The organism is Slackia equolifaciens (assembly GCF_003725995.1).
Lineage (GTDB): Bacteria > Actinomycetota > Coriobacteriia > Coriobacteriales > Eggerthellaceae > Slackia > Slackia equolifaciens.
The window spans coordinates 1-57,671 of sequence record NZ_QIBX01000001.1; the positions used below are offsets into that span (position 1 = coordinate 1).

At 59.8% G+C, this 57,671-nt stretch carries 50 protein-coding genes (1 of these 50 running past the window's edge); 17 read left to right on the forward strand and 33 right to left on the reverse strand.

All coding sequences use genetic code 11. The annotated features are described in order from the left end of the window. Both DMP06_RS11545 and DMP06_RS00005 read right to left on the reverse strand, forming a co-directional pair. Positions 1–203 (reverse strand): hypothetical protein (locus DMP06_RS11545; RefSeq protein WP_220092506.1); only part of this gene is annotated, 203 nt, incomplete at its 3' end. Positions 204–213: 10 nt separating this feature from the next. Beyond that, positions 214–1,497 (reverse strand): peptidase U32 family protein, encoded by a 1,284-nt coding sequence (locus DMP06_RS00005; protein WP_123207701.1) that lies wholly within the window; start codon positions 1,495–1,497, stop codon positions 214–216. Between the two features lie 233 nt (positions 1,498–1,730). Here DMP06_RS00005 and DMP06_RS00010 point away from each other — a divergent pair, with 233 nt between their 5' ends. Next, positions 1,731–2,231, forward strand: a complete 501-nt coding sequence (locus DMP06_RS00010; RefSeq protein ID WP_123207702.1) for a YbhB/YbcL family Raf kinase inhibitor-like protein — start codon at positions 1,731–1,733, stop codon at positions 2,229–2,231. A gap of 181 nt (positions 2,232–2,412) precedes the next feature. Here the strand turns inward: DMP06_RS00010 and DMP06_RS00015 are convergent, their stop codons facing one another. The 6 genes from DMP06_RS00015 to DMP06_RS00040 all read right to left on the reverse strand — a co-directional run bounded on the left by DMP06_RS00015 (position 2,413) and on the right by DMP06_RS00040 (position 10,879). Then, positions 2,413–3,411, reverse strand: a complete 999-nt coding sequence (locus tag DMP06_RS00015) for a bile acid:sodium symporter family protein (protein ID WP_123207703.1) — start codon at positions 3,409–3,411, stop codon at positions 2,413–2,415. Positions 3,412–3,720: 309 nt separating this feature from the next. Next, positions 3,721–5,439, reverse strand: coding sequence for a proline--tRNA ligase (locus DMP06_RS00020; RefSeq protein ID WP_123207704.1), 1,719 nt, complete (start codon positions 5,437–5,439; stop codon positions 3,721–3,723). Between the two features lie 161 nt (positions 5,440–5,600). After that, positions 5,601–6,656 (reverse strand): flavodoxin-dependent (E)-4-hydroxy-3-methylbut-2-enyl-diphosphate synthase, encoded by a 1,056-nt coding sequence (ispG, locus tag DMP06_RS00025; protein WP_123207705.1) that lies wholly within the window; start codon positions 6,654–6,656, stop codon positions 5,601–5,603. 9 nt (positions 6,657–6,665) lie between these two features. Then, positions 6,666–7,739 (reverse strand): site-2 protease family protein, encoded by a 1,074-nt coding sequence (locus DMP06_RS00030; protein ID WP_123207706.1) that lies wholly within the window; start codon positions 7,737–7,739, stop codon positions 6,666–6,668. A gap of 204 nt (positions 7,740–7,943) precedes the next feature. Further along, positions 7,944–8,795 (reverse strand): DUF4013 domain-containing protein, encoded by an 852-nt coding sequence (locus tag DMP06_RS00035; protein WP_161957757.1) that lies wholly within the window; start codon positions 8,793–8,795, stop codon positions 7,944–7,946. A gap of 386 nt (positions 8,796–9,181) precedes the next feature. Further along, positions 9,182–10,879, reverse strand: a complete 1,698-nt coding sequence (locus DMP06_RS00040) for an FAD-dependent oxidoreductase (protein ID WP_245962323.1) — start codon at positions 10,877–10,879, stop codon at positions 9,182–9,184. Between the two features lie 285 nt (positions 10,880–11,164). On the opposite strand from DMP06_RS00040, the gene DMP06_RS00045 reads away from it, so the two are divergent. From DMP06_RS00045 to DMP06_RS00105, 15 genes are all read left to right on the forward strand, one after another. Then, positions 11,165–12,067 (forward strand): hypothetical protein, encoded by a 903-nt coding sequence (locus tag DMP06_RS00045; RefSeq protein ID WP_123207709.1) that lies wholly within the window; start codon positions 11,165–11,167, stop codon positions 12,065–12,067. Positions 12,068–12,196: 129 nt separating this feature from the next. Continuing rightward, entirely contained in the window at positions 12,197–12,547 is a 351-nt protein-coding gene (locus DMP06_RS00050) for a single-stranded DNA-binding protein (RefSeq protein WP_123207710.1), read from the forward strand. 169 nt (positions 12,548–12,716) lie between these two features. Beyond that, positions 12,717–13,325, forward strand: coding sequence for a hypothetical protein (locus tag DMP06_RS00055; protein ID WP_123207711.1), 609 nt, complete (start codon positions 12,717–12,719; stop codon positions 13,323–13,325). Between the two features lie 33 nt (positions 13,326–13,358). Further along, on the forward strand, positions 13,359–13,988 hold the full coding sequence (locus DMP06_RS00060; RefSeq protein WP_123207712.1) for a hypothetical protein: 630 nt from the start codon (positions 13,359–13,361) through the stop codon (positions 13,986–13,988). An 11-nt stretch (positions 13,989–13,999) separates the two neighbouring features. Beyond that, complete coding sequence (locus tag DMP06_RS00065; RefSeq protein ID WP_123207713.1) at positions 14,000–14,332, forward strand: hypothetical protein; 333 nt, start codon at positions 14,000–14,002, stop codon at positions 14,330–14,332. Next, positions 14,329–14,679 (forward strand): hypothetical protein, encoded by a 351-nt coding sequence (locus DMP06_RS00070; RefSeq protein WP_123207714.1) that lies wholly within the window; start codon positions 14,329–14,331, stop codon positions 14,677–14,679. The genes DMP06_RS00065 and DMP06_RS00070 overlap by 4 nt, the downstream gene beginning before the upstream one ends. A 66-nt stretch (positions 14,680–14,745) precedes the next feature. Further along, complete coding sequence (locus tag DMP06_RS11370) at positions 14,746–14,910, forward strand: hypothetical protein (protein ID WP_161957759.1); 165 nt, start codon at positions 14,746–14,748, stop codon at positions 14,908–14,910. Between the two features lie 476 nt (positions 14,911–15,386). Then, positions 15,387–16,193: a hypothetical protein gene (locus DMP06_RS00075; protein ID WP_148042463.1), complete on the forward strand. Its 807-nt coding sequence runs from the start codon at positions 15,387–15,389 to the stop codon at positions 16,191–16,193. Between the two features lie 94 nt (positions 16,194–16,287). Then, the gene (locus DMP06_RS11375; RefSeq protein WP_161957760.1) at positions 16,288–16,437 is read left to right on the forward strand and encodes a hypothetical protein; all 150 of its coding nucleotides are present in this window, start codon (positions 16,288–16,290) and stop codon (positions 16,435–16,437) included. Between the two features lie 282 nt (positions 16,438–16,719). Then, positions 16,720–21,645 (forward strand): AAA domain-containing protein, encoded by a 4,926-nt coding sequence (locus tag DMP06_RS00080; RefSeq protein WP_123207716.1) that lies wholly within the window; start codon positions 16,720–16,722, stop codon positions 21,643–21,645. Then, positions 21,632–24,064 carry a PIN domain-containing protein gene (locus tag DMP06_RS00085; protein WP_123207717.1) on the forward strand — a complete coding sequence of 811 codons (2,433 nt, stop codon included), beginning with the start codon at positions 21,632–21,634 and terminating at the stop codon, positions 24,062–24,064. The genes DMP06_RS00080 and DMP06_RS00085 overlap by 14 nt, the downstream gene beginning before the upstream one ends. A 7-nt stretch (positions 24,065–24,071) precedes the next feature. Beyond that, positions 24,072–25,202, forward strand: coding sequence for a hypothetical protein (locus tag DMP06_RS00090; protein WP_123207718.1), 1,131 nt, complete (start codon positions 24,072–24,074; stop codon positions 25,200–25,202). Beyond that, positions 25,202–27,046, forward strand: coding sequence for an AAA family ATPase (locus tag DMP06_RS00095; RefSeq protein ID WP_123207719.1), 1,845 nt, complete (start codon positions 25,202–25,204; stop codon positions 27,044–27,046). The genes DMP06_RS00090 and DMP06_RS00095 overlap by 1 nt, the downstream gene beginning before the upstream one ends. Then, on the forward strand, positions 27,043–27,615 hold the full coding sequence (locus tag DMP06_RS00100; RefSeq protein WP_123207720.1) for a 4Fe-4S single cluster domain-containing protein: 573 nt from the start codon (positions 27,043–27,045) through the stop codon (positions 27,613–27,615). The genes DMP06_RS00095 and DMP06_RS00100 overlap by 4 nt, the downstream gene beginning before the upstream one ends. Positions 27,616–27,720: 105 nt before the next feature. Continuing rightward, positions 27,721–28,086 (forward strand): helix-turn-helix transcriptional regulator, encoded by a 366-nt coding sequence (locus DMP06_RS00105; protein ID WP_148042464.1) that lies wholly within the window; start codon positions 27,721–27,723, stop codon positions 28,084–28,086. Between the two features lie 29 nt (positions 28,087–28,115). On the opposite strand, the gene DMP06_RS00110 is transcribed toward DMP06_RS00105, so the two are convergent. From DMP06_RS00110 to DMP06_RS00135, 6 genes are all read right to left on the reverse strand, one after another. Beyond that, positions 28,116–29,393 carry a 1-deoxy-D-xylulose-5-phosphate reductoisomerase gene (locus tag DMP06_RS00110; RefSeq protein ID WP_123207722.1) on the reverse strand — a complete coding sequence of 426 codons (1,278 nt, stop codon included), beginning with the start codon at positions 29,391–29,393 and terminating at the stop codon, positions 28,116–28,118. A gap of 559 nt (positions 29,394–29,952) precedes the next feature. Beyond that, positions 29,953–31,032 (reverse strand): phosphatidate cytidylyltransferase, encoded by a 1,080-nt coding sequence (locus DMP06_RS00115; RefSeq protein ID WP_245962296.1) that lies wholly within the window; start codon positions 31,030–31,032, stop codon positions 29,953–29,955. 3 nt (positions 31,033–31,035) lie between these two features. Then, positions 31,036–31,815: an isoprenyl transferase gene (locus tag DMP06_RS00120; protein WP_123207723.1), complete on the reverse strand. Its 780-nt coding sequence runs from the start codon at positions 31,813–31,815 to the stop codon at positions 31,036–31,038. Positions 31,816–32,167: 352 nt separating this feature from the next. After that, positions 32,168–32,725, reverse strand: coding sequence for a ribosome recycling factor (frr, locus tag DMP06_RS00125; protein WP_123208033.1), 558 nt, complete (start codon positions 32,723–32,725; stop codon positions 32,168–32,170). Positions 32,726–32,853: 128 nt separating this feature from the next. Further along, positions 32,854–33,573: a UMP kinase gene (gene pyrH / locus DMP06_RS00130; RefSeq protein WP_123207724.1), complete on the reverse strand. Its 720-nt coding sequence runs from the start codon at positions 33,571–33,573 to the stop codon at positions 32,854–32,856. 379 nt (positions 33,574–33,952) lie between these two features. Next, positions 33,953–35,566 (reverse strand): S1C family serine protease, encoded by a 1,614-nt coding sequence (locus DMP06_RS00135; RefSeq protein ID WP_245962297.1) that lies wholly within the window; start codon positions 35,564–35,566, stop codon positions 33,953–33,955. Between the two features lie 1,103 nt (positions 35,567–36,669). Here DMP06_RS00135 and DMP06_RS00140 point away from each other — a divergent pair. Then, a complete protein-coding gene (locus tag DMP06_RS00140) occupies positions 36,670–37,443 on the forward strand; it encodes a dimethylarginine dimethylaminohydrolase family protein (RefSeq protein WP_123207725.1) in 774 nt (257 codons plus the stop codon). A 216-nt stretch (positions 37,444–37,659) separates the two neighbouring features. On the opposite strand, the gene DMP06_RS00145 is transcribed toward DMP06_RS00140, so the two are convergent. The 19 genes from DMP06_RS00145 to mltG all read right to left on the reverse strand — a co-directional run. Then, positions 37,660–38,745 carry a DUF917 domain-containing protein gene (locus tag DMP06_RS00145; RefSeq protein ID WP_123207726.1) on the reverse strand — a complete coding sequence of 362 codons (1,086 nt, stop codon included), beginning with the start codon at positions 38,743–38,745 and terminating at the stop codon, positions 37,660–37,662. Positions 38,746–38,846: 101 nt separating this feature from the next. After that, complete coding sequence (locus DMP06_RS00150; RefSeq protein WP_123207727.1) at positions 38,847–40,415, reverse strand: hydantoinase/oxoprolinase N-terminal domain-containing protein; 1,569 nt, start codon at positions 40,413–40,415, stop codon at positions 38,847–38,849. Further along, positions 40,408–41,496: a DUF917 domain-containing protein gene (locus tag DMP06_RS00155; RefSeq protein ID WP_123207728.1), complete on the reverse strand. Its 1,089-nt coding sequence runs from the start codon at positions 41,494–41,496 to the stop codon at positions 40,408–40,410. Before DMP06_RS00155 ends, DMP06_RS00150 begins: the two co-directional genes overlap by 8 nt. Before the next feature lie 227 nt (positions 41,497–41,723). Then, entirely contained in the window at positions 41,724–41,894 is a 171-nt protein-coding gene (locus tag DMP06_RS11380; protein WP_161957761.1) for a hypothetical protein, read from the reverse strand. Positions 41,895–42,459: 565 nt separating this feature from the next. Beyond that, the gene (locus DMP06_RS00160; RefSeq protein ID WP_123207729.1) at positions 42,460–42,858 is read right to left on the reverse strand and encodes an MmcQ/YjbR family DNA-binding protein; all 399 of its coding nucleotides are present in this window, start codon (positions 42,856–42,858) and stop codon (positions 42,460–42,462) included. Between the two features lie 3 nt (positions 42,859–42,861). Next, the gene (locus DMP06_RS00165) at positions 42,862–43,611 is read right to left on the reverse strand and encodes a TlyA family RNA methyltransferase (protein WP_123207730.1); all 750 of its coding nucleotides are present in this window, start codon (positions 43,609–43,611) and stop codon (positions 42,862–42,864) included. Between the two features lie 597 nt (positions 43,612–44,208). Continuing rightward, entirely contained in the window at positions 44,209–44,451 is a 243-nt protein-coding gene (locus DMP06_RS00170) for a hypothetical protein (protein ID WP_123207731.1), read from the reverse strand. A gap of 328 nt (positions 44,452–44,779) precedes the next feature. Beyond that, complete coding sequence (dxs, locus tag DMP06_RS00175; RefSeq protein ID WP_123207732.1) at positions 44,780–46,669, reverse strand: 1-deoxy-D-xylulose-5-phosphate synthase; 1,890 nt, start codon at positions 46,667–46,669, stop codon at positions 44,780–44,782. 68 nt (positions 46,670–46,737) lie between these two features. Continuing rightward, on the reverse strand, positions 46,738–46,950 hold the full coding sequence (locus tag DMP06_RS00180) for an exodeoxyribonuclease VII small subunit (protein ID WP_123207733.1): 213 nt from the start codon (positions 46,948–46,950) through the stop codon (positions 46,738–46,740). Positions 46,951–46,953: 3 nt separating this feature from the next. After that, on the reverse strand, positions 46,954–47,553 hold the full coding sequence (nusB, locus tag DMP06_RS00185; RefSeq protein ID WP_123207734.1) for a transcription antitermination factor NusB: 600 nt from the start codon (positions 47,551–47,553) through the stop codon (positions 46,954–46,956). Between the two features lie 38 nt (positions 47,554–47,591). Next, positions 47,592–47,942, reverse strand: a complete 351-nt coding sequence (locus tag DMP06_RS00190) for an Asp23/Gls24 family envelope stress response protein (protein ID WP_123207735.1) — start codon at positions 47,940–47,942, stop codon at positions 47,592–47,594. A gap of 548 nt (positions 47,943–48,490) precedes the next feature. Continuing rightward, a complete protein-coding gene (gene accC, locus DMP06_RS00195; protein WP_123207736.1) occupies positions 48,491–49,834 on the reverse strand; it encodes an acetyl-CoA carboxylase biotin carboxylase subunit in 1,344 nt (447 codons plus the stop codon). A gap of 3 nt (positions 49,835–49,837) precedes the next feature. After that, positions 49,838–51,706 carry an acetyl-CoA carboxylase biotin carboxyl carrier protein gene (gene accB, locus DMP06_RS00200; RefSeq protein WP_123207737.1) on the reverse strand — a complete coding sequence of 623 codons (1,869 nt, stop codon included), beginning with the start codon at positions 51,704–51,706 and terminating at the stop codon, positions 49,838–49,840. A gap of 480 nt (positions 51,707–52,186) precedes the next feature. Continuing rightward, positions 52,187–52,750, reverse strand: a complete 564-nt coding sequence (efp, locus tag DMP06_RS00205) for an elongation factor P (protein WP_123207738.1) — start codon at positions 52,748–52,750, stop codon at positions 52,187–52,189. A 102-nt stretch (positions 52,751–52,852) separates the two neighbouring features. After that, positions 52,853–53,977: a M24 family metallopeptidase gene (locus DMP06_RS00210; protein ID WP_123208035.1), complete on the reverse strand. Its 1,125-nt coding sequence runs from the start codon at positions 53,975–53,977 to the stop codon at positions 52,853–52,855. Between the two features lie 205 nt (positions 53,978–54,182). Beyond that, positions 54,183–54,713 carry a shikimate kinase gene (locus DMP06_RS00215; protein ID WP_123207739.1) on the reverse strand — a complete coding sequence of 177 codons (531 nt, stop codon included), beginning with the start codon at positions 54,711–54,713 and terminating at the stop codon, positions 54,183–54,185. Between the two features lie 4 nt (positions 54,714–54,717). Then, positions 54,718–55,848, reverse strand: a complete 1,131-nt coding sequence (gene aroC, locus DMP06_RS00220; RefSeq protein WP_123207740.1) for a chorismate synthase — start codon at positions 55,846–55,848, stop codon at positions 54,718–54,720. Between the two features lie 209 nt (positions 55,849–56,057). After that, the gene (locus tag DMP06_RS00225; RefSeq protein WP_123207741.1) at positions 56,058–56,555 is read right to left on the reverse strand and encodes a YqeG family HAD IIIA-type phosphatase; all 498 of its coding nucleotides are present in this window, start codon (positions 56,553–56,555) and stop codon (positions 56,058–56,060) included. 145 nt (positions 56,556–56,700) lie between these two features. Continuing rightward, positions 56,701–57,671, reverse strand: the 3' portion of a protein-coding gene (mltG, locus tag DMP06_RS00230; RefSeq protein WP_338056777.1) for an endolytic transglycosylase MltG. 208 nt of this gene lie beyond the right edge of the window; 971 of the gene's 1,179 nt are visible here — the last part of the coding sequence; the start codon falls outside the window, past its right edge — the gene reads right to left on this strand; it ends in the stop codon at positions 56,701–56,703.

Genomic DNA, 57,671 nt, shown 5'->3' on the forward strand with positions numbered 1-57,671 from the left:
TCGGCGGCCTCGGCGTGCGTCATGCCCTCCTCCAGGGCGAGCAGCGCAAGCTCCACCACGTCCCTATCATACATGCGGACCCCCTTCCGGACGCGTGAATCGCGTCCAACTTTTCGTCCGCAGTCCCAAACCGAAATTTTTAGACCCGTTTTCGAATTTCGTTTTCTTATTTCGCAAGCAAAAGACAACAGTTTGCCACGCATAGATAACGCTCTACAGCGTGCGACCCAGATCCTGCTCGGGGCGATAGGCGCGCAGGATGTCGCGCGGACGCAGCGGGAAGGGCGCTTCTATCGAATACGATTCCATGGTGCGGTTGGCCACCTGCACGCGCACGAGATGGCCGCCCACGCAAGCGGGATCGGGGCCCAGCACTACGCCCGTGCCCTTCTTTTGAACCTCGGCCAAATCGGCTTCAGGCTTGGCGTGCCATACGATGCCGCCTATATCGAACGTGCGCACGGGTTGACCGGGGCTTAGCACCTCCACCGTATCGCCCACGGCGAAGCGATTGCGGCACAGCACCGCTCCCGATTCCTCCACGCACGCCACCATCTGGTAGGCGCGCGCATACTCCACGCTACCCTTGTTCTGCCCCGGCTGCCCGAAGTAGAACCCCGTGCACCAGGGACGATGGCTGGTGGTTTCAAGCTCCGCCTCCCATGCATCGGCGGGTTCGCCGTCGAGCACGTGGCGATACGCGTTCACCACGCTGGCCACGTAGTAGGCGCCCTTCGCGCGCCCCTCGATCTTCACGCTGTTCACGCCCGCTGCCGCAAGCTCATCAAGATGCGCAAGCATATTCATATCGTGCGAGCTCATGATGAAGCTGCCGCGGTCGTCTTCCACCACGGGAAAATACTCTCCGGGACGCGTCTCCTCGACCAGCGCATACTTCCAGCGGCAAGGCTGGGTGCAGTGGCCCACGTTGGCACCACGGCCGGTCAGATAATCGCTGATCAGGCAGCGTCCCGAATAGGCCATGCACATAGCGCCGTGCACGAACGCCTCGATCTCCAGGTCGTCGGGAATGCGGCGGCGCAGCTCGGCTATGGCATCGAGGCTCATCTCGCGTGCCACCACGATGCGACGCACGCCCAAATCGTAGTACGCGCGGGCACTGGCAGCGTTCTCGCACGATGCCTGGGTGGACAGATGAATCTCGAGCTTCGGCGCCACCGAGCGCGCAATGGAGATGGCACCCAAATCGCTCACAATCACGGCATCGGCACCGGCTTGCTCCAAAAAGCGGAAATAACGCGGCAGATCGTCCACGTCGGCATCGGTCATCACGGTGTTCACGGTCACGTGCACGCGCGCGCCGTGCGCATGGGCGTAGGCGATGGCGTCGGGCAAATCGGACTCGGTGAAGTTATCGGCGCGTTTGCGCATGCCGTAGCGCTCCGTGGCAAGATACACGGCATCCGCGCCGAAATGAATCGCGTATTCCAGCTGTTCCCTGCCACCCGCCGGAGCGAGCAATTCCATCGTGCGCATTGCGTTTTCGCCTTTCGCCCTCATCTGCCGATTGTCCCGCGCAAGTATAGCGAATCGGGCGCTTGTGCGCGGCATCGAGTTCCGCATTCGCCCCTTTGCGCTCCCCATTTGAATCCTTTAACCATTTCGTTTCCTTCTCGTCATTCGCGGAAGGCCGCCAAAGCGTAAGATGAGGATGCGCCCAACGCCGAAATCCGGCCGGGCGTTCAACACTCCAACGAAAGGGGCACTCCATGCACGTGCACGTAGAACTGGAAAATGGCTATCTTCCCGATGCATACGGCAAATATGCGGCACCCGAGGACAAGCACGAATGGAGCTGCCGTCGCTCCTTCCCCATTCTGATCGAGGATATCCCTGCCGACGCCGAGGCGCTTGCCCTGGTGTTTTTGGATTGGGACAGCGTGCCGGTATGCGGATTCCCCTGGGTGCATTGGACGGCGTTTATCCAGGGCCCGTTCGACGAATCGTTGGAAATTCCCGATGACGCAAGCCGCAAATGCCCCTGCCGTCTGATCCAAGGCTACAACAGCGCCGCCAAAAGCGAGCCTGAGCGCGGCACCGGCTACGTGGGCCCCTGCCCGCCCGATGCGGACCACGCCTACACGCTCAAGGTGTATGCGCTTGACGAAGAGCCCCTGCTCGATGCGCCCTTCTGGGCAAATGAGCTCATTCGCGCATGCCGCGGACACGTAATTGACGAGGCGGGGATGCTGATTCCTAGTCGGAGCTGATGAGGGTAAAAGGGAGCTGAAACGCCCCTCAGAACCCAGGCGCGATGCATAACAACATCCCAATAATTGCATACGCATGCAAGACAAGATCCCGAGCGACTGTTCGGGATCTTGAATTTACAGGAGTCCTGCAGCGGTATTCAATTGAAAGGGCTTCTATCGCGGCCCATCCAGTGGGCGCTTACGCATTTGCACCCTGAGTGGCGACCTTGGCATCCTCAGCCTCTTCGCCGGCGGGCGCTTCATGGGCGCTGCGGGCAAGGAAGTTAGCGTACACAGCGCCAGAGATGTTGTGCCACACGCTGAAGATGGCACCCGGCACAGCGGCCATCGGCATGGCGGCGAAGTGCACCGTAGCCAAAGAGGTAGCCAAGCCGGAATTCTGCATACCCACCTCGATGGAGATGGTGCGGCGCTGAGCCTTGGACAACCCCAGCAGACGAGCTGCGCCGTAGCCAAGCGCGTAGCCCAGCACGTTGTGCAGCATGACCACGAGGATCACGAGCGGACCCACGGCCAGCACATTCGCCTGGTTGGCAGCAACGACGGCCATGATGATCAGCGAGATGCCCACAACCGAGATAAGCGGCAGCACCTTGGCGAAGCCCTGCGCGAACTTCTCGAAGAAGTAGTTGATAACGAAGCCCGCGGCGATGGGAACGAACACCACCTGAACGATGGACATGAACATGCTCATGAACGAGACGTCGACCGTCTGACCGGCCAGCAGCAGCACCAGCGCCGGCGTAACGACGGGCGCCATGATGGTGGTGCACGCGGTCATGCCAACGGACAGGGCAACATCGCCCTTGGCGAGGAACGTCATGACGTTAGAGCTGGTACCGCCGGGGCAGCAGCCCACGAGAATGACGCCCACGGCCAGCTCGGGCGGCAGCTGGAAAAGCTGCACCAGGATAAATGCCAGGCCGGGCATGATGATGAACTGAGCAAAGATACCGGCAATAGCGGCCTTGGGCTTGGTGAACACCACCTTGAAGTCAGACAGCTTGAGCGTCATACCCATGCCGAACATGACGATTCCCAGAAGCGTATTCACATAGCTGGTCTTGATGACGGAAGATACCGGACCGGGAAAGACCAGGGCGATAATGGCTACGAGAAGCGCGATAATCGCCATGTACTTTCCAGCAAAGTCACTTATCCTCTCGAGCACTTTCATCGTTGTTCCCTTTCCTCGGAATCCTTTACGCAAAACGCGCAACCCGCCGCTTTCGGAGGGTTGCAGCATTGTAGCGCTTTAGCACATTAGAGTGCAGTGGTATTAAGGGACGGAAACATTTCGGAAACAAACCGGCGGCAAACGGGGCCAATGTGCAGATATGCGGCCATAAGAGCGGGCAAGCTTCCAAAAGAAAAGCGGCACCCCTAAGGATGCCGCACTTCTCATGCCGAGCCGCACGCGCGATTCGCCCTATGGTTTCGCCCCGTGCTGATTTCGCTCCGTGCGCCTCAATAATGCCTCGGAAGCCTAGAAGCCCAGAATCTCCTTGACGGCAGCTTCGACCTCGGCCAGCGGAGCGGAAACCTTATCGCCCGTGGCACGGTTCTTGACCTCCACGGTGCCCTCGGCCAGGCCGCGCTTGCCAACCACAACCTGCACGGGCCAGCCGATCAGGTCATTGTCGGCGAACTTCACGCCGGCACGCTCGGCACGGTCGTCAATCACCGTCTCGAGACCCGCAGCCGCCAACTCGCTGGCGATCTTCTCGGCCGCCTCGGTAACCTCGTCGGGCTTGGGAGAAAGCGGGATTACGCACACATGCGCCGGCGCGATGCCCGCAGGCCAGATGATGCCGTACTCGTCATGGCTCTGCTCCACCGCGGCCGCCATCGTGCGCGACACGCCTACGCCGTAGCAGCCCATGATGAAGGGCTTCTCGGTGCCGTCTTCGTCCATAAAGGTGGCGCCCATGGCGCGAGAGTACTTGTCGCCGAGCTTGAAGATCTGGCTCACCTCAATACCGCGCGCCAGCTCGAGCGGCTTGCCGCACACGGGGCAGGCATCGCCCTCGCGCACCATGCACAGATCGGCCCACGCGTCCACCTGGAAATCCTCGCCGAGCTTGGCGCCCACCAGATGATAGCCGTCCTCGTTGGCGCCAACCACCCAACGCTCGATGCCGCGCAGGCTTTCGTCCGCAGCAACCTTCACGCCTTCGGGCAGACCCACCGGACCCATGGAGCCCTTGACCAGGCCGGCATCCTTCATTTCCTCATCGGTGAGCGGGGCGAATCCGGGCACCACGCGCTCCGCCTTGACGTCGTTGACCTCGTAGTCGCCGGGCACGAACAGCACCCAAATCCGACCCTCGGAATCCTTGCAGGAGAACGCCTTCATGCAGGCCGCCTCTTCGCAGCCGAGATGTGCCGCCAGCTCGGCGATGGTATGCACGCCGGGCGTGGAGATTTTCTCGCATGCATCCGCCGGATACGCCACCGGATGCGGCGTGCACGCGGCCGCCTCGACGTCGGCAGCATAGCCGCAGGTGCAGTGCACAAGTTCGGCCTCGCCCGTGTCGGCGAGCGCCATGAACTCCTCGGACTCATTGCCGCCGATCTGACCGGAATCCGCCTGCACGATGCGATAGTTCAGACCCATACGCTCGCACATATTCGTGTAGGCGTCGCGCATCAGGGCGTAGTTCTTGTCCAGACCCGCCTCATCGGCATCGAAGCTATAGGCGTCCTTCATCACGAACTCACGGCCGCGCAGAAGGGCGAAACGCGGACGGCGCTCGTCGCGGAACTTCACCTGAATCTGATAGAGGTTCTTGGGCAGATCCTTGTAGCTGCGCAGCTCGTTTTTCACCAGATCGGTGATGATTTCCTCATGCGTGGGGCCCAGCACGAAATCGTTGCCGTGGCGATCGACCACGCGCAAAAGCTCGGGGCCGTAATCGTCCCAGCGGCCGCTCTCGTGCCACAGCTCGGCGGGCTGCACAAACGGCATCAGGATCTCTTGACCGCCGTGGGAATCCATCTCCTCGCGAACGATGTCCTCGATCTTGCGCAGCACGCGCATGCCCAGCGGCAAGAACGAATACAGGCCTGCGGCCTCTTTGCGAATCATGCCCGCGCGCGTGAGCAGCTTGGCGGATACGATGTCCGCATCGCTGGGATCCTCTTTGAGCGTGGGGGCATACAGCGCGCTCATGCGCAGTACGGCATGCTTGGCGAATGTGGTCATGTGCGATTCCTTCTTCGACATCGGGATGGCAGCCGCCGCGCATAGCCGACGCATGGCGCGCCGCATGCCTTGAGGCCTGGTTGCCGTCCTATTTCGGCTTCAAATCTTAGCCCATCAACGATACCCGCCACGAGCCCGTTGCGCAAGGCCTTTCGCCGCTGTTACATCTTTTGGATTTCTTCCATCAGCGCGTCCACGATGCCCTCCTCGGGCACCTTGCGCAAAACCTTCCCATGGGCAAAAAGCGCGCCCGACCCCGCACCGCACGCCACGCCGATATCGGCATCAGCGGCCTCGCCGGGGCCGTTGACCACGCATCCCATGACCGCGACCTTGAGCGGCTTGGAGCAGCTGGACAGACGCGCGTCCACCTGCTTGGCAAGCCCGATAAGGTCGACCTGGCAGCGGCCGCATGTGGGGCAACTGATGATCTCGGGGCCGCGACGGCGCAAATCGAGCGCCGCAAGCAGCATCCAACTGGTGCGCACCTCCTCGGTGGGGTCGTCGGTCAGCGAAATGCGCATGGTGTCGCCGATGCCCTCCTCCAGCAGGATGCCGAGGCCCGCGGCCGACTTGACCGTGCCCTGCATGAGCGTTCCGGCCTCGGTGATGCCAATGTGCAACGGCACCTGCGGAATCTCGCGCGACAGCATGCGATACGTGCGCACGGTGGTCATCACGTCGTGCGCTTTAGCGGAAACCACCACATCATGAAAGCCGCGATCTTCGAAGTGGCGCACGTAGTCGATGGCGGAAGCGCTGAGCTTTTCCGGCAGAGTGAGATCGGTGCGGCTCTTAAGCGCCTCGTCGAGCGACCCTGCGTTTACACCCACGCGAATGGGGATGCCCGCCTCGCCCGCCGCCTCGATCACGGCGTCGGTCGCTTCCCATCCGCCAATGTTGCCCGGGTTGATGCGCAGCTTTGCGGCGCCGCGACGGGCGGCCTCGATGGCAATCTGCGCGTCGAAGTGGACGTCGGCCACCACGGGAAGCGGGCTTTGCTCGCACACCGCGGCAAACGCATCGAGGCACGAGCGCCGCGGAATGGCCATACGCACAATTTCGCACCCCGCATCTGCGAGCGCACGAATCTGCGCGAGATTGGCCTTCGCGTCATCGCCCGAAACGTTGAGCATGGACTGCACCGCGCACGGCGCTCCCCCGCCCACAGGCACGCTGCCCACCATCACCTGGCGCGTTTGTTCGTTAGGCTTCATGATGGCTCCCTATCCCCAGTTTCCGAAGACGAAACGTTGCACGTCTTGATTCACCATGAATAGGAAGAATACCAAAAACAGAGCCATGCCTGCCAAGCTCATTGCGTTCATGGCCTTGTAGCCCACCATGCGCCTGGAAAGCTTCTGGAAGATCTCGATGACAAAGCGTCCACCGTCGAGCGGAGGGATGGGCAGAAGATTCATAAGACCCAACGATACCGAAATGATCGCCATGAAATAGATGAACCAGCCCAGTCCTTGCGCGGCAAAATCGACCGACATGACCGCCATGCCCACCACGCTCGTGGATTGAGACACCACATCCGCCGCCGTTTGCGGGTTGAACAGGCTCACAATGGCCTGCGCAGTCACTCCGATTACCATAAAGCCCATCTGGATGGCATCAAGCGGATTGAGATTCACATGCTGCATCTCACCCGTGGTCATGGTCACATCCACGCCAATGACCGAGAACGCGAGCACGAACGCCAACACCGCGAACAGCAGGTTCATGAAGATGCCGGCAAGAAGGATAACCGTACGTTTCCAAAACGGCTGGGCGCGATAGGTTTGCGCACGCTCGAGCAAATAGAGCGCATGCGGATCCTCGAAAGGACGCGGGGTGCCCTGCGCCAAATCGATACCCGCCTTTTTATCGCGATAGGCGCGCGTACGGAAGATATTATGCTCGTCCTTTTTGCCGGGGCCATCCACGCAGCCCCAATCCTCGAGCACGTACATGACGTCGATGGCATCTTCCAGGCTGATGCCCAGCTCCTCGGCTACATCGTCGGCGTACACGGTGCCATGCTCGTAAGCGTATGCCAGCGCTCGCTCGATATGGGGATTCTCCTCGCCCGGCTCCATGCCGCACACCTTGGCGTAGCCGCCCAACGGCACTGCCGTCACGCCGAACTTTGTGCCTTTGCGCGTGAAACCTATATTGGGGCCAGGCAGACCCAGCATGAATTCCGTCACGCGCACGCCAAATGCGCGCGCCGCCAAATAATGCCCACCCTCATGGATGAACACGAGAATGCTCAGCACGATAACGATGAGCACAATCATGAGGATAATGTCCATAGAACGCCTTTCTTCGTTTTCTCATGGCTTTATACCAAGGAGACGTGAACGTGAAATGGAGCGTTCCCGCATCGTAACCGAACAAGAACGAATTGCCCATACGCGCATAAGCGGATTTCGCCTCAGGCCCCCTCGCCCGAACCGCCTGCATGAAAAAGCCCTCGCAACCCGAGGGCTTTGACCGATTCGATTGTTCGCTCGCGGCTACTGCGCGGCACCGTAGCCACCTGCCGGAGGCAGCGGCGCATCCTTGGGGCCCCACTGCGCCACCTCAAACTGCGCAGTCCATCGGCCCACGGCACGAAGCGTAACCACCATCAAGAACGTCGACGCCACCTGCAGGGCGAACGTTGCGACCAGCATGGCTAGCGACATGCCCAGCATAGCCGCAGAGGGGTTCAAAAGCGCCGCATACGTCCAATTCGAGATAGCCGACGCCGCAAACGAAAGCGCCGTGTTGAGCACACAGTAGAACAGCCACGCAGGAACCAGCCCGCCCGCATCGCGCCGAATCATCTGGAAAATCTTACCCAGCTGCAAGCCTGCACCGCCATCGCGATAAAGCGCCATGCGCATCATGGCCACCCAGATCACGGGCATAACGAGCCATTCAACCGCGAGCGAGATAATCTGACCGGGCAGATCAAGCGTCACATCGACCGCCGCAGCAGCGCTTCCGCCAAACGCGGAACCCGCCAACGCGCCCGATGCGATCTGTTCCGCCACCTGACCCGACATGAGAGCCGCCGCTACAACGCCAGGAATCAGCGAATACAGCAAGGCAAGACCGAACGCGCGCCAGCCGAACGCATACAGCACGCCGTCGGAATTGTCGAATACGCGGGGCCGCATGGGCGTATCAATGCGCCATGCCGCCTCGCGCGCCCATCTGAGCAGAAAACCGTACATGACTACGGCGCCAAAAATGGGAATGCACGTGACCAGGGCCAGGAGCAGTAAAATGACGAACCAGCGCGGCGTACGGGTGACATCCGCCATCGCCTGTTTGAGATACGAGAAGCCGTCTTTGAGACCTTTTGGAGTCGTCTGATCCATGCGAACCCTTTCATCGGGACAATGATTGCGCCGATAGTACCATGTAGCCCCAAGAACAGCACAAAGCTCGCCTAAATTGCAATCCTTCTGCAACTTAAGCGAGCTTTGTACCTTTTGAAGCGCGAGATCGGGCGAAAGCCGGCAAATCGAGCACCGCAGCAACCTCGCTAGCCGATCCCAAACCTCACCCGCAACGATTGCCCATCGCAATAACCCCTGAAACAAAAAATGGGCAACTGCCGAGGAGGGCCTGGCATCGCCCATCTTGCTATCGGAACCGAGAAAGGGAACTCGGCTCCTCACATAATCGACGGCGGAAAACAGGAGGGGCACCGCCGTGCTTTCACGCATCGATTCGCTTGTGCGAAATCGAGTGGAAGCCAGTGCTATTCGACGCCCATGAGCTGTCTTCCAAGCAAATAGCCAAACGTCACACAGCGGCCATGGCTATCGCCAAGAACAACCAGAGGGTAGTCGACGGCATACAGACCGCCAGAGCAGTTTCCGACAGCATAGAGGCCCTCAATTGGCTTGTCGTCCTCACCCAAAACCTGACTGTTCGTATTGATAAGCATGTCGCCCGGACACACCATGCGACACGGACCGTACTTCGCAGCGTAATACGGAGGATTCTTAATCTCGTAAAGAAGCTGCTCGCGCTTGCCGAAATCAGTATCTTTTCCTGCACGGCACAACTCGTTGTATCGCTCAACTTCGGCAAGAAATACCTCTTTATCAAAACTAGGCTCATCGGCAGCAATGGCATCAGCAAGCTCTTCGAAGGTGTCACCCTGCTTGACCATACCGTTTTCCACGCCGGTATCAAATTGCCCCTGATTAAAGCCGGGGCTGTATTCCTGACCATAAAGATGGTCAGGGCCGACCCAGAACATTCCACCGCCAATATCGAGCGTTTCTGGAATCTGGTTCTGCCATTCGCTATCGAAAATGCACCATGCATGATCGGCATTGCCCGGCGTGGTAAGTACGCCGAGAGACTTACCCTGCCCCCATGTATCTTCGTTCATAAAGCGATTGCCGAGCGTGTTGACCGAGAGGAACCATTGGCTCAACTGCAAATATCCCTGGGGATGAATCATGGGTGAAAACGGAGTTTCTTCCATTTTCGCTCCAATCCACATACCCATCTGCTGGCCCTCTCCCATGTTGGCCCCAACCGGCACGTACTGCGTCTGTTCGCAGCGCAACATGAGCGGAGAGTAGGCTTCGCACATCTCATCATTGCCCGAAATATCACCCGTGCACATGATGACACCCTTGCGACCAACGAATTTCTTGTAGCCCTCTTCGGTCTCCGCAATAACTGCCGTCACACGATTATCTTCTTTGACAAGCTGTGCGGCTTTAGCGTTCCAGGAGAACTCAGCACCGGCATCTACCGCGTCGTTATAGAGACTGTAGATTGCCATCTCAAAATTCCCAATCTCTTCGTTTGTAGGGGCCGCTCTTCGCGTCTGATGGAAAAACCTCACCTTTAGAATAAATAACGGATCCGTAATATTCTTATATGTGGGATTCTGATAGCAGCACCCCAGCAAATCGACAACGCCACCATGCGCTTCAACTTTGTCAGAAAGCCAATCAAGAGCTTCGCCCGAACGATTCAAGAAAGTCCACACCAAACGTTCGTTGCAACGGCTGTTGCACTGAGCAATCCAATCGCGTGTCACATCCGTGGGATCAACCTCAACGCCCTGCTCGCGCCAACGCCTATTGTTAATGGAGCCGTAGTGGGCGCCACGCCAAGAGTATGTGGCATTCTTCTCAATCACAACGACTTCGCCACCGTTTTCGGCAATGGAGCATGCCGTAGAAACGCCCGCAAGACCGGCGCCCACAACGATGAAATCCTTTTCCACCGTTTCCACGATAGCCGAATCATCAATAGGCTCAGGCGCGGTCTCCCAGCTCCAACCATTTTGGGATTGCGTTGCCTCCGCAGCGTCTACGCCATCGCTTGCTTGCTGAGGACTGCATCCGGTAAGCGCCGCAGTGCCCGCAGCACCTAAAGCGGCAGCTCCACCCAATTTGAAGAAATTTCGACGACTCATACCCCGTTGCATATCCACGTCTACCCCTTCCTCGGTATGCATAAAACTGCATCGCATCTAAACGATTTTGCTATGATTACCGCTGTCGTTCATTTCGATGCGATGGCGTCACTCTATAAAGCGCTTTCGCCTTCCGCATCAAGAACCACTGGTGATTCCTTCTCAATCACCTGCTACGGGCGATAACTGACCTGGTGCTTTGTGATAATGAGCATCATCTTTTCGGATAGATTCAAACGTTAGGGGGCCATCATAAAACCCATTTCAACATCGAAAGCCGTCAGAAGAAGCGCCCTTTTGTGCTTTCTGGGCATTGGGTTTTACAGCATGTGGTACCACGTGGTGTTCCTAAACCCCTCGTTTACTGCCGCCAGCGGCACTGGCACGGAGCTTTGGCTCATTGCAATATCAATGCACTTCGTAGCACTGGCAACACTTACTTTTCTTCCTCGTGCGTGCTTCCCTCTTTCGGAGCATCGCATCGTTCTTGTAGTCGCCACATGCTGCATGACGGCGGGCTGTGTTTTACTGTTTGCGGGAATCGCGCCTATCGGCCTTCCGCGCTCATCAGCGCTCTCGGCAATACTCATTGGCTTTGGCTCATCAATCTTTCCATCCCTTTGGGGAGAAGCGCTTGCCCGACTGCAAGGGTATGATGTGCAACGCAAGATCCTTGCTATCGCCGCACTATTAGCCCTTGCGGGTTGCATAATCATTCGAGAAGCGCCCTTTAATATAGGGCTTGCATTCATTTCGCTTTTACCCTTCGCCTCCCTTGCAGTCACCATTGCATCACTTCGACTAAGCCCCAGCGGTGTCGCGAAAGTCCCGCCACGGGAATCGCAAACCGCGCGGCTTCCCATGCCCGCCTCAGTGCTGGCATGCATCGTTGCATTCTCGCTCCCTTTGAGCTACTACAAAACATGGGCCCCTGACGGCACATGGCTCCCTGTGTTTGGCATCTCAATTGTGCTTCTGGCCGCAATCTTCACCCTTGATGCTGTCTGCCAAAAAAAAATTCAATCTATTACAGTAATCCCGCAAGCTTTTATCTTCATCATCCCTGACACGGAAGAGGTCACAAGTTCAAATCTTGTAACGCCCACCACGAATTCGCAGGTCGAAGGCTGTGAGCTTTCGGCCTGTTTTCTTATCGCCACCATCACCGCCACCATATCGCCACCAAAATCAGAATATTGAGTGTTGAGATAGAGACTGCTGCGATTGCGACAGGCCTTCCTACTGTTGTTCTCTTCTCTCTTTGGCGGCGCTGCCAGCGCCGCCACGGGTGAGTGCGCGTCACTGCCAATCGAGAGAAGGGATCGGATCATGTCAGTCAACACGGCAGCCATATCGGGACACCTCGTCGAGAACGCCGCGCTGCGCTCCACGAAGGGCGGGACGATGGTGCTGAACTTCACGGTCGCCGTAACGGAGCGCGTGAGGGGCGCGGACGGCGGCTACGAGGACAGGCCCAGCTACATCGACTGCGCCGTGTTCGGCGCGAGGGCCGAGGCAATCAGCCGCTATCTCACCAAGGGGACGCTCGCCATGGTCCAGGGACACCTGAGGCAGCTCGCCTACACCGACCGCCAGGGGCAGCGCCGCAGCAAGGTCGAGGTCATGGTCGACGAGATCGAGTGGCGGACGAGGCGCCAGGGGGACGCCGCGACGACGTGACCCGGCGAGCCCCGAGAGACTCGCCGCATCGGCGGGCGACCAACCCCGCAGCGAGCGCAGCAGCCTCCCCGTCTCCCTAATCGCAAAGAACGATGAAGGGGAATGGGGTGCAACGCCTGCTGCGCCGGCTGCGCATGGACAACCAATCGATCACAGAGAGGAGAAGACGATGCTCCAGTCACTTTGCGACATCCTCGACGACGCCTTCCGCGAGGCCCGGGACGGGTCCCCGGAGCGGTTCCTGGAGGCCGTCGACGCCTACGCCGGCGCCGTCGCCCCCACGGCGGGGCTCGCCGGCGTGGGCCTCGCGACCTTCGCCGACTGGTTCCTCTTCGACTGCGCGTCGCGCGACGGCGCCACCCCGCTCTCAGAGTACGCGGCGGGGCTCCCCGCGGGCCCCGCGCGCGACGACGCCGTCGCCGTCGCGGAGTCGGGCCTCTTCGCCAGCTTCGTCTACGAGGCGCTCGAGGCCGAGGGTGACGCGACGGTCGCCGCGCTCGCCGACATCGCGACCGGGAGGGCCTACGCGGTCGAGGGCTCGCAGCTGACCGGGTGCCCCGGGTGGGCGGGCTCGGTCGTGACCGGGCGCATAGCCCGGGCCGCCGACGGCGCGTGGCACGCCGTGAGCCCGTTCTTCTACCGCGACCGCGCCCCGCTCGAGGTGGGCCTGAGGGTCGCGGCGGGCTCCGGGACTCGCGGCCGGCCGGAACGCCGCTCTCCGTGGCGTTCTCTGCGGAGATGCTGGGCGGCGGTCCGCTCACGGACTCGCTCCGCGTGAGCGGCGCCAAGAGACCATAGGAAGGGGGAATCGATGGGAAACAGGGCGGTCATCACGACCGAGAAGAGGGACCTCGGGGTCTACCTTCATTGGAACGGGGGCAGGGACTCCGTCGAGGCGTTCCTCAGATACTGCGAGCTGCGTGGCTTCCGCTCTCCCGACTCCGACGAGTACGGGTGGGCGCGCCTGTGCCAGGTCATCGCCAACTTCATGGGCGCGTCGGGCCTCAGTGTCGGCATCTCCCGCTACACGACCGACAAGCAGATGGACCCCGGTGACAACGGGGTCTACGTGATCCGGGGTTGGGAGATCGTCGACCGCGTGTACCCGTACACCCCGTTCGAGGAGGAGCGCGAGTACCCGCTCGACGCCATGCTGCGCGAGATCGACGCCTCGCAGCCCGAGGACCAGCGGCTCGGGGCCTACCTCGACGCCGAGGAGGTGCCGACCGCGTCGGTCAGGGTCGGTGACGTCGTCTACGTGCGGCGCGTCGACGGTACCTACGGGGCGTTCCCCGTCGTCGGCGTCGGCGACGGCCGCGTCGTGAACGGCCTCGACACCATTGGCGTGCCCTACGTGGCCATGTACGCCGAGTACGGCCCCGCCGAGGAGAACTGCAACAACTACCTGAGCACGCCCACCGTGAGCCACATGCCGAAATAGGGGGTGAAGCCATGGGCGAGCCCATCGGGAAGAGGGCCATGGATGCCATCCTCGACGCGACTGTCGAGCTCAGGGCCCGAGTCCGGTCCGGCTTCGAGCCCTACCAGGGCGTATACCGCCTGAACGACATGGGCGAGTACGTCTTCGAGGGGGACTGGGAGCGCGTCTGGGCGGGCCGCCCCGCGTGGTGGCCCCACGCGTGGATGCTCGCGGACAACGGGCAGTTCACCGCCGGCATGGTCGGCCGCATGAGCGTGGAGGAGATCGGGGTCGTGTTCGGCAGCGCCGCGTTCGAGCCCGAATACGCCTACTACACGGACGCCGGGGAGGACGGGATGGCATGACGCCCGCAGAAATCAACGAGACCAGACGGCTCGTAGGCGCCTACCCCATCAAGCGGACCCAACCTTTCGAGGATGCAACCGGTCTCGCATCCGCGCCGGTCAGGCGCTGCCTCGCAACTTTCGAGGACTCACTCGACGACTACGCCGCCTCCTGGAACGCCTCGAGTGAGAACCCGGACAGCCGCATATGCCCCGAGTGGTCCGCGCTCAGCGTTGACACCCAGGCCCACTACATAGGCCTCGAGATCGCCCAGTGCATCGTCGCGATGCTCGATCGCATCGAGGGCAGCGAAGGCGACATCCACGATGTCATGCCAGAGGCCTGGGAGATCAACGACGAGGCGTGAGGCATGCCTGACGTCGCTCCACTTGGCTCACCGCATGCTCCCCGGGAGCATGGAGGGGGCAATCCAATGGACGGCAAGCGGTACGTCTCCCGCCTGCTCGAGGACCTCGCGCACATCGCGAGCGGCGAAGAGCGCGACGCTTTCGACCCCGACTGGCTGCGTGGCTACGTCGCGGTCATGTCGTGCGCCGCGCAGTACGCATTGGAACTCGACGAAAAAGAGAACGAATAACACGAAACCCCTGCTCAGGCGTATACCTGGACAGGGGTCTTCTTCCTTGCCGTAATTCAAGCCGTCTTAGGCCCACGAGAAAGGCCCCTCAGCCAAAAGCCAAGCGCTGGTGGACTGCGGAGCCTTGCCATACCGTCGGCCCCTTTGCGCTCTGCTTTCGGGTGCTTGCGGTTGAATCTGGCACATCAACGTATTACCGAACGGGAAGATTCACCCTTCCTTACTAGCAACCCCGACGATTGTCATCTTTCCCGTACTTATGAAACCAATACACCCAGTAACCCGATGCAACAATGAGGAGCAAGCAGCCAAACACACTGAACAGCACCCTCCGAAACCGACAAGCACAGTTCGATAAAACCTAAAACGTATGTTACTTCATACGCTATCACACCGAAAAATCAGTAGTAAAGCCTTTGTGCGCCATTGACATGCAATTGACCTTGCCTTACTCACAGTATAATAAAGAGCGTACTTTGTCAGAAGGAGGGGCCGTGTTAGTTGGCTGGGGCGTTTTCGGTGTCGTGGTCGTCGCAATTTTCTTGCTGGGATTAGGCAATGGAACGATAATTCTTGACGCCACGACGTTCATGATGCTTCTAGCAGCGGCGCCTGGAGCCTTCATAGCTGTAGTATCACTGAACGACAAGCTCGGTAGTAAAAACCGAGGCTACACTGTCGCCGGAGTGCTTTGCGTCGCCCTATTTGCCCTCGGCTTCATGATGAGAGGGCCCGTCGAAACTCCCTCGCATGATGCTCTCGAAGAAACCTCGCAGACCGAAGAAAACGATTCGGTAGTCGACGAAGACTACGACTACGGCTTCGACCCTGAATCGGTGCTCGACGATCAAGAGCAGCCGATATCGGACTCAACCCCGTCTGACGGTGGCGCCAGGCGCGTCCCCCGGTACGAGGACGAGCGTTGGCCGACCACCGCGCCCGAGCTCACATCGGTGCCCGATGATCAGCGCTGGTACAATGCCCGAAGTCATATGGGAACGACCTGCACCGTCGTCGGCCCCGTTGTCGATGTCTACCAAGCCGTCGACGAGGCAGGCGCCCCCGTCTTTGTCGACATCGGAGAAGCGTATCCATCAAGTGGCAACGTGACGCTCGTCATATGGGCTCAAGATATAGACCCGTTCCTCGATATGCTCAACGCCGTCGACGACGGCGGCGCGTGGCTATCGGTAACAGGCTATTTGAATAACTACGAAGGCATGCCTCAATTCAACTCCGCCATGAGCGATATCCACTTTAGATGGTGGACCGACGTCTCTTAACCGCGAGAGCCATCACAAATTGTTGGCGTTGGTATTAGACGAGGCCCCTGCTCAGGCACATGTCTGGTCAGGGGTTTTCTATTAAATTGACGCAATGCGGTATGTCTCGCACCTGATCGGGAACCTCGCGCACGTGACCGGCGGCGAGGACCGCGACGCCTGCGATCCCGCGTGGCTGCTCGGCTACGTCGCAGGGGTCGCGATCGCAGCCGAGCTCGCGCTGGAGCTCGAGAAGGAGGAATGACGGGCAGGCCCCGCCCTCACGGGCGGGGCCTCTTCCCTTTGCCACGACGAACCAGCGGCCCGCCTCCCACCACAGCGTCTTCGTCCGCGCGCCGATGAGCACCGTCCACCGTATGACGAGGTTGCCGGTGCGCCGGCTTCCGAACTCGCATCTGTTGACGACGCGGGCGATGGGCCGCCTTACGCTGGATTTCGACGAGCGGACGCAGCTACAAGGAAAAAGGATTTAAAATATATCTTGACAACAACGGTCAACTTCATCCGTAATTCGGAAAGGTTTCATATGGGTATTTTCGATTTCCTATTCGGTCCTTCACCGGAGCAGAGGGCTGCTCAAGAAGCGGAGCGGAAAAGACAGGAGGCGGAACGGAAAAAGCTGGAAGAGAAACGCGCCGCTGAAGCAAAAGCAGCTTGCTTTGAGCATTCCTGGGCAGCGCTGGAAAGAAAGTATGAGAACAAGGTTGCTATTACCGCCGCTGCTGAATCATCAACAAAACGCCGCGGCCACGAGCAGGAGCTAGTTTTCGATCTCGATGGAGTAACGGCCTACATGGCTATCTCGAAAATCGATCTCGGTTACGTCCCAGACATAAACGTTTATGTTGGGAAGCCCCTGACATTCCGAATCATTTCGATGTCGAAGTACGAGAAGAGCGTGCAGGTCTCGGCGTGCATAATCCTGCAAGAGAAGCGCCAAGAAGAAGAGCGAATCAGGCGCGAACAAGAGAGGAAACAGCGCGAAGAGGCGCAGGCCCGCTATCGCCGAGACCTCGTACGGCTTGCAAGCAAAGATTACCTTGAGGGGACAGTCCTATCGATTCAGGACCGAGGAATCACGGTCAGACTCAAAGATACCTGCGATGGCAAAGAAGTCCAGTGCTGGATTCACATCTCGAAGCTGGCTAACAAATTCGTGAGCCATCCCTCAGAGGTGGTCAAAGTTGGAGATGCAATCAAAGCATGCGCCTCGCTCAAGCCGTCTGGCGATGAGCTCGAGCTCTCGATTAGAGAGTTCGAAGAGAAGGAGGATGCAAGACGTAGGGAGGAAGTCTTCTCGAGGCTCGAGAAGGATGCGATTGTTTCGGGAACGGTGAAGAATATCCTCCCCAATGCCGTATTCGTCGACCTCGGGGGGGTCGATGCGCGCATACACGTATCGGAGCTTTCGAGCGGTTTCGTTAACAATCCAAATGAAATAGTCCGCGTGGGGGATTCCGTCGAAGCAGCAGTGCTTCGCGTAAACGAGGAAAACGGCCGAATCGAGCTCAGTATCAAGCGGTTGAGGCAGATGAGGCTGCAAGAATCGCGAGATGCTAAGGAGTACCAGAATGTCAACAACACTGGTCTATCTTACGAAGGGCCGCTTTGCCTGAGGCTGAACGAAAACAGGGATGGTATTGAAGAGAGGCTAAACTGCCTCGCCGAAAGCATGCGAAACCTGGAGCGGACGTTTCCCGACATCGTCGCAATTCCTTCCAGCAACAAGCTGGAGAAGATTCTTCGCAGCACCTTTCCAGATGGGATGAAGTCGCGGATATTCATCAGGAACCTTACCTTTGAGGGCGCAAGCGGCAACGATAACAAGGTGCTCGCGCTTCGTCCCGAGCTGACAGCAGGCTGCTATCTCTCCTCGATACTGAAGCCAGGATGCTCGCTGATCTTCAAGGGTCGCGTAAGAGGCAAAGAGTTCGTCGTAGACAGCATCTACGACACCATGGATACCGAGCAGCTGGAATACGAGGCCTCCTGCGTGGCGACCGTATTCAGGGATCCAAAGAACGTTGGGGCCAACAATTTCCTGTATGATGCGCTCGAGGAGACGGCCTCGATTACGAAGCACACCTCCGCAAGGCTGGACGAATGGGAGGAGTACCTCCGCTGGAAGAAGAGTTTAGCCGAACAGCAAATCGCGGGGTGCAAGTACTACGACGTGTCGTACGACGAGGGTAGGGGCTACCTCGTCTTCGAACTTGTCTCTGAAAGCAAAGAGGCGTTCCAAGCATTTCGGAAGCACCTGAGGTCGCGCGACATTCTCGTCTTCGGAGATAGCTATTCGACAGAAAAATGGTTCTTCGAATTCAATGAGAACGACGGCAGGCGCGGGAGAAGGGCAAGGGGGGTCCCGCTCGGCAGATTCGAAGGAGTCCTGGCGCAAGGCTACCTCGACGATCTTCCGAATGTCTACGCTGTGCCGCTCTCCGCGGAGGACGAGGCGAGCATCAGGGGCACGTTCGACGTCCCCTATATGGCACGAGTAGCCTACTCGCTGAACGACGACGACGCTGACGAGGTCGCAGAGCTAGACGCCGAGCCGAAGGAAGAGGCTCGGTACATAATCGAAAATCTATTAAGCAAGTACCATAACCAGGGATTTCTCGCGCTCTCAGCTGCCGGCCAATTTGCGCTCATCAACCGGTTCGCCAAGGCAATCGAAGGCCTGCGCAACGATCAATCAAAATCCCCAAACCTTGCTCTTTGGCTCTTCGACGCCACTCGCGCTCGTTTGCCGAAGCGTGGATTCTCTACAGAAGTCGACGAATGGCTAAACCCCGGTATTGCGAGCAACCCAAATCAGAAAGCCGCCGTTCAGAAGATGCTCGACGCGCCCGACCTGTGCCTCGTCCAAGGCCCTCCCGGTACGGGCAAAACCACGGTCATCGCAGAAGCGATATACCAGCTGGCGAAAAGGGGAAACCGAGTTCTGATCGCTTCGCAATCGAACGACGCTGTCGACAACGCCCTTGACCGCCTTGCCGAGAATCCGCAAATCAGGGCGATACGCCTAGGACAGAAAAGCAGAAGGAAGTCCCATCTCGACGGTACACCACCCCATAAATACTCGGAGGACGAGGCTCTCCGTTCCTACTACTCCTCGCTGTCCTCATCCCTCTCAAGCGCTTGGCTTGACAGCTGGGATTCCCTTGATGCGAAAGCCGTCGAGTTCGAGACCGACATAAGGGACGCGACGTACTACAGGGAAGACCTGGCAACCCTCAGGCAGAGAAGAAGCGCCCTCGCAGAGAGGCTCGTTGAACTGAGGGAGGATGCGCGCAGATACGAAGCACAACTTGAGGAAGCCCAAGAAGCAAGGGACGCCATCGTTCAGGAGCATCGCCAAGCGAGCCAGTTCGCAGAATTGGCGTCACATCCGGACTTGGGGAACCTCTATCTGTCGGAGCGCCAGCTCGAATCTTCGATGCCCGTTCTTGCCAGCTGCCTCAACGGCGCCGTCAAATCGGGGTTGCTGGTCGTGCCCTCCATCATTAGCCCCTCGACACAAAGCAGCAGGGCCCTTAACGGGTTTATCGAGATAGCGTTCTCATCTGCCGCGGTCATTCGAGACGTGCCCAACAAGCTCCGATCCTCTTCAAGCACGCAGACCGATGGCGAGGTTCAGGTCCTGGAGAGAAAGCTGAAAGACGTTACGGCCAGGATGACGGAGGCCATCGACGATGACGACGAAGACGCCGTGGCAAAGTGGCGAAATGAGCGCAAGGCAATCAAACTTGAGCTAGACAAGCGAAAAAGCGGCGGCAACGCAGTCAGCCTCGATGCGAGGGAGAAATCCCTGCTGGACGAGAGGCTGCTGGCGAGCATTGAGGGTGGTGATGGCGAAGAGGTTGCTTCGTCCATCGAGTCGTTCCTTCGCGGGTGGGACGAAGCGGTCGGGCAGGTTCGCTCGATTTTGGAAAAAGGTTTTGAGGAGGGGAAGTCGGACGATTCCCAGACGATTCTCGAGCAGATTAAGTCGACCAAGGGGCTCATCGAAAGCACCGAGGATAAAATCAAAGCCTGCGAAGAGGAGATCTCGCAAAAGTCCCGAACCCTTGTATCGCTTTCGGAGAAATACGGCACTTCGACCGCGGACGCTGACGCCATCGTCGACGAACTAAGGACCCAACGGGAGGCGCACCAAGCTAGGCTTGACGCGCAGAGCGCGATGAGGAGCATCTGGGAGCCCGTCATCAGAGGGTTTCGCGACCGGCTCGACAACAGCGAAACCGCGGACTACGACAACGACTATTTTAAGAGGGTCTACATCAACGCCTGCAATGTCGTCGGCATCTCCTGCACTGACAACATGAGGAACCTGGACGAGGCCGGATTCGACGCGTTCGACGTGGTCATCGTCGACGAAGTGAGCAAAGCGACCCCGCCCGAGCTGTTAATCCCTCTCATGAAGGCTCGGAAGGCGATTCTGGTTGGTGACCACCGGCAGCTGCCACCGATGTTCGACGAGCACGAGAAATCGTACTCGGAGCTCATCAGCGACCCCGAGTCCATCCCAGAAGACGTCAGAGACCTCATGACGGGCGAAAACTTCGCTCGCTTCCGGAGCATGGTGACCTCATCGTTGTTCAAGGAGTTTTTCGAGGCAGCCGACGAGAGCATCAAGCACTCACTTCTCGTCCAATACCGCATGCACACTGACATCATGGATATCATCAACCGGTTCTACGACGGCCGCCTTCAGGCTGGGCTGAGCGCGGAGCAGGATAATAGGCTCAAATCCCACGGGCTCGCGTTCAGGGGGATCGACGGGGGATCGTTCATCACAAAGGACAGCCATGCGTATTGGATCGACTCGTCTTCGCTGCCGGACGGCACCCCGATCTATGAGAGCTTCCTGGGCCGCAGCACCTCGGCATGCAACTACCTCGAGATAGCGGCGATCATCGAGCTTCTCAAGCGGATGGCGGAAGAGTACAAGAGGGCTGGCTACGGCAAGGGCAAGAGGAAGAGCATCGGCGTAATCAGTTTCTACCAATCACAGGTGAACGAGTTGCGCAGGAGGTTCAAGGCGGCTAAGAAGGCGTTCGACTTCTCGGCAATCGACGTTGACATCAATACCGTCGATCGCTTCCAGGGCAAGGAGAAGAACATCATCATCGCGAGCCTTGTCAGGAACAATGCGCGCACCAGGGCAAGCAAGCACGTCGTAGCATTCGAAAGAATCAACGTCGCGTTCTCCCGGGCCCAGGAAATGCTAGTCATCGTCGGCGCCAAGCACATGTACGAAGGGCTAAAGGTCGAGCTTCCGAACATGGACACCGGCGAGATTCGCAAGGTTCCCGTGTACAGGTACATCCTCGAGGACCTTTTGAGCAAGGGATGCGTGAGAAGCACGAGCCAGCTGATCGGAGACGAGACGGCGCGACAGGTGCTCGCAGATTATGAGAGGAACAAGGTGAAGAATGAAGCTCGCTGACGTAAAGCTCTCCTTCCCCCGCGTCGCCTACGACGTCACGGTCTCGCATTACGCTCCCAGGCAGGCTACGGCAGTCGAGTGGGTAATCCTCGAAGCAATCCAGGCATCCACGCTTGACCCCAGCTTCCGGGACGCCCCCTTTGCCGCGGTCTTTGAGGACATCCTTTCGATCAAAGATGCTGATAGGCTAATAAAGCCCGTTATATTCGACTTGGTCGGAAGCGGCATGTTGGTAGTCGAAGGACTGTCCGACGAAGCTCCCTTGGGCAAGATGCCGATGAGCCAATTCAGGCTCACGGAGAGGGGCCAGAAGCTGCGCAAGGACGGAATCCTCCCGGCGCGCACAATGGAGGACGTCGTCCATGTTCACTACGACGTCTTTAAGGAGGCCTGCGAGGAGGGCCGGGAAAGACACCTTTCCCCTGAGGCGACTGGCATCAAGGTCGTCGAAGCGGAATCTGCCGATGACGTAGTCTTTCCCTCGGCGGCCATCATTGGCTACTTGGAGTCGTCGCGCGGCCGCTCGAACAACCCGTGGCTCACCAAGGAAACGCATATCCAAGACCTGACGGCATCAGGGGGCAAGCTGTTATGGAAAAACATCACTTGCCCCTTCGAGGTCGGCAAGGACCTGATTTGCCACCTTAACGGAATGGGGGGCACGCCTCTGTCTGCGAAGGTCTTCGAGCAACTGGATTTCCAGTTCACCGAAGGTCTCCAAAGTACGGTCGTAACGGATCCTGATGCTGAGCTCAACTGGCTTGACAACCCGAAAAATATCGCGCCCCACGTAAGGGAGCTCTTGGCATCTAGCAATATAGGAGTGATTAGGGCCGACTGCTTCGACGAACTGGTCAGCATCATCGACAAGGATGCGCTTCGAGGAAAAGTCCTCTGCATACCATCCTCGGGAGGCTTTTCGGCAAGGCTCGAAAACGGAGTCCTTCTCATAGAGGTCCAAGAAGACATGCTCTCCGAAGGAGCCATCTCCTCGTTCCCGAAGGAAACGCTGCACATCGAGAACTACGAGCTGCGCGCCGGGGACGCAACGCGCGGCGCAACGCTTCTTTCATCCGCTCCGTCAACGCAGGGGGAGCTGGGGTCAATATGCAAAGAGATCGCCACCGGGCATTCGGGAGACTCGCTGCTCGCCGCCCTGCCCCTCCTCGTCCTTGGCGAAGAAGGCCTATTCCAGCAGATAGCTCTTGACGCGCTTGCAAATATGAAGGGCCTAGCCCAGAAGAGCGCGGCAATTGAAGGCGTAAACCACGCGGCGAAGACCTTTCTCGGAAGCGAATGCATATCCGTCGAAGTCGCTCGGGCTGCGCTCGCCGAAGAGCTCGCTCACGTGTTCTCGGGATGCACATTTGATGACATCGCGGAGAGGATGGCGGAAGTCGAAAGCGATTGCTCACCAGAAGAAGACGACATAATCCTAAATGAAGCGGTTGCAGCCGGCCTCCGCTCCCTTCCGGAGCCGTCAGGCGTCACCCAGATCTGGAAGCTCTGGGCGTCGCTCGACGAGCGGGGCATAGATGTTTCCTCCCTTGGTGACGATATCGTCGCCTCCCTTTACAGCGATCGCTGCCTGAACGAAATCATGTCAGCCTTCGACTCCGCTGACCTCTATTCGCTCAAAGCTTGGACTGTCATCGAGCGCTCGATGCTCCAGCTGAGACGGTCTTGCGACGGCGTTTCCGCGCTGCTTTCCGATGCCGACGTGTACAAACCGCTCACTGAGGAGGATGCGAGACTGCTCTGCATAGCGAACAAGGGCTCTCTCGTGCAAGTGTACGCCGAACTCAAATCGTGGCAGCAAAACCTGGATAACCTGAGCGTCGCGGGGATCGACCTCGAGAAGGCCGAACGTTCGGACTCCCCCTTTGCGAAAGCGTCGATATCGATGAAGAGCGTCGCGGAGGGCATAAGGCCGTTCTACGACGAGAGCTCGCTCCAATATGCTGCGGTTTATGTCGTAGACACCTGCGCACTGATGAATTCGCCAGAGCTCGTGGAAACTTTCGAGGACAACAAGGCACTGCTTATTGTGCCGAAAGTTGTTCTCGATGAACTTGATGGGCTCAAGTCCTCCGAAGATGGCGAGAGGGCCCTGAAAGCCCGCGATGCCATTAGGGCTATAGACAATCACAGGGCATTCGATTGGCTCAATTTGAGGGAAAACAGCCATCCTGAGCTGCTGTCCGATGATTGCGATAAGGACAGGAACGATAGCAAGGTCCTCTCGGTTGCCGTCAGATACTTTTTCAAGAAGCCCGTCCTGATAACCGACGACTCCAACCTCCGGAACCTGGCAGAAGCGAATGCGGTCGAGTCGACCGGTTCGGGAGATTTCCTCAAGGCTAGGAAAGAATCGCGGATAAAGAAGAAGCGAGCAAAGAAAAAAGGCGGGAAGAGATAGGAGTGCCATGAGCAGGTCTTACAGCGCAAGGTACGAGCTCGAGCGTAGGGCAAGGGCAGAGCTAGAGAAGAAAAGGGCGGCCGAGTTCGCCGAGAATCTCTACAGTAGGTATCAATCACAGCTCGAGACGATGACCCGAAAAGGATACGAGGCATACATCCCCGATGAGCTCGGTCGCCTGTCGTTCGACCTCGATTCCGTCCGCACCATGCTAGCGGCTGACAGGGCGATTGAGGCGCGGGATTTAACGAGGCATATCGGCGCCTACATAGGGTCGATTGACGTGATAGCAAACGCGGCAATTGCTCGATACGAGCGCACTGAGAGAATGCGAAGCGAGCAAGAGCGCGTCCGGAAGATGAGGCGCGGCTCGTCGTTGATGGATGTGTATTACGAATTGGTCGGGGCGATTGACGATCCCGTCGTCATCAACCTCGCTCTCCCTGATCTCGAAAGAATCCAGCATGAAATCGAAGGGGGCATGGCATCCGAGGCGTCAATAAGGCAGTCTATCGCAAGCGTCATTTCGAAAGCGGAAGCGGATTCTGAGCAATTCAAGAGAGAAGAGGAAGAGAGGCGCCGCAAGGCCTGCCTGAGCAGCCAGCTGGAAGATGCCGCCGCGCTCATCGAAGGAAAGCGCTTCGCAAGCAAGGAAACGACCGAGGGGTTTGCCGACAGGATCGCAGCATTGAAGCGGATGCTCGCAACCGGTGATATCCAGGACGGCTCCCTCGGGGAGGAAATAGGGCAGCTGGGGCAGCAGATCGAGGACGCCGTAATCGAGGAGGAGGTTAGGCGCGAGGCTGTTAAGGCAATTTACCAGCAGCTTAGGAGTCAGGAATTCACCGTCGAGGCGCCCCGGAGGTTTGTTACAGAGGGCTCCGACTACGTTCGGATCGTCGCCCGCCGTCCGTCTGGCAGACGGGTCGTATGTGAGGTCGATAGCCACGGTGCGCTCAAGTACAGGTTCGACAAGTACGAGGGAATGACGTGCCTGAAGGACATCGAGATATTCAACGTCGATCTGGAGCGAGTCTATTCGCTCAAGCTGTCTGAGGAGCGCGTGCTGTGGAGTAACCCCGACAGATTGGCCAAGGATGCATACGATGCCGCAAGCGAGGACAGGAGGACGCTGTAATGGCCGTGAAAGAACTCAACGCTTGGCTTTTCAAGTTCGACAGGGAAATCGGCATAAGGTCTTCGGTCATTCTTTTTGGCAATACCAACGATATCGTCCTCAACAGAAAAGCGAATGGGAAGTATCAACCATTCCTCGACGTGGTTGCCGATGCGCTGCGGGATAAAGGGTATGAAACCCTGGTCAAGTGGGATCGCGTCGATGGCATCGACTACGCGTTCTCCGACGATATCCCAGAGGAAGCGTCTTGTTCGAGTCAGCCGGCAGGCGATGAGTACGACATGGGATTTGGAGACGATGAGCTCTCCCGGTCGAACGGGTCCCGCCCGGATTACAAGAGCCCCGACGAGTTCTTCCCCTATCTGCTGCAAACCCTGGCGGACGGCGCAAAGAAAACGGCTTTCATCCTAGATTACTCGGACTACATCTTCGGGAATGCCAACTCGCTATCCGAGAAGGAGAGAAACTATCTTGCGACATTGGGGAAGTCGCTTCAAAACGGACAATCATACAACATGCTCTCCTCGTCCTTCGAGGACATCGGCAACCTCGTGGTAATTGTCACCCATAACAATGCAACCATCCCGCCCGCGCTCTATATCGGAAACCCTTTGGTAAGCACGATCAACATCCCCCTTCCCGGAAGAAGTGAAAGGGAGGCGTTCGTCCAAGCGAACAAAAGCAACCTTCTGGTCAAGGAGAACCTTTCCGCAGAGTCAGGCACCGCTTTTGATGATTTAATCGACGCCCTGGACGGGTACTCCTTGAAGGAAATCGCGCAAATCATGAAGCTGTCACGCCAGGTTGGCGAGGTGATGTCCTTCGGCAAGCTGATCAACCTTTACAAGTACGGCGAGAAGGTCAGCCCCTGGGAGGAGCTGTCGCATGACAAGCTGGAGACCATAACCGAGCGCCTGGGGGAAAGGGTTAAGGGGCAAGATCAGGCCATTGCAAAAGTCAAGGACGTCATAATTCGCGCCTACACGGGCTTTTCCGGCTTACAGCACTCCGCGAAGCAGAAGAAGCCGAAGGGCACCCTGTTCTTCGTTGGCCCGACCGGCGTCGGGAAAACTGAGCTCGCGAAAGCCCTTGCCGAGTTCGTGTTCGGCGATGAGTCCGCCTGCATCCGCTTCGACATGTCCGAGTATAACCACGAGCACAGTGACCAACGGCTGGTCGGCGCACCTCCCGGATATGTGGGATACGAGGCGGGCGGTCAGCTCACCAACTCTATCAAGGAAAAGCCGTTCTGCGTCCTCCTTTTTGACGAAATCGAAAAAGCTCACGGTCGTATTCTCGACAAGTTCCTCCAAATACTAGAAGATGGCAGACTCACCGACGGCAAAGGCGAAACGGTCTACTTTTCCGAAGCAATCATTATCTTCACATCCAACATCGGTGCGGCGGATATCAGCGCTGACCTTAAACCTGCGGAGGCTAGACGTGAGTTCATTTCGGCGGTGAGAAGGCATTTTGTCGAAGAACTTGGGCGTCCTGAGCTTCTCAACAGGATTGGCGACAACATTGTCGCGTTCAACTTCATCGAAGACCCGGAAGTTTTTTCTAAGATTGCCAAGGGCAAGTTCAAGTCCGTTGAGGATTTTGTCAAAGAAAGATACGAAGCTACCCTCAAATTCGAGAACGAAAGAGAGGCATTCCTCGCCATCGCGAAGAAGGCAGGGAAGCAGAACGGTGGCCGCGGTCTACTGAACGTCATAGAGTCCGCAATCATCAACCCTCTCGCGGAGTTCATTTTCGAAAGAGATGGGATGCTCACGAACAGGACTATCGAAATCAAGTTGGAGAACGAAGATCACCTCCTTTTTGATTTGGAACTGAAATGAGCGGGCATTATCTGAACATAGCGTCAATCAGGGAGTGCACTGAGGCTGAGGGCCCGGGAAAGCGCTTCGCCATATGGTGCCAAGGCTGTCTGAATAGGTGTCCAGGGTGCTGCAACCCCGAGATGCAGCCTTTGGAGAAAAGGTATGTGATCTCAGCCGACGATCTGCTTGCGTTGATAGTCGAGTCCCAAGAAAAATGGGGGATTGAGGGCGTCTCCCTTATCGGGGGAGAGCCGTTCCTCCAGGCGGAAGGGTTAGCGTACGTCGCTGAGAAGTGCAAGTTGCGTGGGCTGACGGTACTGGTGTTCAGCGGATACAGGATTGACGAACTTCGCAGCATGAATGACAAGCACGTCGAAAACCTCCTTTCGTGCTCAGACATATTGGTTGACGGTCCATTTGACGCACAAGCGATAGATGATGAGAGGGGCTGGGTCGGATCAAAAAACCAATCTGTCCTTTTCCTGAGCGACGCATATACGCAGGGGATTGAATTTTGCTCAAAACAGTCCGTCGAAGTGCTAATCGACAACGATTCGATTCTTGTAAACGGATGGCCATGTATCTAGAGATGAGTTTAGTAAACCCATGCGGCCGCAATCAGGTTAAGAGATAGAGAGAATCCTTGCCAAGACAGGCTCAATCAGAGTGCGGCGTCGCGTTCGAGCCATCCCTTGTCTAAGTTCTCCTCAACTCTTCTCGACGATCTTTTGCTATGCCGATCGAGTGCATTTGCCTTCATGCCCCCAAACGACAATCAGCAAACACGCTCCGAAATGGATAAGACGGCAAGCCCCAAGGATTACGTAGATGTGATCGGGGCGCGGAGCGAAATTCTTGCCGAGGAGTGCGGCCTCTCGCCGCGAGAAGCAGAAATCGTTGCACTCATCGCACGAGGCCGCACACTCAAATCCATCTCAGAAGAGCTCTATATTTCCATGAACACTGTCAAAACGCACGTCAGCCATGTATACCAAAAATGCGATGTGCATACGAGAGAGGAACTGATTGGCCTTGTTGAGAACACAAAGGGAGTCTAGCCCAAGCCGCAAGGCTCCCTTCCCAACGCCTATCGCTTATGCGTCTTCAAATAATCCCGAGCTTCGGCGCGTGCCCAAGCGTCCACCTCGGCGAGCTGGTCAAGACTTTCGACCACTTGCACGCCCTGCGCTTCGTGGCGCTCCATCACGTGTTCCACGCAGGCATCGATATCAAGATACCCGCACGCATCCCGCAAAAACGCCGCCACGGCAACCTCGTTGGCTGCATTCATCGCGCACGGAAGCGTGCCGCCCACGCCACCCGCATGACGCGCCAGCGCCAGACAGCGGAACGTGTCCGTATCGGCCGGATAAAACTCGAGGCTCCCCAGCTTGGTGAAATCGAGCGGGTCCACCGGAGCGTCCCAGCGATCGGGGTAGCTCAACGCGTACTGGATGGGAATGCGCATATCGGTGGTGCCCAAATGCGCTTTTACGCTGCCGTCCGAAAACTCCACCATGGAATGGATCGCGCTCTGCGGCTGCACCACAACCTTGATTCGGTCGTAGGACATATTGAACAGGTGATGCGCCTCGATGACCTCGAGCCCTTTGTTCATAAGCGTAGAAGAGTCGATGGTAATCTTAGGCCCCATATGCCACGTGGGATGCGCGAGAGCCTGCTTGGCGGTCATGCCCGCCAGCTGATCGCGCGTCTTGCCACGGAAGGGTCCGCCGCTCGCCGTGACCCACAGCGCCGTAACCTCGGCAGCGCGCTCCCCCATCAAGCACTGGTAGATCGCTCCGTGCTCGGAATCGATGGGCATGAGTGCCCCGTGCATTCCAGGCGCATCCACCATGCCTGCTGCTCGCCCAGTGGTCTCACCAACGCTCACGCACGACTCATCGAGCGCACTTTGGGCGGCCGCCAGCTGGGCGTCCACCTTGGTGGCCAGCGGCATGATGAGGTCGCCCGCCACCACGAGGCTCTCCTTATTGGCGAGGGCGAGGCGCTTGCCGCACGCCAGCGTCTCGTACGACGCGCGCATGCCGGCCGCGCCCACCAGCGCGTTCACCACCATGTCAACGCCGTCCATGCGCACCAGGTCAAGCAGGCCCTCTTGCCCAAAGCCTACGCTCACACCGCCGTGAGCGTTCGCCAAACGCGCATCGTTGACAAGCGCTTCGTTGCCGAACGCGATATGACGCACCTTGAACTCGTGCGCCTGAGCGATTACGGCATCGATGCTTGAGTGGGCGGCAAGGCCCACCACCTCAAGCTTATCGGGGTGACGTCGCGCCACATCAAGCGTTTGCGTGCCAATAGAACCAGTAGAACCGAGAATGACGATGCGAAGCTTGGACATTGCCAGACCTTTCACGCTGCGGAACAACGACTTTGACCTATGCGGCACAATGCGGCCGAAAACGTTTGCATGTAATTATAGGCGATAGAGCGATAACGAATTTCTTTGCATTTTTTGGACAACTCTGCAAGATAGCCGTAGGAAAGACGCAAAAAGAAGGCGAGGCGCTCCGAATGTCTGCAACAATTGCGCCAACCACATTCAGGCCCTTATTCCACAACCGTCTGAACTGGGAAAGCTAGAAGGCATTATCGTCCTGGCAACGGAATCAAGCGCATGGCCTGCGAGCTAAGCCGGCTAGGTTGAAATGTTGTCCAAAAATCCTCGCGCGATCCGTAATCGCAGTGCAAAACCTTGGCTTCGGAAATCGCCGGGAAGCCAACTTGAAGCACAGCATGACAAGAGCAGTGCGACGAGACCCGAAATGCGTGACGGGCGGAGCCGAAGCGCAATGCAGGCAGAACCGAAGCGTGACGCGGGCAGAGCCGGGCGCTACGCAATCACTAGCGGCGTGGCCACCGGCTGCGCGAGCGCACGGAACGCAACACTTAATCAGAGGCTAAGCGAAAACGTACGGAATGCAGCCGCCGTACACCAACAGCACACCCGACACCGCCGCCACCAGAAACATGGAGTCGCAGCGATCGAGCAGGCCGCCGTGACCCGGCATGATGGTGCCGGAGTCTTTCACGCCGGAATTGCGCTTGATGCGGCTTTCGGCCAAATCGCCCAGCACGCCGAACAGCCCGCACACGATGCCGAAAACAATCGCATGGTGAATGCCCATGTTGACGCCGGGAATGAAAGAAATCACGCTCCAGATGAGAACCGACCCGACCAGCCCGCCGAAAAAGCCCTCCCAGCTTTTCTTGGGAGAGATGCGCGGCGCCATCTTGTGCTTGCCGAATTTGCTTCCCACCAGATACGCGAAAGAATCGTTGGCCCACACGCTGCAGAAGATGCCAACCACCAGCACGCCGCCCCAAATGCCTGGCACGCCCATGCGAACCAGGATAAGGCTCGACATCAAAAGCCCCGTGTATGCGGCCCCAAAGAACGACACCCCCACATCGCCCACGCGGGCACGCGACCAAAACACGTACCACACGAGCAAGGCAATAAGCAGCGCGCCCGTCACCAGCAGCGCGCCCGTCAACCCCAATTGCCAGACGCTTATCGGGTAAGCCACGGCGGCGAGAATGCCCAGAAGCTCGTTAGGCAGCTTCGCGTCGGACCTGAGCATATAGAAAAATTCACCTGCGCAGATGCCCGCCACGGCACACAGCATGATCACTGTGGTTATATCGCTCGCAAGTGCGCAGATCACCGTCAGGCCCACGTAGATCGCGCCTGTGCGAAACCTCACCTGGAAATCGGACGGATGCTTCAGACGCTCAGGGGTTTTTTCGTACACGAAGCCTTTGGCGGCATCCTTCTTCTCAACCGCCTTCGCCTTGGTGTTCGCGTAGGCAGCCTGCGCACGCTCGCGCATGGGGCCCTTGGGTTGATCCGCCACGGAAGGCTCAGCAGAAGGTACCTTTGGAGCCTCAGCGGCAATCCCCTCTTCGGCCGCAGCGCGAGAGACCTCCTCCGAGCCGTCTTGGAGCGCGTTTTCTTCTATGTCGTGCTTTTCGGTCAAGCGTTACACCGCCCCAAAACGACGCTCGCGACCTTGATAATCCAGCAACGCACGCAAGAAATCGTAGCGCGTGAAATCGGGCCACAGCACATCGGTGCAATAGAACTCGGAATAGGCCATCTGCCACAGCAGGAAATTGGAGATGCGCATCTCGCCCGAGGTGCGAATAACCAAATCGGGGTCGGGGATTCCTGCCGTATACAAACCGCGCTCGAAAATCTCCTCGGTGAGCTCGGGCAGCTCGCCGCGCCCTTCGCCCTCGATGACGGCATACCGCATGCAAGCCCTGGTCGCACGCAGAATTTCCTCACGCGCACCGTAGTTCACCGCCACGAGCAGCGTCATGCCCGTGTTGTCGCGCGTCTGCTCCCATGCTTTGTCGAACGCATCGCGCGTCTCGGCGGGAAGCGCGCTTAAGTCGCCAATCGTGCGCACGCGCACATTCTCCTCGTCCAGCCCGTCCACCTCGGCGAGCATGGTTTTAGCGAACAGGTCCATGAGGCCCACGACCTCATCCTGCGGACGCTTCCAGTTTTCGGTGGAGAACGAATAGATTGTCAGGTAGCGAACGCCCACATCATGGGCACAGCGGATGGTCTCCCTCACCGCCTCGATGCCGGCCTTGTGCCCCTTGAGGCGGTTGAGCGCGCGCTTTTTAGCCCAGCGTCCGTTGCCATCCATGATAACGGCCACATGCTGCGGCACGCGCTCTTCCATGAGTGCATCAGGATCAAGCCCCGCAGGGGGGTTGGGAAATACATCGCTCAGCGGTTTCAGGTACATTCACAACCCTCCTTGGGGAATCGAGATGGGCCTTCTGGCTAAGGTGAAGCAAGTCGAGCGTCGCAAGTCGCCGAAACGTTAACGGCTGCGTTCGAACCCCGCAGGGTCGAAACGAAGCAGCGAGCAACAATCCGGCGCTTCCTCATGGCGCAAATAGGTCGCCATAAACGTTACGGAAAAGGAACGAAACAGCGAGGCGCACTCTCGTGCTGAAGATTCGTGGGTTCTCGGAGGCGACGCGTACTTCGTACGCAAGCATGCGAGAACGCGCGAAGATTCGGTGCGAGAGCGCGCCGCAGCGTCGCAGCGCCTCCTCGAGTAGTTCCGCTGGCCGGCAGGCCAGCGGAACCTCTTATATCTCCATGACCTCGGCTTCCTTCTTCTTGAGCATCTCCTCAACATGGGCGATGTACTTGTCGGTGAGCTTTTGCACCTGCTCCTCGGCGCGACGGGCGTCGTCCTCGGGAATCTCGGAGTCCTTCTTGCCACGATCGATCTTGGTGTTGGCATCGCGGCGAGCATTGCGGATGGCGATGCGCGCCTCCTCGGAGAAGCCGCGGCAATCCTTCACCAGCTCGCGACGACGCTCCTCGGTGAGCGCAGGGATGGGCAGGCGAATCACGGAGCCGTCGCTCGAAGGCGTGATGCCCAAATCGCTTGCCAGAATGGCGTGCTCGATGCCGTGCAGGATGCTTTTATCCCACGGCTCGATGACGATCAGGTGCGCGTCGGGCACCTTCACGGCGGCCAGCTGGTTGATAGGCGTCGCCTGGCCGTAGTAGTCCACGCGGATCTTGTCCAGCATCATCGGGTTGGCGCGGCCGGTGCGCACGCTGGAAAACGCCTCCTTGAGGTTGTCCAGGGCCCTGTTCATGCTGGTCTCGGCAGCACTCATAATCTCGGCGGTCATCGTTTCCTCCTTGGTTTCAACGCGCCCCGCCCTTGCGAAGCGCGATTCGGTCAATCGGCGAGGCGCACGCCCCGCAAAAGCAAGCGGATTCGCGTCGGCCGGCGCCAGCACGCATCCGCCGCAAACGCCTAGTACACCAACGTGCCCACGTTCTCGCCCTTGAGAATGCGAGCGATGTTGCCGGGCACGGTCATGTCGAACACGAGCAGCGGCATCTCGTTATCCTTGCACAGCGAGATGGCGGCGGCGTCCATGACGTTGAGCTCTTTGGTGAGCACATCCAGGTAGCTGATCTTGTCGAAGCGCTTGGCATCCGGATTCGTCTTGGGATCGCTATCGTAGATGCCGTCTACCTTGGTGGCCTTCATCATGCAGTCTGCGTCGATTTCGCAAGCGCGCAGCGCAGCCGTGGTGTCGGTGGTGAAGTAAGGGTTGCCCGTGCCCGCGGCGAAGATGACCACGCGGCCCTTTTCCATATGGCGGATGGCGCGCAGGCGAATGTAGGGCTCGGCCACCTGGCGCATCTCGATGGCGGACTGAACGCGCGACGCCACGCCATGGCGCTCGAGGCCGTCCTGAAGAGCGAGCGCATTCATGACGGTGGCCAGCATGCCGATGTAGTCTGCCTGGGCGCGATCCATGCCGTTTGCGCTACCGGCAACGCCGCGGAAGATGTTGCCGCCCCCCACGGTGATGGCAACCTGGACGCCATCCTCAACGATTTCTTTAATCTGCTCTGCGAGGTCGGCGATGACCTTCGGGTCGATTCCGTAGCCGGCATCGCCCATCAGGGCCTCGCCGGACAGCTTCAGCAGCACGCGGTGATACTTGTAACCTTCTGCAGGCATGAACTTCACCCTTCTCATCGAATCAGTAAGCCATTCTTATGTATATTACGATAACGTGCACGCCGCGTCTTGCGCGAACATCCCATTTTCGCAAGTTCTCGCAAAGTACGCCCCCGTTGCGCATGGCGGCAACCGAATGCCCGTTGCCCCGCAACAACGCCGCCGCGCTCCTTTCGCCGCGCTCGCAACATCCAACCGCGCCTCATCTGTCGCGCTCGCAACACCCAACCGCAGCCAATTATGTCCATCCGAAAAGCGGGTGGTGCCCGTCTCTCGCACCTGAGGCGCAGAGGGCGGACCAGCCCATTAAAAAGGCGGCCTCCCGAAGGAAGCCGCCCGAAGGAAGAGGCGTATACGCGTCTGCGAATGCGGCAGGCGATTAGTAGCCGTAACCGAACAGGTCGCCCAGGCCGCCGCCGTTACCGTAGCCGTAGCCATTGCCGTAGCCGTAGGCGTCGGAGTTATTCTCGGAAGTGCCCAGGGTGTCTTCATCGTCGCCCAGAGTGACCGAGAAGGTCTGCTCCTGCCCATCGCGGTTCACCACCACGTCCACCGTGTCGCCGGGGTTCTTGGAGCGAACCGTCAGCTGCAGGTCGGAGGCGCTCGCCACATCCTGACCGTCGAACTTCATGATGATGTCGCCCTGCTGGATGCCGGCCGCATCAGCAGCGCTGTCGGCATACACGTTGGCCACATACACGCCGCTGTCCACCGGCAGATTGTAGTACTGGGCCATTTCGGGCGTTATCTCAACCATGGAAACACCGAGCTGGGCATGCGTGGGGGTCTCGCCGTTCATGATCTGATTGGCAATGCCCATCGCGTAGTCGATAGGGATGGCGAACCCGACGCCCGAGCTAGAGCCCGAAGTGGACTGGATCATCGAGTTGATGCCGATGAGCTTACCCTCGCTGTCCACCAGCGCACCGCCCGAATTGCCGGGGTTGATGGTGGCGTCGGTCTGGATCATGTTGGGATAGATCACCGTTTGGCCAGTAGTCTCGTCCTGCATGGTGCTAGAACGCTGCAGCGCGCTCACCACACCGGTGGAAACGGAGTTTTCGAGGCCGAACGGACTGCCAAGGGCCATCACCCACTCACCAACGTTGAGGTCGGACGAAGAGCCGATTTCCATGGCGGTAAGCCCGGTGGCTTCAATCTTTATGACCGCAATGTCGCTTGACGGATCGGAGCCCACCAATGTGGCGTCGTATTCAGTGCCGTTGACGGTAGCCTTGATAGCATCGGCGCCTTCCACCACGTGGTTATTCGTGATGATGTATCCGTCGGATGAGATGACCACACCGGAACCCAGAGAGGTCTGCGTCAGCGTGCTGTCGTCATTTTGTCCCGGGATTTCAAACCCGAATGCCGACTGCGAGCTAGACGATGCGCTCTGATAGATGTCGATGCTGGCAATGGAGGGAAGGCATTTATCCGAAACCGCCTCTGCGAGGGTGGTGTCCTCGCCGTCCACCTGGATGGTGGTGCTGGAGCCGCTCGACGTGCTGCCCGATGCCGATGAGCCGTCGCTGGTAACGGCCTGGAAGCCGGCAAATCCGCCCAGCCCCAAGACAACGGCGAGCGCTGCGCCTGCGAAGCTCACGCCGAAGCGCTTTGCCGCATCATGCTTGCCGGGCTCTTTCGCCTTGGGCTGCTTGACGTGCTGCGCCTGCGCGTGTTGGGCGTATTGCTGGTACACCTGCTGCTGATAAGCCTGCTGTGCTGCCTGCTGAGCCTGAGCAGCCTGCTGGGCGCTATAGGCATCGGTCGGCTGCGTAGGAATCTGCTGCGTGGCGTAGGTCGCCTGCGGCTGCGCGGGCGCCTGGACGACAGGCTGGACCTGCGTCGCCGCCGGCTGCTGAGGCTGCGTGACGGATTCGCTCTGCTGAGCGGGCTGCGCGGGCTGGGTTGCCTGGAAACCCGTCTCCTGTTGCGTGGCGTCGGCATGCGGCATGCCGTTGGACTGGATGTTCTTGCTCTCTTCGGTCATGTCGATCACTCGCTTTCCGGGAGGCCTCGCCTCCCATCGCGGGGCCCCCATCGGCGCCCCTTCGTTTTATCTCGACGAGAACTTTACCACCCATAAATTGTTAAAACCGCCTGATGAGGCCTTCGTAACCTCCACGTCATCAGAGATACGCCGCCTGACGTACACCCGTCACAAAGCAAACACAAACGCCCCACGCCCCAGGCCTCCCCTACGGTAAAAAGCGCAGAGAGCGGCGCCTGTGACGCAGAATCGCCCGCAATCAAAGCGAGCGCGGCGAATTGCCGAACAGAGGACCCAGCAATATCGATGCTTTTCTTTGCGGAGGTGTCTCTATGGCTTTGTCAATGGGTTTTGGAGGGCGTTTCCGCAACCACCGCTGAGTGGTGGGGCAGGTAGCGGAGAGGTCCGCCAAGATCCGCTCCCTCTCTCCCCTCTCCCCTCTCCCCTCTCCCCTCTCTTCCTCGCTGTACATGCGCAGCCCCCTCCCAGGGTCGCCCGCCGCGCCGGGAGGGGCATGCCCCCGCGGTCCAAGATTCTGCCGCACCCTTATCCGCTGACTTTCCGGACTGCCGGTATAAAAATCGCGTTATCTGCTACGTTTCGAGGGGCTCGGTATAAAAACGGCGTTAAATGCGCGAGCAAGCGGCGCCGGATTCGCCGAAACCCGGGACCAGATCGTGGACGATTTGCGAAACCCCAGCTCAGAATCGCGACCCCATCTATGGGACTCCTCCATGCTCCGATGCGTTCCCACATATAATGCCGTTTTTGGAAATGACGCCCAGAAAGCTCGCAAATAACGCGGTTTTTATACCGGCGGCATTGGCAGAGGCGGCGTTGGCGCAGGTGACATTGCGCCGGCGGCATTGACATAGGCAGCTTTGCATCGGCGGCTTTGATGTCTGCGGCATCGAGGAAACTGAGAGTCCGCCAGACACCGATTGCCACAACGGGTATGATGACAAGAGTACGGACTCGGCATGCGATCCAGCAGCAGGCCACCGTGCGGGTCCAGAAAACGCCAGCGATTCAGGGCGACACACCGCCTTCGTCTGGCAAAGCGAGCGCATGGCACGACACCGCCATGCGAGAAGGAGGCAAGCATGTTCTTCAAAAAAGCCATCGTACGCCGTCCGCCTAAATCGTTCCCGCTCGCCTATCAAGGAGCGCCAGATCACGCCGCACCCGATTATGACCTGGCAATCCAGCAGCACGATGCCTACATTGCCGCCCTTAAGGAATGCGGCTGCGAGGTAACCGTTCTGCCTCCGGTTGAAAACCTCATCAAGTCAGTATTCGTCGAAGACCCCGTCGTCATTACGCCCAAGGGCGCCATTATCACCAACCCCGGGCTCACGATCCGCAACCCTGAGAAAGACGCCATGCTCCCCACCATCAAGGAGCTCTTCGACGACGACCACATCGCCTACATCGAGCTGCCCGGCACGCTCGAAGGCGGCGACGTCATGATGGTGGAAGACCACTTCTATGTGGGCAAATCCAATCGTACCAGCCAGATGGGAGTGGATCAGTTCATCAAAATCCTCGCTGGTTGGGGCATCAAGTGCGAAGAGGTTCCGCTGACCACCGTATTGCACCTGAAAACTGGCGCGAACTACCTAGACAACAACCGCATGATTGTATCCGGCGAGTTCATTGACAAGCCGATATTCGATTCGTATGACAAGATTATCGTGCCCGACGAAGAAATGAACGCGGCGAATTGCCTCTGGGTGAACGAGACCATCATCGTGCCAAAGGGCTATCCCACCATGCTTGAGGCCATGCAAAACCTAGGCTACAAGACCATCGTAGTAGATATCTCGGAATACGAGAAGCTCAACGGCGGCCTATCGTGCCTATCCGTGAGGTTCTAGCTTTAGATGCATACCGCCGAATGCGAGAGGCGCCTCCCAATCGGGGGGCGCCTCTTCCGTCCATTCATCCCATTCGCCCATCAACCTGGGCATTGGCGGCATCTATGCAGTCCTCAATCGAGATAAAGCGGCACCAATAACGGCCCCCCTCTCCTATGGAGTTTGCTAAACCTGCAAAACGATAGCGATAGCGGCGCCCCTCGCTCACCGCAAGGCCTATCGCCCTGCCCTTTCCTCTACCGGGATGTACTCCACGCCCTCGTAGCCGAAGACGGCGGGGCCCACAACCGCCAAGCCCTCGGGCGTGCGCCACTGCGGCGCGCAAGGAATGCCGAGCACCAGCGCGCGGCAGCCATACTTGAGAGACTCGCCCGTGATGGGCGTGAGCGTTTCGGTATCGAACATGGCAATGAGGTCGGGGGCGGTGCACACGGGCACGCCGTCCACCTCAGCGATCAGGAACTCGTTTTGGAATCGCACATGCATGTCGCTTCCCTTGTAGGCATCGAAGCCTTCCAGATGCGCCACGCCGCGCGCAAAGCCTCCGATGGTGCGACGCTCCACATCTTGCACCTTGCCGCGGAAAAGCTCCACCGCGCGCAAAGCTTCCATGAGCTCGGATGCGTCGTTTGAATGCGCGGCGCGCGCCTTACGCAGGATGCGCCCCACGTTTTCGCACAGCGTGTACGTACCCGCAACGCTGTGGGCCTTCGCCTGCACTCCGTTCATGCCGTAGCACGCAAGCGAGATGTTCCCGCCCATTTCAACCGTGGCCCCACGGCACAAATCCTCGCCGCGCTTATTGTCATCGGTCTTGATGAGAAGGCGATTTCCGCGCTCGTCCGCCACGCCTATAGGGCTTGCGCTCTGTCCATACATGGACCACGTGACCATCTGCAGCTCCGGGAACGCGCGCCCCATGCCGTCGGCGTCGAGCAGCGGAATGCCACGGCGCGCAGCGGGAAGCATCGGGTGCAGCGAGTTCCAGCCGCCCGCCTCGGAGGGCAGCAGCGCGTCGAACGTGTGCCCCACCTCGGCCTCAAGCGCTTCCAGAGCATACTCGGGCTCAGGGCCCGCGGGCACCTTCTCTACGAGCACCGTAGGCGCTCCCAGGCCCATAGACACGGCAACGCGCGCGTCATCGGGCACTTCATCAAGTTCAAGCAGCGTGATTTCGCCAAATTCTGCCACAGTTTGCTTAGCGATAAGGATGCCCACGTACGGGTTTCCACCGCCGCCCGACGCCATGACCGCCGCGCCCATCGCGATGTCTTCGACCTCTTGCGTTCCCAGTTTTCTCATGATTTCCTCGATTAGCAATCGTAATGCTTTAATGCGCTATAGCACTAAAGCATCTCGGCCTGAAAATGCGGCAGGCACATATGACCCGCCGCTTTTTATTCCTAGATACGCAAATCGCCTACCGCTTTCACGCGCACACGTGTGGCATTGCCGGGCAGATACGCCAGCGGAACGTCCTCCACCTCGACGATCTCGATGGTATCGGGGTCGGCACCCGCCTTGACGGCCTCGTCGCGAGCCAAGCCCTTAGCCACCTCGAGCGTTTCGGCACGACCAAGCTTATCCAGCGAGAACACTCGCTCAATCTGGCCGGACACCTGCGAAATCGCACTGCCCACGGCATTCGCCACGCCGAAGTTCTCGGGGCGCTTCAGCTGCGCCACGCCCTCGAGCGAATCGGGCATCAGAATGCTTCCGCCGCCCACGAGCACCACGTCGATGTCGCCCGCGCTGGTCTTCATACGGTCGATGCAGTCCTCCACCATCTTGACCATGCACGCCAAGGCTTTATCCACAAGATCAGGCGCGAGGAACGCGACCTTCTCGGGATCGCCCACGCCGGGCGCCATGCCGCGCGCCACCACGATATCGGTAGCGGTCAGCGTATCGCCGCCGAAGCACAAGGCCTTCTCGGTTACCTTATAGCCCACCGAATCAGGACCCACGGTCACAGTGCCATCCTCATGGCGGCGCACGATGGAGCCGCCGCCCAAGCCGATGGAGATGATGTCGGGCATGCGGAAGTTCGTGCGCACGCCGCCGATCTCAACCGCCAGCATGCTCTCACGCGGGAACCCGTGCACCAGCACGCCCAAGTCGGTGGTGGTGCCGCCGATGTCCACCACCACGGCATCTTTGAGGCCCGTAAGGAAGCTCGCGCCGCGGATGGAGTTGGTGGGTCCGCACGCGATGGTGAGGATGGGGTAACGCATGGCGTATTCGGCGCTCATGAGCGTGCCGTCGTTTTGGCACAGGTAGATTTCGGCGTCTTTGATGCCTTCGGCGTCGAGCGCAGCGATGAAGCTCTCGGACGTGGTTTTGGCCACGTTCACCAGCGCGGCATTGAGGATGGTGGCATTCTCGCGCTCAAGCAGGCTCACGCTGCCGATCTCGCTGGAAATGGAGATGGGGAAATCCTCGCCCAGCTCCTCGCGCATGATCTGCGCGGCAGCTTTCTCGTGGCTTGCATCCACCGGCGAGAACACGCTGGAAATGGCCACGCTGTCGCAGCTGCCCTTGACCTCCTTGGCGATGCGACGCACCTCGTCGGCGTCGAACGGTGCAATCTCGCGGCCGTCGAACTCATGGCCGCCCTGCACGAGGAACCACTGGTCGTTGATGGCGCTGCGCAGGTCGGCGGGCCAGTCAATCATGGGCTTGATGGCGGCCGTCGCCGGCGCACCGATGCGAATCACGGCCACGCGGTCGAGCCTCTTGCGCTCCACGATAGCGTTGGTGCAGTGCGTGGTACCCAGCATGGCGTAGCCGATCTGGCTGCGGTCGACCGCCGGATCGGAGAGCACGGCTGCCATAGCGTTACGGATGCCGCCCATCACGTCTTCAGTGGTGGGGCTTTTCACGGCCGCCACCAGATTGAGCTTATCGTCAAGCACCACGGCGTCGGTGTTGGTGCCGCCGACGTCGATGCCGATGCGCCATTGCTTAGCCATTGTTCTTCACCCTTTCCTCGACGGGCACGTAATCGAAGTCGTAACCGAAGTAACGCGGGCCGGCGATCTTCAGGCCGCGCTCGCTGCGCCAATGCTTGTGCACGGGAATGCCGATGACCACGCCGCGGGCGCCGTATTTCATGCCTTCGGTGGTGATGGGCAGCGCCGTCTCGATGTCGAGCACGGCGATGAGGTCGGGCGTGCTGCACAGAATCTGGTCGCCGGACTTGCACAGCAGATGCTCGTTCTGGAAACGGAGCTCGCATTCCTTGCCGTGATAGGCGTCGATGCCCTGGAAGTGTGCATAGCCGCGCGCGAAACCGCCTTCGGTACGACGCGACACGTCATCCAGCTTACCGCGGAACAGCTCGTAGGCGCCCAGGAATTCCAGAATCTCGGGTACGGGGTCTACGTTCTTTTCCTGGCATTCGCGAATGGTGCGACCGATGACCTCGCAATACGTAGACGTGCCGGGAATGGAGCAACGCTTAACGTCGGCGCCCGTCATGGCGTAGTCGGCCATGAACACGCTGCCGCCGGTGGTGATGGCCACGTTGCGCGCAAGTCGCTCCGCCCAGGCGTTGTCCACGGCATCGATGGTGACCACGTCGCCCTTCTCGTCGCACACCACGGCGGGGCATGCGGGGATGTCGAACAGCGACCAGGTCACATGCTGCAGCTCGGGGAACGCGCGGCCCATGCCGTCGCAATCGACGATAGGCACGCCCTTGGCCGCCGCCACCTGGAACGGAAGAAGCGAGTTGAGGCCGCCCGCCTCAAGCGGCATGATGGCATCGAACTTGCGGCCGAAGCGCTCTTCCAGCGCGTCGACGGCGCCCACGCCCTCGCGGCCGTTGGGCACCTTCTCCACCAGTACGGTGGGAGCGCCCAGCATGTGCGATCCGCACACCCAGGCGTCGTCGTCCAGCTCGTCCAACGTAATCATGTCGAACGGGCCGTACTCGTCGATGGCCTGCAGGGCCATCAGCTTGCCGATGTAGGGGTCTCCCCCTCCGCCCGACGCGAGGACGGCGGCGCCTACCGCCATGTCCTCCACTTCGCGTTTGCCGATCTTTCGCACGATCCGCCTCCTAACGTGGTTTCGCCCCGGTTGGAGCGCGGCCGCCAACCGCCCTGCAAGCCGAGGCCGTCGCGAGATAACACCTCGCGTTCGATGTGACTCGGGGCGCGTTAAGCCGCGCGCCCGCCATACGAAAACGGGGCCGCAAACACACGCGACCCCATTGTTTCTCGCATAGATGATACTTTAGCGCATTGGAGCGCCACATTGGGCGCGACGGTCGCATTTCACCGCTTCTCGGCCTTCTTCTTCTCAAAATCCTCCATGCCGGCACACACCGCCTTGCGAATGACCCAATACAGCACAAGGCCGATGAGGGCCAAAACGACAAGCCAGAAGATAAGCATGGGCAGCATTACGAACAAATACTCCGCCGGATTAATGCCGAACACCCTCATGATGCCCTCCTCTCGCCAAAGGCAAGCACGCCCACAATATCCCTCTTTCGAACGAGGGTGCGCCCGCTGTGTTTCCGCATAACGACGCGCCCGCCATGCTTCCGCTTAACGACGCGCCCGCCCATAAGGGAGTACCTCGAACATGATACCTCGCCGCAGCGCTCCCGGGTCTTTCCGCCGTAGCCCGCGGTCAAAACGCTCGACTAACGCGCGCCCGACGAACACGCGCCTCTCCGCAAATACGCCCTCATCGCGACTTGCGCGGCAACCGAGCGTGCCGCGTAGGAGCGAGGAGCGCGGAAAACCTGATTTTCTCGAGAGTTGCGTGGTCCGCGCACGTTTTTTCGTGCGATTGCCAAAATTCACCGCCCGCACTTTAGAACATAGGCTAGACGCATCCGGCCGCATAGCTGCGCGCCACATGGTGGAATACGCTCAGGAGGCGTAAGCAGCCCCGTAGCGGACTCCGACCAGGCGTTTTGTCTTGTTACATATCGCCCCTCCAACGGCCCCGCATGCATAAATGCGGGGCCGCCTTTGATGCAGGGCCTCGCAACTTCGTCCCTTATTCTGAAGACCCTGCAATTTCACGCTGCATTTTCTTCGTGAGCTTAGCGAATACCAGCGCATAGCTGTGGTCGCACAACTCAAAGAGCAAATCCTCGGGAAACGCCCTGCCCACCGCATCCAAATCGACTGAAATCCAGGTTCGGCCATCGGAATAATACGCAGGGAAAATCGCGTCGGGATATTGCTCGCGCAGCCGTTCGCTCCATGCCGGGTCGCATTTGAGCGACACCATGTGACGCCCCGCATACGGACGGTCCACATCAGGGCCAACCGTGAACTCGCAAGCAAACTGTTTACCGCCCACCCAGTAGCACCACCAACCCCACTTGGGCTGAAACGCCTTACTTGCCCCGGGATGCGAAAGCAGCCGCGCATCAATCACCGAGAAATCCATCGTCTATCCCTCGAATACTGCTTTGACCAGATATTCCACGTTGCCCTCTGCGCCTTTGATAGGACTTTCTACCGCACCTTCAACAGCGAAGCCAGCCGTACGCAGGGCCTCTTCCACCTCGCGCACCACGCGCTCGCGCACCGCCGGATCTCGCACTATGCCGCGGTCGGTTTCGTCATGGGCACTTTCAAACTGGGGCTTCACCAGGGCGAGCAGCACGCTTCCCGGTGCGCACAGCGCGGCAAACGTAGGAGCAAGCCCCGCAAGGCCGATAAACGAAAGATCCGCCACCAGCACGTCAAAGGGGGCACCCAGCTCCTCAGGCGCCGCCGACTTGATGTTAGTGCGCTCGAACACACTCACGCGGCTATCCTCGCGCAGCTTCCACGCCAGCTGCCCGTAGTTCACGTCCACGCACGCCACGCTTGCCGCGCCCGCCTGCAGCAAGCAATCGGTGAACCCACCAGTGGAGCTGCCGATGTCGATGCAACGTGCCCCCGCAACGCTTTGCCCGAACGCATCGAGCGCGCCCTGCAGCTTGTGCCCGCCACGGCTCACGAACTGCTTTTGTCCGCGAACAAACACATCCGCATCGGGGCGCACCTGCACCGCCGCACTCGTAGGGTATACGTCGTCCACCCGCACCTCGTGCGCAAGCACGGCGCGCAAGGCGGCGCCTCGATCGGGGAAATAGCCCAGCTCGACCAGGAGGTCATCCAGGCGCATCTTCTTCTTTTTTAGGCTCGTCCCCATCGTCTTTGTCCCATCATGTCCTGAGCGTACATTCGCTTTCTCATTAAATCGCGCCTCCCTCAATTCGGCAAGCATTCATAGACGATTCTCCCCTAATGAACGGACGTAACGCTCCGCGCAGGCTTTCATAGGGGGAAGAGCAGCGAATCTCCTAATGAACGGTCGCTGCGAACCTGACCGTGGTAAGAGGCCAAACAGCCGTCAGCTCTCCGCCGTATCCCACGAGCAGCACAGTACATGACCGCAGCAAAACAACCGAACGCTCAGCGACATACCAGGAGGGGCGGACGAGCATACATGCACGCATGCATAACGACAATGATATAACCGCCACACCGCCCAGGTATGCGATGCATTCGCATATGCTCATGCATGCATAACCCAAGGAGACGGATCGCATGCCGAAAACGCACGCTTGGGTAAATTCGGATACGCCGGAGTTGAATTGGCGAGACCCGGCATTACCCGCCCTCTTACGCAAAAGGAGACCCCGGCATCGCCCGCTCTCTTACGTAAAATCATCAGTCCTAGCGATTGAAGCCGTACGCCGGAGCTGGATTGCCGAGACCCGGCATCGCTCTGTTGTAAAAGTCACGTTTAGCGAGATTCGGGCATCTCCATGTTGAAAAAGTTACGTTTAGCGAGATTGATTTTGGCTCTCGCGAATATTCTCTCGAGAGAGTCTTTTATCGCAAAGCGCCCATCAGGCATTATGGGCAGTCGTCTCCGTACGCCGAACTTAAACTCGCTTTGAGAGGCATTCGGAAGAACGCTAAACGCGTATTTTTCAACAATGGCATTGCCGAATCTCGCTAAACGTGCAACTTTCAACACCAGCATGGCAGAATCTCTCTAAACGTGCATTTTTCAGAAATGGGATCTCCCGGCGATAACCGCAACTCCCTCAAAACGCACTGCCCCGCAGCCCCGCACAATTCCGTAGCCCAAAGCGCTTCTGCGACTCGGCAAATCGCCTGATGGGTGCCGCCCCGCGGTTCGACTAACCGACGGGCACCACCCCGCGGTTCGACCAGCCGACGGGCACCGCCCTGCGACCTAACTAGCTGACGGGCACCGCCCAGCAGCCTGACAAATCCCGCATTTCAGCCAGTTTTTCGCGAACGAGGCAAGCCCACAGCTGCGCCAGTATTGCACAAATGCGAGAAGCCTACAGCTCTGCCAGTTTTTCGCGAATGCGGCGCGCCATGCCCTCGGCATCGATGCCCAGTTCTTTATGGAGCAGCCCCACCTTGCCCTGCTGGACGAACTTGTCGGGAATGCCGAACACAAGCAGCGGCGGCACTTTCTCGGGCGGACGCTCGGCCAAGGCTTCAAGAATGCCTTCGCCTATACCGCCCTCGATCACGCCCTCTTCCGCCGTGCACACCAGGCGGCACTCGAGCGCCGCTTTTCGCACGGCCGCCTCGTCGAACGGCTTGATCCAGCGCATGTCCACCACGCGCACGCCGACGCCCTCAGCCGCCAGGATATCCGACGCGCCCTCGGCCTCTTGCACCATGCGGCCGAATGCCAGAATGGCCACATCGTTGCCCTCGCGCACCGTGCGCGACTTGCCCACCTCGAGCACACGAGGCTCGCTCGGAAGCTCTACGCCGCGGGCCTCACCGCGCGGATAGCGCAGCGCAACCGGGCCATCAAGGGCAAGCGCCGTATGCAGCATATGCACAAGCTCCGCCTCATCTGACGGCGCCATAGCCTTCATGTGCGGAATCATGCGCATGTACGCGATGTCGAACACGCCGTGATGCGTAGGGCCGTCATCGCCCACAAGTCCCGCACGGTCGAGACAGAACACCGTATGCAGCTTAGGCAGGGCGTTATTGATAATCACCTGGTCAACCGCGCGCTGCATAAAGGTCGAATAGATGGCGACCACGGGCTTCATGCCGGCGATGGCAAGGCCGCTCGCCATGCCCACGGCGTGCTCCTCGGCGATGCCGGTGTCAACAAAGCGGTTGGGGAATTTCTCGGCGAATGGGGCAAGGCCCGTGCCGTCTTTCATGGCAGCCGTGATGGCCACGATGCTCTCATCGCGCTCGGCCTCGGCAAGCAGCGCCTTGCCGAACACGCTCGTATACTTGGGCGCAGCCGACGACGACTTTTTCACCTCTCCCGTTGCGATGTCGAACGGGCTCACGCCGTGGAATACATCGGGGTGCGCCTCGGCAGGCGCGTAACCGGCACCCTTCTTGGTGACCACATGCATAAGAACGGGGCCGTCGGCCTCAAGCACCACACGCATCGTACGCTTGATGGCGGAAATGTCATGCCCCGGGATGGGTGCCGTGCACAGAATGCCCAACTGCTCGAACAGCATTTCATCGGGGATGACCATCTGCTTGATGGAGTCTTTGACGTTGCGCCCGAAATCCACCAGTCCCTGGCCCCATCCGCCGCGCGACTCCAACGCGCTTTGGATGTGGTCGCGCGTGCGCGTGTATGACTTGGATGCACGCTTGTGCCCCAGGTAATTGGCGAGCGCGCCCACGTTGCGAGAGATGGACATCTCGTTGTCGTTGAGGATGATGACCATAGGCGTTTGCGCCTGGCCCACATGATTGAGCGCCTCGAACGCCATGCCGCCCGAAAGAGCCGCATCGCCGATGATGGTCACGATCTTCTCGTCGCTGCCGCGCAAATCGCGCGCGAGCGCCAAGCCCAGCGCAACCGACACCGAGTCGGATGCATGGCCCGAAGGATGTACATCATAGGGGCTCTCGGTTGCCTTGGGAAAGCCGGAGATGCCCTTGTATTGGCGCAACGTATCGAAATCCTTGAGCCTGCCTGTAACAAGCTTGTGGGCATACGATTGATGGCCCACGTCAAACAACAGCTTGTCGTGAGGGCAGTTCATGACGCTATGGCACGCAAGAATCAGCTCCACCACACCCAAGCTCGGCGCCACATGGCCGCCGGTCTTGGACGTCGTGCGGATGATCTGCTCGCGAATCTCGGACGCAAGAATCTGCAGCTCCTCATCGGTGAGAACCTTCAGATCTGCGGGAGATTCGATCATGTCAAGGATACGATGTTCCATAGTCCCTGCTTTCTCACGGCCGGCGCCTGCCTCGCCGGATAAGCATCTTACGTGTAATGCGACGGGGCCTACTCGCGCCCTTCGCCGTCAGAATCGACAGCGGGCTCGGGCTCGCCGTTCATGGACTCCAAAAGCTCCGTCGCCCTCATGCCGAGCTTGACCGCCTCGTCGTACAAGTCGAGCGCGGCATCCAACGGCACGTCGTCGCCCTTTACCTGGGTCGCGATTTCTTCCAGTCGATCGCGAATGCCGGCGAACGTTTCTTCGGTCTTGGCATCCATGCGCTATTCGCCCTTCGACGATTCGACGGCCTCGGACGCGGAATCACCCTGGTCGGAAACCGCGCCGAGTTCGGATTCGGCAGCACGGACGGGCTCGTCCGCGGGATTCGCCTCGGATTCTGTCTCGGCCTTAGTCGACGGCGCATCGGCGGCCTCTTCGACCGCCGCATCGGAGGCGCTGCCCTCGGAGCCGCCCTCCATATCGCGCGCGATGCGGCCCAGCACGCCGTTCACGAAACGATGAGAATCGTCCTCGCCGCCAAACTCCTTGGCAAGCTCAACCGCCTCATTGATGGCGACCGAAACGGGTACATCGTCCACGTAGCTCATTTCGTACACGGCAAGGCGCAGCACGCAACGATCGACCACCGGCATGCGGTCGATGGCCCAGTTCTGGGAGCGTCCGCTGATTGCGGCGTTGATGTGCGCAGCGTGCGAAGCCACCCCCATCACAAGGGAACGCGCGTAATCATCCATCCCCGCCTCCTCAGGAAGGAGGTTTTCCTCCAAAACCTTGTCGGCGGGAACACCCAGAATCTCGCTTTGGTACAGCGCCTGCAGCGCGCTGCGGCGCGCGAGCGTACGCTCATGTCGTTTAGCCATGAAAGACAGTCCTTAATGATTGAAATGTTTGGTTCGATCTAGTCGGCGAAGCGGATGCCGTCAACGTACACGTCGATGGACGCGATGGAGAAGCCCACCTGCGTGGTCACGGCGTCGGCGATGGCCTGGCGCACGGCGGCGGCAACCTGCGGGATAGGCTGGCCGTAGTACACGTCGATATGCACAGCCACCTCGATGCCCTCGCTCTCGTTCATATGCACGTCGATGCCCGCACCGGCAGGCTTGGCGGCAAAACGCGAGCGCAGCCCAGAAAAGCTCGAGGATCCGACGCTCGCTACGCCCTCCACGTCGCGCGCGGCGATGGCGATGATGGTTTCCATGACTCCGGGGGCCAGACCCAGGCCGTCTACATACAGCTCTTCGCTCATGAACGTTCCTCCTCTTTCGCCGCCCCGCTGCCGGGGCGCCTTGGCGCACGCGCCGTCTTGTTTGGATAGTGCCCGACCGAAAACCCGACCGGAAGCCTTCCCGCATAGACCCATCGGAAGCCTTCCCGGCCCGTCGCCCGGCCGGAAGCGCAAGCCCGCGAAGCGTGAAAAGCGCGTCGCACGTTGCTCGCCCTTTGTGTATCCAGTTATTGTAGCGCAAAGCAAGCGAAACCCGCCGTCACACGTCTCATCGACGGAATTTCCTAAACCCAAGAAAAACGCCGCCCCGAACGGAGCGGCGTTTGTACGCTCTTGCCTAGCCTGACAGAACCACAAGACAAGACTGCGAGACACGAGTGGAACAGCAAGGGCGGCTTCCGCATCGGAAATTCGTGGGTTCCGGGGACACCGCGTGCTTCGTGCGCAAGCTCATGGGAACGCGCGAAGATTCGGTGCGGGAGCCGCCCGCAGCGCCGCAGCGTCTCAACGCCCGCAGCGCCGCAGCGTCTCAAACGAAAAAGCGCCGGCTGGTAAGCCGGCGCAATCCCTTACAGTCCCGTTACCTCAATGAAATCGGTGCGGGCCTCGCCCTTCTGGAAGATATCGGTCTCCAGTACCTTCTGATGGAACGGAATGGTGGTGGCTATGCCCTCGATCTTGAACTCGGCCAAGGCGCGACGGCCACGAGCGATGGCCTCCTCGCGATCCTTACCCCACACGATAAGCTTGGCCACCATGGAGTCATAGAACGGCGAGATGGTGGAGCCAGCCTGAATATAGCTCTCCACGCGCACGCCGGGGCCGCCAGGAACATCGAAACGCGTGATGTTGCCGGGGCACGGACGGAAGTCGTGCTCGGGATCCTCCGCGTTGATGCGGAACTCGATGGCATGGCCGTTCGGGCTGAACGGAGCCTGACCCGCGCAGCTCATAGGCTCGCCAGACGCAATGCGCAGCTGTTCCTTGATGATGTCGACGCCGGTGATCTGCTCCGTTACGGGATGCTCCACCTGCACGCGGGTGTTCATCTCCATGAAGTAGAACTTGCCGGACTCATCGAGCAAGAACTCGATGGTGCCCGCGTTGCGATAGTCCACCGCACGCACGGCCTTGACGGCCGCCACGCCCATGTCACGACGCAGCTGGTCGTTGAGGGCGGGCGACGGGGCCTCCTCGAGCAGCTTCTGGTGGCGGCGTTGAATGGAGCAGTCGCGCTCGCACAGAGCCACCTGGTTGCCGAAGTCATCGGCGAGCACCTGAATCTCCACGTGGCGCGGACGCAGCACGAGCTTCTCCAGATACACGTCGCCATTGCCGAAAGCCGCCTGGGCCTCGGCACGCGCGGCCGTGAAGGCGCTCTCCAGCTCCTCGGGCTTATGCACTTCGCGCATGCCTTTGCCGCCGCCGCCGGCAGACGCCTTGATGAGCACGGGATATCCCACGCGATCGGCGAAGGCACGGGCGTCTTCCACGCGCTCCACCACGCCGTCGGAGCCGGGCACGGTGGGCACGCCGCAGGCGGTCATGGTTTCGCGGGCCGCAGCCTTGTTGCCCATGCGCTCAATGCACTCGGGAGAAGGCCCGATGAACACGAGGTCGTTCTCGGCGCAGGCACGGGCGAAATCGGCGTTTTCGGCTAAAAAGCCGTAACCGGGATGCACCGCCTGGCAGCCGGTGGTCACGGCTGCGGCGATGATGTTGGACATGTTGAGGTACGACTTGCCCGCAGGAGCGGGGCCGATGCACACGGCCTCGTCGGCGTAGCGCACGGGCAGCGTGTCCTTATCGGCCACCGAGTACACGGCCACCGTCTTCACGCCAAGCTCGCGGGCGGCGCGCATGATGCGAAGCGCCACTTCGCCGCGATTGGCTACCAGAATCTTATCGAACACGTTCTATTCCCCCTCGCCCGCATCAGCCTGGCCGTGCGGCTCGATGTAGAACAGCGGCGTACCGAACTCCACCGGGGTGGCGTCTTCCAGGCACACCTCGCGCACGGTGCCCATCTGCGGAGCGGCGATCTCGTTCATGAGCTTCATGGCCTCGACGATGCACAGGGTCTCGCCAGCGGCAACCTCGTCGCCCACCTTGACGAACGGAGGCTCGCCCGGAGCCGGAGAGGTGTAGAACGTGCCCACCATAGGCGCGGAAACCTCAATCCAGTTGGCGGGACGAGCGGGGGCGGCAGCAGGCGCGGGCGCTGCGGCGGGAGCGGCGGCAGAAGCCACGGCGGCAGCAGGCGCTGCGGCAACGGGGGCCACGCCGGGCATGCGCACGTTGATGCGGACGCCCTCTTCCTCCACGGTGATCTCGCCTACGCCGGACTCTTCGACGACTTTCACCAGCTCGCGAATCTGATTGATATCCACGTAATCATCCTCCTTGGCCTGGCTGGACTCGCGCTCCAGCAGGAAATCAACACGTTCGGTGGCGCGGTGCTTCGACAGGAAGGTGCGCGCCTCGTTGGGGAACATTGCGTACATGAGCACGTCTTCTTCGCAGGTGGCCAGATCGCCGATCTCCTGCTTGACCTGCTCGTAGGTGGTGGTGGCGAGAGACGCCGGCGACACATCGGGCGGAAGCGTCTCGGAATTGCCCACAACCTTCTTGTAGATGGCGGGATCCACAGGACCCGGAGTCTTGCCGTAGTAGCCGCACAGGTAGTCCTTCATCTCCTTGGACACCAGGCTCCAGCGCGAACCGGTGAGCACGTTCATGACCGCCTGCGTGCCCACGATCTGGCTCATGGGGGTCACCAGCGGCGGATAGCCCACCTCGGCGCGCACGCGCGGAATCTCGCGCATGACCTCGTCCACGCGGTCGAGCGCGTTCTGGATTTCGAGCTGCGCGATCAGGTTGGACATCATGCCGCCAGGCACCTGGTGCGAGAACACCTTCATGTGGGTCAGGCTGGACACGCCGCGCTTGTAGTGGCCGCGCTTGCGCACTTCCTCCCAGTAATCGGCGATCTCGAACAGCAAGTCAAGATCGTAGCCGGTGTCGTAGCGGCTCTCCTGCAAAGCGGCCACGATGGTCTCCACCGCAGGGTGGCTGTTGCCGAAAGCCAAAGGAGCGCTGGCGGTATCGGCGATCATGGCGCCTGCCTCGGCGGCCTTGACGATGTTCATGGGAGCCATGCCGCCCACGTAGTGGCAATGCACGTGCACGGGCAGGCCGATCTCGGCGTTGAGGGCCTTCACCAGACGCTCGGTACGGAAGGGCGTGAGCATACCCGCCATGTCTTTGATGGCGATGGAGTCGGCGCCCAAATCCTTCAGTTGCTGAGCATACTCAAGGTAGCCGTCGAGCGTGTGCACGGGCGACACCGTATAGGAGATAGCGCCCTCGAACCAGCCGCCGCACGCCTTGATCGCCTCGGCGTTGTCCACCACGTTGCGGATGTCGTTGAGCGCATCGAACACGCGGAACACGTGGATGCCGTTGCGCTTGGCAGCCGCGATGAAGTGATTCACGATGTCTTTGGAGTAATGCTTATAGCCCACCAGGTTCTGACCGCGCGAGAGCATGGCCAGATCGGTGTTAGGCATATGCGACTTTATGGCACGCAGGCGCTCCCACGGGTTTTCGTCCAGGAAGCGCAGGCAGGTGTCGAACGTGGCACCGCCCCAAGCCTCTACCGCCCAATAGCCTACCTTGTCCATCTTAGGCAGGATGGGCAGCATATCGCCAAGCTGCATACGCGTGGCCCACAGGCTTTGCTGGCCATCGCGAATGGTGGTATCCATGAGTTGCAAACCGGGCATGCTTCACCTCTCTCTTCGAGCGAACGCGATCGAGCAGCAGGCCAATCGAGCCCGCCGCTCCCTGCGATGCCGGCAGAGCGCCCCGCGCAAAGCAAGAGCGATGGCCTCCGTAAGACACCGCGAGCGAAATCGCCCCAGTCATACGAGCGTCATATTATAGGGAATGCATCAAGCATTTACTTTGACGTTCTAAGTTTCTACGACAAAACTGCACGCTTTAATGCACTAAAGCACTATATCGCGCGATAGTATGCTTGTCGAGAGAGACCCGGCGCACGCCGGTCAACGGCACAGTAACACTACACGGAACGATTCGATTTCTGCACCCTGGTCATTTTTCAATCGAATGAGCAGTTGGGGGCCTTCGTGAGAAGATTCGGCGTGAGAGAAACGCACCGTATCGCAGCGCCTTCCCCTATGCAAAAAAAGCGCCGGCTGGATAAGCCGGCGCAATGGGAACTCCTGGTTTTGCAGTAACGACTAGACGCGCTTGACGAAACGGCCGTCGCGAGTGTCGATCTGGAGGATGTCGCCCACGTTCACGAAGGTGGGAACTTTCACCTCGGCGCCCGTCTCAAGCGTCGCGGGCTTGGTGGTGCCCTGAACGGTGTCGCCCTTGAAGCCGGGCTCGGTCTCGGTCACCTCGAGCTCCACGAACATCTGGGGCTCGCAGCCGATCAGGTCGCCATCGGCATACTCAAGGGTAACGGGGTCATTCTCCTTGAGCCACTTGGCGGTATCGCCCACGTTGTCAGCGGGCAGGCTGAACTGCTCGTAGCTGTTGGGGTCCATGAAGTAGAAATCGGCGCCGTCATTGTACAGATAGGTCATTTCCTTCTGCTCCAGACGCACGGTCTCGAACTTCACGCCGGAGTTCACAGTGTCGGAATACACGCGGCCGTTGCGCACGTCACGCAGCTTCATGCGCACGAACGCGCCGCCCTTGCCGGGCTTGACGTGCTGGAACTCGATGATGGTGCACATCTTGTTGTTGTACATGATGCACATGCCGTTTTTGAAATCGGCGGTAGAGATGGTAGCCACGGGTGCTCTCCTTCTTGATCGTTACACGCTTACGCGCGGCGAACAACGTCCGCGCTTTCGCGTGGCAACCTCGTTCGCTTGCTTTAGGTAAACAAAAAGACGCTAAATTATAGCAAGTTCGTGCGTGGATTGCGTGAAAACCATGAAACCGTCTTCGGTAATCACGCCGAAATCCTCCAGGCGGCAGCCGAGCGCACCCGGCAGATACACGCCCGGCTCCACCGTGACCACGTTGCCCGGCACAAGCGGCTTGGAATTGCGCGGCGAAAGATTAGGCAGCTCGTGGATATCGATGCCCACGCCATGCCCCAAGCCGTGGCCCATCTTGCCGCCGAAGCCGTGCTCGTCCAGCACGCGTTCAGCCAGCTCGTGCGCCTCCTTGCCCGTCACGCCGGGCCGCAGCATGGCTTCCACCGCCTCGTTGGCGGCACGCACGGCGGCAAACACGCGCTTCGACTCTTCGGTCGCATGACCCATGCATACGGTACGCGTCATGTCGGAGCAGTAGCCGCCGCGGCGCGCGCCGAAATCCATCACCACCATGTCGCCGTCCTGAAGACGGCGCTCGCCGGGGATGCTGTGCGGAGCGGCGCCGTTGGGGCCGCTTGCCACGATGGATGAGAAAGCCAGGCCTTCCGCGCCCATGCGGCGCATAGTCTCCTCGAGCTCGAGCTGCACCTCACGTTCGGTCATGCCAACGCGCATAAAGCCGCATATATGCTCGAACGCGGCATCGGTGATCCGCTGAGCAGCGCGCATCGCGGCGATCTCCGCCTCGTCCTTCACGGCGCGAAGCCCTCGCACGAAATCGGACGCCTCCACGAGCTCGGGGGCAAAGCGATTTCCGGCGAACGCGGCCTCCAACGCACGAAACTCGGAAAGAGGCATCGAATCCTCTATGCCAAAGCGACACACGGCGCGCCCCGGCTCGCTCCCCCGCTGCTCATGGAACCGCTCAAAGCCCTGCGCCGCCCACTTTGCGTGCGTTGCCGCCTCGCCGTCGATGATCCACGGCGTGCCCTGCGCGGCGCGCGACGCCGCATCGGTGTAGCGGGAATCGGTGTGGAGCACGCTCGTCCCAGGCGTCACGAACGCGAGGTGCGCCGGCTCGTCGTCGAATACGTTTTCGAACCCCGTAAGCCACCTCACGTTTGAGATATCGCGGCAATAGAAATCCGCGATGCCCGCTTCCGCCATCTTCTGGCGCATGCGCTCGAGGCGCGTCATTTCGTTCGTTTCGGCCATGAACACCACCTTGTTCCGTTTGCGATTCAACGCGACCGCTCATCGCGCCCCTGCCAACGAGATTCCCGTCATCCAGCAAGGCCCCATCTGGCGCGCTTTGCTGCCCCGCAGACAGCAAACACCCGCAGGGCGTGGCCAGGCGCCGCACGAGAGCCCTTAATGCCCGCAGACGCTACAGGTATGCGCATCAGTCAGACACGTAAATGCCTCGACGTTTGAGCTCGCCTGCGATGGCGGCAGCCGCAGCGGCAGTGCCTTTGTTGCTTACATCCACATGCGCCTGCGCCACCTCGTCGTAGAGCGGCTTGCGCTCATCCCACAGCGCCTGCGTGTCGCACCCCTGCGCGAGCAGCGGCCGCGTGCGCATGCTTTTGATGCGCGAGAGCGAGCCCTCCATCGACGATTCAAGAAGCACGGCGAACCCCTGGGTTTTCAGCAGCTCGCGGTTCTCCGGCAGAGCGACGATGCCCTCGCCGCACGAGATGACTGCCGGCCCCAATGCCGCGCATTCGGCAAGCGCCTTTGCCTCCGCGCGACGCAGGCCTGCCTCGCCTCGCTGTTTGAACAATCGGTTAGCATCACGCCCGTGCTTGCGCTGGAGGTAGGCATCCACATCGATGGCTGCCACGCCCAAGTCGCGCGCCAGTCGCCGTGCCACGGTGGTCTTGCCCACCCCCATGTATCCTACAAGAAACACGTTCTGCTTCAGCACGCCCATGCGATCACCTGGCAGCCCTGGCAAGACGCGCGTTGTAGGCATCGAGGGCAGCATGAACGTCGCCCATGCAATCGCCGCCGAACTTGGAGCGATACGCCTGCGCGAGCGCGAAGGCCAACTCGGATTCCACCGCCACCGCCACCGAGGGAACGCGGCAGGCATCAAAACGCCCGGGCGCGCAATCGACGGAATCGAGCGTTTCCATATCAAGGGCGGATACCTCTTTGCCGAGCACCGAAGGGGCCGCCACGGCGACCCTCAGGATGATGGGCAATCCGGTAGATACGCCTCCCTCGATGCCGCCGGCGCGATTGCTCGAACGCGTAAAGCCCAGCGAGGTGCACGATGGCGTATCAATCGCACGCGACCCGCACAGCCCGGCAGTCGCGCATCCGAATTCAACGCCACGAACGCCGGCCACCGAAAACGCCGCCGCGGCAAGGAGGGGCTGCATGCCCCCACGCGGCTGCATGTCATCGCCTAAGCCGGGCACGAGTCCCGTTATGGCCACGCGGAATTCCCCATCGAGGGTGTCGTCCTCGGCTACGGCGCGGTCGATCTGCGCCTCCATGGCGCGCGTCGCCTGAGCCGAAGGGCACCGGAGCGTCGACATCTCGACATCGAGCGGCGTGTAGGCGAAGCGCTCGGACGCGTCGACATCCTCGCGCATGACGGCCTCGCCGATGCGCGTCACATACGAGTGGACCTCAACGCCCAGATCGGCAAGAAATTCACGCGGAACGCCGGCGGCCGCGACCCTCATTGCGCCCACGCGCGCATCGGTGCGATCGCTTATATCGCAGCAGTCGTCCAAATCGCGTTTGAGCGCGCCCGCAAGCTCCGCGGTTCCGGGGCGCACAACGCTGCGGCGCCTCTCCCCCTCCATGGCGGCGCCGTTCTCGGCGCGCGCAAGGCACAACGCCACGGGGGCGCCCACCGTGCGCCCGTCCTTCACGCCGGCGAGCAGCTCCACGCCCTCGTAGGCACGCTGCTGCGCGGGCCGCCCATGCAGGCGATCCCATCGGGCTATATCATCGTCAATATTGTGGGGGTTGATGCGCAGGCCAGCGGGCACGTCGTCCACGATGGTAACCAAACCAAGCCCGTGCGCCTCCCCGGCATCCATATATCGCATGTTTCATCCTTCGCGCGTTTTGTCTCGCGCACGATTGTAGCATGCGCGCGTTTTCATCATGCGATTCTATTGGGCCAATCGACCAGGCATCAAAAGTTTCGGCGGAAGCAGCCCTCAGCTATTCAAACGTTTAACCCTGAGGTCTCATTGCGATAGACGAGCAACAGCCTAAAACCAGCGATACGCAGAGCAAAAACGGCGAAACCCGACTACTTTTCGGGCTTCATGTGGCCCATGATGGGGCCTTCGAGGTTGCGGAGAAGAAGCGTATGCCACAGGTCGGTTTCGACGAGCGAGCCCACCATGTACGCTTTCATGCCCACGCCGTGCGCACCCCACACGTCGGTCACCATCTGGTCGCCAATGCATAGCGTGGTCGCGCGATGGGCCCCGATTTTCTTCATAGCCATGCGATACGCAAACGGCAACGGCTTAACCGCATGCGACACGATCGGCAGCCCCAGGCGATCGGCCCACTCGTGCGCGCCGTGATGCCAGTTGTTGCTCAGGATGCATGCGACGATCCCCAGCCTGTCAAGCTCGTCGAGCCATGCGCGCACATCGTCGGGAACCTCATGGGTATCACGCGTGAGCAGCGTGTTATCCAGATCGAGCAGCACATGGGTGAATCCTGCGCCTTTGATATCCTCAACGGGGTCGATGCTGGTCACGCGCTTGAACAGGCGGTCGGGTGCTAGAAACGACATCAATGAACCCTTCTGGCATTACAAGGGCGCCCGAATCAGGGCACCCAGCGAATCCAACTTTTCAGATGAGCGCAGCCCGATAGGCCGCAGACGATCATGACGCACAGAACGCGCCCATTGAGGGCGCGTTCAGATAGGCGAAATCTTACAGGTGCTCGGCGATGGCGGCCTGGTGCTCGTCGTAGGTTTTGCTGAACGCGTACTCTGTCTCGCCGGCATCGTTCGTCCAGAAAATGAAGTAGTAATAGTCGCCGTAATCGCTCGCCGGAGCGCACACCGCCTGCAAGCAATCGATGCTGGGCGAACAGATAGGCGTGGGCGGCAAGCCGGGATTCGCATAGGTGCTGTACGGCGTATCGGCCTGAACCTCATCGCCCGAAGGATCATGGCCCACCTCGAATGCCGTTGTGGCATCCGACTGCAGATACCCGTACGTCTCCTGATTATCGGGGCTCAGACGGTTGTAGAACACCGCAGCCACCTGGGAGCGAATCTGCTCGTCGCCGCTCGATTCCTTCTCCACGATGGAAGCGAGGTTCACCGCATCGTAGATGGAAAGCCCCTGGCTTTCGGGATACGACCAGTCGAGCGAGGCGGTCTCGGTGCGGAACTGGTCGAGCATCATGCGGATGATGGAGTCGGCCGTATCGCCGTCGCGCAAGTCGTAGGTCTTGGGGAACAGGAAGCCTTCAAGCGTGGCGTTTTCCGGAGCGCCGGAAAGGAAATCGTAGTCGGCGGCGTAATTGGCAACCGTGGCCTGCGCCGTGAAGTCGGCAGCGGTCACGCTGCCCTCGGTGGCCTGCTCGACCGCCGTAGCGATATCGGAGAGCTTGTAGCCCTCGGGGATGGTGAGGGCGAGCGTGCCCAGATTGCCCGTGGCGACGGCATTGATCACGTCGTCGAGCGTCATGCCGGCGGCGAAGGAATACGTGCCCGCCTGGAACTGCGAATCGACGCCCAGCTCCTTGGCACGCGCGAGGAAGTCATCGGCGTTGGGAACCGCGGCGGCGTTCTGCAGGGTGCTGGCCACGTCCTGGGCGGTGGCGCCATCGGGGATGGTCACCTCGACGTCGGCCTGGGTGGCGACCTGCGTGCCATCGACGGGCTCCGCCGAGG

Coding starts and splice junctions, on each gene's coding strand:
- DMP06_RS00005 (WP_123207701.1), bottom strand. CDS start 1,497: ATGCGCACGATGGAATTGCTCGCTCCGGCGGGTGGCAGGGAACAGCTG.
- DMP06_RS00010 (WP_123207702.1), top strand. CDS start 1,731: ATGCACGTGCACGTAGAACTGGAAAATGGCTATCTTCCCGATGCATAC.
- DMP06_RS00015 (WP_123207703.1), bottom strand. CDS start 3,411: ATGAAAGTGCTCGAGAGGATAAGTGACTTTGCTGGAAAGTACATGGCG.
- DMP06_RS00020 (WP_123207704.1), bottom strand. CDS start 5,439: ATGACCACATTCGCCAAGCATGCCGTACTGCGCATGAGCGCGCTGTAT.
- ispG (WP_123207705.1), bottom strand. CDS start 6,656: ATGAAGCCTAACGAACAAACGCGCCAGGTGATGGTGGGCAGCGTGCCT.
- DMP06_RS00030 (WP_123207706.1), bottom strand. CDS start 7,739: ATGGACATTATCCTCATGATTGTGCTCATCGTTATCGTGCTGAGCATT.
- DMP06_RS00035 (WP_161957757.1), bottom strand. CDS start 8,795: ATGGATCAGACGACTCCAAAAGGTCTCAAAGACGGCTTCTCGTATCTC.
- DMP06_RS00040 (WP_245962323.1), bottom strand. CDS start 10,879: ATGCAACGGGGTATGAGTCGTCGAAATTTCTTCAAATTGGGTGGAGCT.
- DMP06_RS00050 (WP_123207710.1), top strand. CDS start 12,197: ATGTCAGTCAACACGGCAGCCATATCGGGACACCTCGTCGAGAACGCC.
- DMP06_RS00055 (WP_123207711.1), top strand. CDS start 12,717: ATGCTCCAGTCACTTTGCGACATCCTCGACGACGCCTTCCGCGAGGCC.
- DMP06_RS00060 (WP_123207712.1), top strand. CDS start 13,359: ATGGGAAACAGGGCGGTCATCACGACCGAGAAGAGGGACCTCGGGGTC.
- DMP06_RS00065 (WP_123207713.1), top strand. CDS start 14,000: ATGGGCGAGCCCATCGGGAAGAGGGCCATGGATGCCATCCTCGACGCG.
- DMP06_RS00070 (WP_123207714.1), top strand. CDS start 14,329: ATGACGCCCGCAGAAATCAACGAGACCAGACGGCTCGTAGGCGCCTAC.
- DMP06_RS11370 (WP_161957759.1), top strand. CDS start 14,746: ATGGACGGCAAGCGGTACGTCTCCCGCCTGCTCGAGGACCTCGCGCAC.
- DMP06_RS11375 (WP_161957760.1), top strand. CDS start 16,288: ATGCGGTATGTCTCGCACCTGATCGGGAACCTCGCGCACGTGACCGGC.
- DMP06_RS00080 (WP_123207716.1), top strand. CDS start 16,720: ATGGGTATTTTCGATTTCCTATTCGGTCCTTCACCGGAGCAGAGGGCT.
- DMP06_RS00085 (WP_123207717.1), top strand. CDS start 21,632: ATGAAGCTCGCTGACGTAAAGCTCTCCTTCCCCCGCGTCGCCTACGAC.
- DMP06_RS00090 (WP_123207718.1), top strand. CDS start 24,072: ATGAGCAGGTCTTACAGCGCAAGGTACGAGCTCGAGCGTAGGGCAAGG.
- DMP06_RS00095 (WP_123207719.1), top strand. CDS start 25,202: ATGGCCGTGAAAGAACTCAACGCTTGGCTTTTCAAGTTCGACAGGGAA.
- DMP06_RS00100 (WP_123207720.1), top strand. CDS start 27,043: ATGAGCGGGCATTATCTGAACATAGCGTCAATCAGGGAGTGCACTGAG.
- DMP06_RS00110 (WP_123207722.1), bottom strand. CDS start 29,393: ATGTCCAAGCTTCGCATCGTCATTCTCGGTTCTACTGGTTCTATTGGC.
- DMP06_RS00120 (WP_123207723.1), bottom strand. CDS start 31,815: ATGTACCTGAAACCGCTGAGCGATGTATTTCCCAACCCCCCTGCGGGG.
- frr (WP_123208033.1), bottom strand. CDS start 32,725: ATGACCGCCGAGATTATGAGTGCTGCCGAGACCAGCATGAACAGGGCC.
- pyrH (WP_123207724.1), bottom strand. CDS start 33,573: ATGCCTGCAGAAGGTTACAAGTATCACCGCGTGCTGCTGAAGCTGTCC.
- DMP06_RS00135 (WP_245962297.1), bottom strand. CDS start 35,566: ATGACCGAAGAGAGCAAGAACATCCAGTCCAACGGCATGCCGCATGCC.
- DMP06_RS00140 (WP_123207725.1), top strand. CDS start 36,670: ATGTTCTTCAAAAAAGCCATCGTACGCCGTCCGCCTAAATCGTTCCCG.
- DMP06_RS00145 (WP_123207726.1), bottom strand. CDS start 38,745: ATGAGAAAACTGGGAACGCAAGAGGTCGAAGACATCGCGATGGGCGCG.
- DMP06_RS00150 (WP_123207727.1), bottom strand. CDS start 40,415: ATGGCTAAGCAATGGCGCATCGGCATCGACGTCGGCGGCACCAACACC.
- DMP06_RS11380 (WP_161957761.1), bottom strand. CDS start 41,894: ATGAGGGTGTTCGGCATTAATCCGGCGGAGTATTTGTTCGTAATGCTG.
- DMP06_RS00160 (WP_123207729.1), bottom strand. CDS start 42,858: ATGGATTTCTCGGTGATTGATGCGCGGCTGCTTTCGCATCCCGGGGCA.
- DMP06_RS00165 (WP_123207730.1), bottom strand. CDS start 43,611: ATGGGGACGAGCCTAAAAAAGAAGAAGATGCGCCTGGATGACCTCCTG.
- DMP06_RS00170 (WP_123207731.1), bottom strand. CDS start 44,451: ATGCTGGTGTTGAAAGTTGCACGTTTAGCGAGATTCGGCAATGCCATT.
- dxs (WP_123207732.1), bottom strand. CDS start 46,669: ATGGAACATCGTATCCTTGACATGATCGAATCTCCCGCAGATCTGAAG.
- DMP06_RS00180 (WP_123207733.1), bottom strand. CDS start 46,950: ATGGATGCCAAGACCGAAGAAACGTTCGCCGGCATTCGCGATCGACTG.
- nusB (WP_123207734.1), bottom strand. CDS start 47,553: ATGGCTAAACGACATGAGCGTACGCTCGCGCGCCGCAGCGCGCTGCAG.
- DMP06_RS00190 (WP_123207735.1), bottom strand. CDS start 47,942: ATGAGCGAAGAGCTGTATGTAGACGGCCTGGGTCTGGCCCCCGGAGTC.
- accB (WP_123207737.1), bottom strand. CDS start 51,706: ATGCCCGGTTTGCAACTCATGGATACCACCATTCGCGATGGCCAGCAA.
- DMP06_RS00210 (WP_123208035.1), bottom strand. CDS start 53,977: ATGACGCGCCTCGAGCGCATGCGCCAGAAGATGGCGGAAGCGGGCATC.
- DMP06_RS00215 (WP_123207739.1), bottom strand. CDS start 54,713: ATGGGCGTGCTGAAGCAGAACGTGTTTCTTGTAGGATACATGGGGGTG.
- aroC (WP_123207740.1), bottom strand. CDS start 55,848: ATGCGATATATGGATGCCGGGGAGGCGCACGGGCTTGGTTTGGTTACC.
- DMP06_RS00225 (WP_123207741.1), bottom strand. CDS start 56,555: ATGTCGTTTCTAGCACCCGACCGCCTGTTCAAGCGCGTGACCAGCATC.